The organism is Rheinheimera sp. SA_1, from assembly GCF_001669775.1.
Taxonomy (GTDB): Bacteria; Pseudomonadota; Gammaproteobacteria; order Enterobacterales; family Alteromonadaceae; genus Pararheinheimera.
The window spans coordinates 403,496-461,166 of sequence record NZ_LXWK01000015.1 but is presented as its reverse complement, the minus strand read 5'-3'; the positions used below and the strand labels follow the sequence as shown (position 1 = coordinate 461,166).

Genomic DNA, 57,671 nt, shown 5'->3' with positions numbered 1-57,671 from the left:
TGTGTTTACGTCAGTGACCAAATGGATAACTTCATTTTGTCCACCTCTATAGTTCTCATGCCCTATATTGACGACATATAGCATGACAGAGCGAGGGCAGAAATTAAATGGAACATAATTTCCAATAAAACCTCGACGTGAAACTGTTACAGCGTGATTTAAACGACGTTGCTTTATATGGCTATACCCAATATTTTCATTAGCCAAGCTTCTTGTAATTCGTTCGGAATCAGACATCAACCCACCATTTTGAATAATACTAGTCAGGTTATTGATGTGGGTAATATGAAATACATCAGGGTTCACTCCACCCTCCTAGCTTTTTTCTTTATAGTGTTTAGCCTTAAGGATATTAAGGAATGTGTTGTTTCTGGATTCTGCATCAAATGCCAAGGCACGATAATCTATAAAATTTATTATGGTATTGTGTGCTTTATGATAGCTATAGCGAATAGGCCATCCGTTACGTACTGGTATTCGGTTGTAACTCTTATCGTCTAATGCAAGATCTGCTTCTTCGTCAAAGCTAATAAATGCATATGTCCAAATTCTGATATTTGACAAATTACTTTCTCTGACATATCGAGAATATTTTAGAAGTTCAGACTCAGCTATAGCAACGTCATTCTTTGCATTAGGTCTTTTAAGCTCAATTATTACGACATCTGTAATTTCTTCTTTTTTAAAGGTATTACTAGAGAGCGTTAGAATGTCAGGTTTATCTAAATATTTGTGAAGCTCCGGGAAAATAGCTTTAATTTGTTTGTCGCTAAATACCTTGTCAAAGGTCATAAACCTGTCATCAAACAACCAAAGATTATTCGTTCTGTAGTCAACAGTATCACTTTGAGTGAATCGTTCAGCGAAGAGGTTGTGGATTTCGCTCTCTAATGCGTCCCTATCTTCTAGCGATTTTAATTTTTCGATAGTCTTCTGTCGGTCAAACACATATTCAGCTAATTCAGCTTGAACAACTCTATTTAAAATTATCTGCCTCTCGGAAGATGTAATCTTAAGATGTCCAGATCTTATTATGTCTTTATCATCATTGAATAATTTTTGAGCCTCTTTAAGTAAATCTTCTTCGCCAAGCATTAATTCATTTTTCATAAAATAGCTGGATAAAAAGGGGGCTTTATCTATAGCTTTTTTAAGGTATTGATCGGATTGCTCTTCAATGTCTATTCCGTGCTCTAGACAAATATTTTTAATTTTGTCTCCGAGCGCTGAATTAATATCTTCCCAAGATAATGTTCTTGTCCAGTCACGTTGATGTTTTCTTTTTGCGTTGATAGTCAGTTCATCTCGTTCATTATTTAAGTTGTTATCGAAGTACTGAGCAGAAAGCAAATAAAAGAAATTAACTCCTTTAAATGCTTTAAATCGTTTATTTCCGTCCATTTGGCTATTGAAGCAAACAACTCTTCCACCTGCACAATAAGCTCCGTCACCAGTTTTGAAACCTGGAGTATTTAACAGATAGCTCAACTTAAATGTTTGACCATCAACGGAGAATTCACTTTCTTCAAACCAAGGAATATCATCACTTCTTAAACTTGCAAAGTCCGCGTTGTCAAATTTGATCTGAATATTGATGACTTTCTTTGTTTTATTTTGGTTTAGGAGTTTAAAAAATGGTAGAAAGTGAAGCTTGATAGCTTGTACTAAATCAAGTTTATTAACTTGGCATTGTTCTCGAGGAGTATAGATGCGTAGTTTTGTTTTATCAGAAATCCTATCTATCACTGAAATCGTGACATCGTTGTCAATATTGAAATTGATTTCTTTATCTTGGGATAAAATATGGACATTTTCAAAAAGTTTTAAAAATAAGAATCTACCAACACCTTTCGCACCAAATCTGGCTTTTTTGTGTCTACTTCTATATGTCTGAAATGATTCTAAATCATCACTTTTAAAACCATGCCCATTATCTACTACCTGTATTTCGCTGACATACTGATTTTCAACATCATCAAAATCCGAGTTTAAACTATTGATAGACAGTTCAATCTGAGTTGCGTCTGCTTGGATAGAATTAGTAATAGCTTCGTAGACGACTTGGTTGACGGTTACTCTTTTTAAGTCATTAACTATTGACACTGTCTCTGCTTTCATCACGCATTCCGTTTAACTTTGGTGAATTTCACCATTATTTATGGGGAAATCTCTCTGAATCATGCAAATAAACCTTATTGGTATTCGAAAGATAATGCAATGATATTGCAAAACTCTTTCCGCCTAGCTCGCTCGTTATTCAGATTTGTCTTTAAACTCGCACAAATCCTCAATGATGCAAGAACCACATTTAGGTTTACGTGCCACGCAAGTGTAGCGGCCATGCAGAATGAGCCAGTGGTGAAGGTTAAACATAAACTCAGATTTATTCGGGGTGTTTTTAATGATGCTTTGTTCGGTTTCTTCAACCGTCTTGCCCTTGGCATAGCCTGTACGATTTGCCACGCGCTGGATATGGGTATCGACGGCGATGAAGTATCTACCTTCGTTATCTTTTAGCCAGCCGAAGGCGGTATTGAGCACCACATTCGCGGTTTTGCGGCCAACCCCAGGCAAAGCTTCTAACGCTTCGCGGTTTTCCGGCACTTCGCCCTGATGTTGCTCCACTAAAATCCTACAGGTTTTAATGACGTTTTCAGCTTTGGTATTAAACAAACCAATGGTTTTGATATAGTGCTTTACGCCATCGACACCCAGCGCCAGCATCGCCGCCGGTGTTTTGGCAATGGCGAACAAGGGGCGGGTGGCTTTATTCACGCCAACATCGGTTGCTTGTGCTGAAAGTAGCACCGCAATCAGCAGTTCAAACGGCGAGCTGTATTCAAGTTCAGTGGTCGGCTTCGGGTTAGCATCACGTAGCCTGGATAAAATAGCGATACGTTTTTGCTGATTCATCCGGCGGAAGTCTCGTTGCTGGCCACATGAGTGACTCTGGCGCGGGTGATGCCGGCGGTTTGCACCTGGCGGCTTTTTTGCCGCGCATCAACGGCATTTTTGGCGGCGATTAAAAAGCCCAACACCATAAAAGCTCCCGGCGGCAAAATAGCCAGCAGGAAATGGCTTTCGGTTTTGAACACTTCTACCCGCAGTACCGTGGCCCAAGGGCCAAACAAGGCTTCGGCACCGTCAAATAAGGTGCCCTGACCCAGCAGCTCACGACAGGTGCCAAGTAAAAACAGGACCAAAGTAAAACCAAGTCCCATCATCAAACCGTCGACAATTGACGGCAACAACGGGTTTTTCGAGGCAAAAGCTTCAGCCCGGCCAATTACGATACAGTTGGTGACAATCAGCGGAATAAAAATGCCAAGCGATTGATACAGCTGGTAGGTGTAGGCTTGCATTAGTTGTTCAATGGCGGTGACCACCGCAGCAATCACCATCACAAAAATCGGGATGCGGATTTCATTCGGCACCTGGCTGCGGATCAGCGACACCACCAAATTGGTGCTGACCAGCACCAGCATAGTGGCAAAACCCAGGCCAAGTGCGTTGGTCATGGTCGAACTGGTGGCAAGCAAAGGGCAGAGGCCCAGAAGCTGTACCAGCCCAGGGTTATTTTGCCACAACCCCTGATGGATGATGTTGCGATAATCGCTCATAAAAGCCTCACTGCGGCTGGCAGTTGGCCGGAGCCGCTGCCAGTTCCGGGTGTTGTTTCAGATAAAGTGCCGTGCGTTTGACTGCGGCTACCACCGCTCTTGGCGTGATCGTCGCACCGGTAAACTGGTCAAACTCGCCGCCATCTTTTTTCACGCCGAAGCGTTTATCGTCGGCACTTTGCACTTGGCGCTGGCGGAAACTGTCCATCCAGTTCCCTTTACGCATCTCAATTTTATCACCCAGCCCCGGCGTTTCCTTGTGGCTCAGCGTCCGCACACCCAGCACAGTACCATCCGGCGTGATAGCCGCTAATAACTGAATATTGCCGCTGTAACCGTCCGGCGCAGTGGTTTCAACAACATAAGCGGCCAGTTCATCGTTTTGCCGCCAGCGATAAGTTTTTGCCTCGCGTTGAAAAAACACATCGGATTGTTGCAGCACCAGACAATCTTGCAGCAGTTCTGCAGAAGCTGCACCAGGTGGCAGCACTTCCTGCAGCAACTTTAATTTTTGCAGCTCTGCTTGCTGCGCGATTTTGGGCGCAGTCAACTGGTTAACGCTGGCAACCAACAACACACATACCGCCGCGGCTGCACCGAGTAACAGGGCGTTTTTACTGACAAATTTCAGCATCAGTAGGATCCTTTAGGCTTATGACCGTAAGTTCGCGGGCGGCTGTAATAATCAATCAACGGTACCGCTAAATTGGCCAGCATCACCGCAAATGCCACGGCGTCCGGAAAACCGCCAAAACTGCGGATCAAATAAATCAACAGCCCAATTAAGGCTCCATAATACAAACGGCCACGTAAGGTGGTGGACGCCGACACCGGATCGGTGGCGATAAAAAATGCCGCTAACATGGTGCCACCACTGAGCAAATGAAACAGTGGGCTGGCGTGTAAATCCGGGTCAATTAAATAACCGATTAAACTGCAAAGCCCGAGACTGCCCAGTACCGCCAGCGGAATTCGCCACTGGATGACTTTTTGTTGTAGCAGCCACAAACCACCGATTAAAAATGCCAGATTGACGTAGTTCCAGCCAAGGCCGCCAATGCTATCAAATACTGGTTGTTGCAAGCTTTCAGAGATGGTTTTACCGGTCGACAAATCTGTTTTTAAGGTGTCGAGTGGTGTTGCCATCGTCATGCCATCGATATCGGTTTTCAGCTGGGTCAGGCTATAACCTGCGCAGCTGAAATCGGTAAATACCGCGCACACCGGATCCAGCACTTGTTGTTGCTGCGCCTGTAACGTCAGCGGTGGCAACCAACTGGTCATTTGCTGTGGAAAGGACACCAGCAAAAAGACATAAGCCGCCATTGCCGGATTAAACAGGTTATGACCTAAACCACCATACAGCTGTTTCACGATAATAATGGCAAAAGCAGTGCCCAACACGATGATCCACCAGGGCGCAAAAGCCGGAATAGACACGGCCAACAAGACGGCAGTCAACATGGCGCTGTGGTCTTTTAACCTTGGCAACACTGGTTTTTGCCTTAACCGCAGTACCAGTGCTTCACTGGCCCAGGCGGTGATAATTGCCAGAACCAGCTGCAGCAACACGCCGTAGCCGAAAAAATAAACCTGACAAGCGATACCAGGCAGACAAGCCAAGATCACTTTTTGCATCAGCACAGAGGTGTGTTGCTGACTGTGATGGTGCGGCGAGCTGGCGATTCTGAAACTCATGCCTGGTCCTTAGGATCGGTAGCTGATAACTGTTGTTGTTTGGCTTTTGCTCTGGCGATAGCGGCAGCAATTGCCGCTTTACGCGGATCATCCGCAGGCGTGTCAGGAGTCGCAGCAGTGGACTTTGCGAGTGCAGAAGTATCCGGCGTATCTGTTATTTTTGTGGTCGTTGCTGTGCTATGGGCACTCTGCGGGACATGAGACATAGCGACAGATCCGGCATCTGTCTGTTGTCGCTTGGCCTGGGCTCTGGCAATAGCTGCTGCCAGTGCTTGCCGTTTAGCGGTTTCGCGATTGGCATCTCGATCGGTATCGCTGCTCGCTGCAGCGTCGTGACTGCTTGCTCCTGAGTCATCACTTTGCGGCTTGACAGGTGCAGCAGTTGGCGCTGGTAGTGGTTGTGGTGTTGGTTCAGCCTGCGCCTTTTTTGCTTTGGCGCGGGCGATTGCAGCGGCAACAGCTGCAGCTCTGGTATCGAGTATTGGCTCTGCGGCAACCGCAGTTGCAGCGGGCACCACAACGGATGTCTCCCCGGGTTCAGTCTGCGCTTTTTTCGCTTTGGCACGGGCAATTGCGGCTGCGACGGCAGCAGCACGTGGATCGCTGGTTATTTCAGGCTGACTTTGTGCCGGCTGAGTGGCCGGCAGTGACGCAGCTGCAGGTTCATTAGCTGCGGCCGCGTCTGCAGTGTCCGCTGAATGTTGCATTGACTGCTGCGTTGCTTTTTCTGCCTGATAAGCTCTCGCCGCTGCTTTTTTCTGCTCACGCAGTGCGATAATTTGCTCTTTGCTAAGTTCAGTTGCCGTGTCTGAAGTCGCAGCAACCCGTTGCTGGGCCTGCTCAATTTCACGGTTTTTTTGTTGCTCAGCCATCAGTTGCTGACGTTGTAACGCCAGTGCCTGATTGCGGGTAGCACGTTGTTGTTTTTCCTGCTCCAGCCGTTCATTGCGCGCTTCAAAGCGGGCTTTGGCCTGTTCGGCTTTTAGTTCGTCGCGGCTTTGTTCGCGAATTTCGGCTTTGGCCACCCGATAATAATGCACCAACGGAATTTCGCTCGGGCAGACATAAGCACAGGCGCCACATTCGATACAGTCGGCCAAATTGTATTCTTTGAGTTTATCCAGATCTTTGGCTTTGCTATACCACAGCAGTTGCTGCGGCAATAATACTGCCGGACAGACTTCAGCGCAGGCACCACAACGGATGCAGTCCATTTCGTTGCTGGCTGAAGGTAATTCCGCTTGCGATGGCGCCAGAATACAGTTGCTGGTTTTTACCACCGGTACTGACACCGAGGGCAGGGTGAAACCCATCATCGGGCCGCCCATGATAATACGCTGCGCGGGTTCCGGGCTAAAACCACAGGCATCCAGTAAATAACCAACAGGCGTGCCGATCAGCGCTAACACATTTTGCGGTTGTGTCAGTGAATCGCCCACCACTGTGACGATCCGTGAAATCAGCGGCATATCTTCCAACACGGCCTGGGCGATGGCAAACACGGTACCGACGTTTTGCATCACAATACCGATGTCGAGCGGTCGGCGACCGGCTGGAACTTCTTTGCTGGTCAGTAGTTGAATAAGCTGTTTTTCGCCACCGGACGGATATTTGGCCGGTACCGTTTTCACCAGATATTGTTCGCGCTGGCTGCAGGCGGCCTGCATTGCGGCAATTGCCAGTGGTTTGTCATCTTCAATTCCAATCAACACCGCTTTTGGGCCTGACAATTCGCACAGAATATCAATGCCTTTGACGATGGTGGTGGCGAATTCCTGCATCAGCACGTCGTCGGCGCTGATATAAGGTTCACATTCCACGGCATTTATAATCAGATAATCGACACCGCTGGCGGCACCGGTTTTTAAATGAGTGGGAAAACCGGCACCACCCATGCCGGCTATACCGGCGTCCTGAATGCGCTGTAACAAGCTTAATCGATCACATTCCGGCAGATGCAAAGGGTGACGTTCGCGCCATTGCTCCAGGCCATCGGGAGCGATCACCACACAAAGCTCTGGCAATGCCGACGGGTGCGGGGCAATATGCGGCTCTATCGCCAGCACAGTTCCGGACGTTGGTGCATGCACCGGCACGGCCATAGCGTTATTAGCAAACGTCAGCGGCTGACCTTTTAAAACGTGCTGACCTACGGCAACTAACAACGCGCCAGGCACACCAATATGCTGACGTAACGGGACGTATAAACGGTCTGGTAACGCCAGGCGGCCAATCGGTTTTTGGCTGGTATGTTGTTTGCGGGCGGGCGGGTGAATTCCCCCGTGAAAATCCCACAGCTGACCGGCTTTGATTTGCTGAAACAACGACTGCACTTACCTGCTCTCCAACACGTTGCTCTCTACCACATGCACCGGAATGGCTTCTAAATTCCATTTCCAGCGCTCAACAGTACCGGGTAACGGCACCATATCAATACAATTAACCGGGCAAGGCTCGACACATAAATCACAACCGGTACATTCATCAATAAGCACGGTATGCATCAGCTTGGAAGCGCCGACAATAGCGTCGACCGGACAGGCCTGAATACATTTGGTGCAGCCAATACATTCATCTTCCCGAATGTAGGCTACACGTTTAATCGCAGGCGTCTGAGCGCTATCGAGTGGTGTTGCTGCAACACCCATCAAATCGGCCAGTTTTTTAATGGCAGCTTCACCGCCGGGAGGACATTTATTGATGGCATCGCCATTAGCGATAGCTTCGGCATAAGGGCGACAGCCAGGGTAACCACATTGCCCACATTGGGTTTGTGGCAGAATATCGTCAATCTGATCTACCAGCGGATCAGCTTCCACTTTAAAACGTAACGCGGCATATCCCAGAACAGCGCCGAAAATCAGCGCCAGGCAGCCAATCGCAATCAGGGCAACAAGCATCGACATCTCATACCTTAACCAAACCGGTGAAGCCCATAAAGGCCAGCGACATTAAACCTGCGGTGATTAAACCAATAGCGGCACCACGAAATACTACCGGCACATCGGCGCTTGCTAACCGCTCGCGCATCGCGGCAAACAATACTAATACCAGTGAAAAGCCTACGGCGGCGCCAAAACCATAGATCACTGAACCAAATAAGCCATGATTGGCATTGACGTTCAGTAACGCGACGCCGAGCACGGCGCAATTGGTGGTGATCAGAGGCAAAAAGATACCAAGTAAGCGGTACAACGCTGGGCTGGTTTTGTGGACCACCATCTCGGTGAACTGTACCACCACGGCAATGACGAGAATAAAACTTAAAGTGCGCAGATAACTGAGCTCCAGCGGCGCCAGAATGTAAAATTCCACCAGATAACTGCATAACGAAGCGAGTGTCAGGACAAAGGTGGTCGCCAGACACATGCCGATGGCGGTATCCAGTTTGTTGGAAACTCCCATAAACGGGCACAAACCCAGGAATTTGACCAACACAAAGTTATTGACCAGGATGGTACTGAGCAGTAACACGAAAAATTCAGTCATCATATGTATATCTTCAGGTGGTCAAACAGGGTCTGTTGACCCCTGGATCAGATCAGAAAAGTCGCAGCAACCAACCGTTCTGGAATAGCTGCGTATTATGCGTGCTTTGAGTCCGCCAGACAACCCGACTTGAAGCAGGGTTATTGTGCTAAAGGTTTAGTTGATGCATTTATCAGCCATCAGGTCTTACATCGCTGCAGGTTTACCGATGTAATAGCCCTGTGTGCCGTCAATAAACAGCGATTCGAGCATATGTTTTTCTTCCTGCGACTCGACACTTTCCGCCAGCACACCCACACCGATGCGATGGGCTAAATCAATCATCAACCGCATAAAATACTGATTGTTTTTGTCTTCATCGATATGACGGGTATAGCTGCCGTCCATTTTGACAAAATCTGGTTTAAGGTCGCGGAAAAATTTAAAGGATGTGATGCCAACGCCAAATTTTTCCACCGTTAAGCGGGCGCCACAACGATGCACCATATCGATAAAACGCTTACTGGTTTTTAAGTTCTGTTGCAGGCCAAATTCAGTGACTTCAAATACCAGTTTACTGGCGATCGAGGCATCTTTCAGTAATCGGCGTTCCAGCCAGATCACAAACTGATCGTCATGCACACAACGTGGCGATAGGTTGAGGCCGAAATATTGATCCTGAATATTGCGATTTTTGATGGTGGTTAGCGCTGTTTCAATGATTAAACGGTCCACAGCAATAATTTTATCAAGTTTTTCCGCCATAGCTAAAAAGGAGGCGGTAGGTAAAATCTGGTTTTCCACTGTTTTAAAGCGCACCAGAATTTCAGAATAGGTTTTTGACGAGCGGTTTGCCGGCTGTACCGTTTGCACCAGCAAACTGATGCGATTATTGGCTAATACATCATCGATGACATTACGCCAGTTTTGATTACCATAACCACCCACACCAACTTCACCCGCAGCACTTTCTTTTTGAATATGCCAGGCATTGGGTTGTTTGGTTTGTGCGAGGCTAATTGAGGTATCGGCGATGGCAAGCAATTCACCCAGTGCCTTGCCAGTTTCGTAGCTGACCAAACCGGTGTAGGCCACTGAATCGAGCTCGGTCAGTTTTTGATATTCGTTAAATTTGCTTTGCAGTTGCATCGCAAAATTTTCAGACTCTTTGGGGGTGACCCGTGGCAGCATAATGCCAAAATCGCTGCTGTTGAGGCGGTACACTTTATTATCGCGATAGGTTGCCGCGACTTTTTGTACCAGTTCTGCCACTGCCTGTACGTATTTATCACCTTCGTGATAACCACGGCTTTGATTAATGTTTTGCAATTCAGTACAGCGGGTAATGGCAAACACGCCAAAATCGACCTGACTGCCATCACGCAGATGATCTTCATAATATTGCACAAAACGGTTGCGGTTCGGTAACCCGGTGACGCCGTCTTTAAAAGCATCTTCGGTGACTTGCTTCGCGGTTTGCGCCATTTCATTAAATTGTTTCTGGCTGAAGCTGGCAAATGTGTTTAAAGACTGGGTGACGTCATGAAAGTCAGCCGGCAATTCCTGTACATGCAAATCGGCGGCAGGATCTCGCATAAAACGTTCGATCGCTTGGCTGATGGTGTGATTGGCTTTTTTTAGCATCCCGCCGATCAGCACCGGGCCCATAATGGCCGGTAATAAAAACAATAATAAAGGTGCAATCAGCATCAGCCAAAACGCTTGCATAAAAGTGGCGTTGCTTTGGTCAAAATTGGGGGTGAATTTGATTTGCAGATCATGCTCATCGGACTTTAACAGCGCGGGTTGCTGCTCAATGCCACCTAATTCCTGAATGGTATCTAACAGAGCAGAGCGGGCCGTCGCATTATTGTGCTCATGGACGACAGAGCCGTCTGCTTTACTGATTTCCAGCATCTGAGGATTGACGCTGCTGCGGATTTGTTGGACCAGATTCTTATAGTCGTCCCCAACAAAATTTTTCAGCAGATGACTGATAGTATTTTTCTGGCTGTCGTAACTTTGTTTGACAGATTGTTTTTCCGTCATGATTAACGCACTAAGTACCACTGCAATCAGTAATAAAGCGCACAACAGCTGAGCAATGAACAGGGTCCGTAACATTTTCATAGCGGTGTAATTTTCCAATTCAGCAAGGAATCAACTCAACTATAGACGGCATCCTGATTGATCAGGAACTAGGAGTTATATAAATTCAATTAAAACAAAAAATTGCAGCAAAATAAACATACTTTACGTACAACAGGCTAAATTAGCGCAGATCGGCCGAAAACAGGCAGTTAGGGTGGAATTGAGTCAGGCGTGCAGTTTGGAACGAAGTGGATATTTTGTTGAAAATATGACTTAGGTGGCTCCCCAGGTTGGACTCGAACCAACGACCTACGGATTAACAGTCCGCCGCTCTAACCGGCTGAGCTACTGAGGAATTGTACGCGGTTATTTGATGTTATTTCAGTTGGCTCCCCAGGTTGGACTCGAACCAACGACCTACGGATTAACAGTCCGCCGCTCTAACCGGCTGAGCTACTGAGGAACTGAAATAACGTGTTGTAAACTACAGTGGCTCCCCAGGTTGGACTCGAACCAACGACCTACGGATTAACAGTCCGCCGCTCTAACCGGCTGAGCTACTGAGGAACTGTGTCTGCAACGGGGCGCAATACTAATGCCATGATTCGAGGCTGTCAACAGTTTCACCCGCACAAATCGCCCATTCTGATTCACTTGCTGATTGTTTAGTCAAAGTGCGCAAAAAGTGCCTGAATTCGATGCTTTACTGCCAATTTTATCCCTGTTGAATGCCGGTGGTTTTATCGATCTTGCGCCAGCGTAGAGCCGGTAAGGCTTGCAGCACTTTACTCACAGAATCTGTGGATATCTTTGTGGATGACCGGTGTCGCGCCTGTGTGAAGTCAATAACAATGCGGGCTGGAGCCAGATCAATATCTAAATTGAAAAATATTTATTTGTTTTAATACAATGACTTATAAATTTGCGACCAATGACATTCCCGCCAATTAACGGATCTGCTGCAGATATGTCCGTTCCATGACCATTGTGAACTGTTTTTCCACGGAACGACCAATAAATAGCAGAGTTTGCCCGGGAAAAAATAATTTTCGGTACAAATTAGTAACACAATGATCAAATGTCTGGTGTTCGTGGCTTTGAGCATTCGCGAGATATTTGCAAAGGTGAATGGAGCTGGGGCGCGCTTTTCTCTACAATGGCGCACCCACGCCTTTAAGCCTGCGCTATGAGCCAAAAAGCTGTAACTAAAATGACGATGACCGACGGTGATATTCGCCAGATCCTGATCCGGATGACGGTCCCGATGTTATTTGGCATGATCACCCTGATGTCGTTTAATCTGGTCGACACCTTCTTTATCAGTATGCTCGGCACCAAAGAGCTGGCTGCCGTCAGTTTTACCTTTCCGATAACTTTTACTGTAATCAGTCTGGCGATTGGCCTGAGCATTGGTACTTCTGCCTTAATTGCCAAAGCACATGGCAGTGGTGACAGCAGTGCCGCCAAAGCAGATGGACTGGCAGCTTTGTGGTTGTCAGCCTATCTCGTTATGGCATTGTCGTTAGTGGGTTACTTGTTTATGGATCCGTTGTTCCGGTTGTTGGGAGCGAAAGACGATACCTTGCCTTTTATCCACGACTATATGAATTGGTGGTTTTTCGGCGCAGTATTTCTGATTACCCCAATGATCGGCAATGCGGTGCTGCGGGCTGCCGGAGACACCAAAACACCCAGTTTAATGATGGCGTGCTCCGGCGTGATCAATGCGGTGCTCGATCCGATCTTAATTTTTGGCTGGGGACCGGTACCGGCGATGGGCGTGGAAGGTGCGGCTATCGCCAGTCTGATTTCCTGGCTGGTGAGCTTTGGGCTCATTCTTTATTTAATTGTCTATCGGCGGCAATTGATTGATAAAGGCCACCAACCGTTTACAGAGTTTATCGCCATCAGTCGGCGTATTTTGCACATTGGTTTGCCTGCCGCGGGCGCCAATATGCTGACGCCACTGGCGATGGCCATTCTCACTGCGGTGATGGCTAGTTATGGCGCCCATGCAGTCGCAGCTTATGGTGTTGGTGCCCGTATTGAAAGTATTGCCAGTTTAGTGGTGTTGGCGTTGTCGATGACATTACCGCCTTTTGTCAGCCAGAATCTCGGTGCTGGGCAGATGTCCAGAGTACAGGCTGGTTATCAGATGTGTATCCGTTTTGTGTTAGGTTGGCAGTTTGCGGTTTACCTGCTGTTGGCAGTTGGTGCCTGGTGGATTGCGTTGTGGTTCTCTGAAGACCCGGCAGTGGTTGGTCTGATTCGCAGCTTTATCTGGATTTTACCTCTGGGTTATGGATTACAGGGCATTGTCATTCTGACCAACTCTTCTTTTAATGCGCTGCATTTACCAATGCGGGCGCTGGGCTTAAGCCTCATCCGGTTATTTGTGTTTTATGTGCCGATGGCCTGGCTTGGCGGTAAATTATTTGGTGTACTCGGGGTCTATAGTGGGGCTTTGCTGGCGAACGTGATTATCGCCGCCATTGCCTTTTATTGGTTTCGTCGTACTTTAGCTGAATTGCAAACCGGTACCGTGCCGGTCAATGCCTAAGGATGTTGTGATGTCGCGCGATTTTGAACTGCATTCACCTTACCAGCCGTCCGGCGACCAACCGACCGCTATTGCTAAATTGATTGACGGCCTGGAGTCCGGGCTGGCGCATCAAACCTTATTAGGCGTCACCGGATCAGGTAAAACTTTTACCATGGCCAATATCATTGCCGGCGTGAATCGGCCGACCTTGATTATGGCGCACAATAAAACGCTGGCGGCGCAGCTCTATGGCGAGATGAAAGAGTTTTTCCCGAATAATTCGGTCGAATATTTTGTGTCTTATTACGATTATTACCAGCCTGAAGCTTATGTCCCGGCCAGCGACACTTTTATCGAAAAAGATGCATCGATTAACGAACATATCGAACAAATGCGGTTGTCGGCGACCAAAGCGCTGATGGAGCGACGCGACGTTGTGATTATTGCCTCGGTATCGGCGATTTATGGTCTGGGCGATCCCGAATCTTATATGAAGATGCTGCTCCATCTCAAAGTGGGCGATATTGTTGACCAACGTTTTATTCTGCGCCGGCTGGCAGAGTTGCAATACTCCCGTAACGATATGGCGTTTGAGCGTGCAACGTATCGGGTGCGTGGCGACGTGATTGATATTTTCCCGGCCGAATCTGACGAGCTGGCAGTGCGGCTGGAATTGTTTGATGAAGAAATAGAACGGATCAGTATTTTTGATCCGCTGACCGGTGTTGTTGATCGTACCGTCACCCGCTATACCATTTACCCCAAAACGCACTACGTCACCCCACGCGAGAAAATCCTCGAAGCGGTCGAGAAGATTAAAGTTGAACTGGCCAGTCGTCGCGCCCAGTTACTGGCTGACAATAAACTGATTGAAGAACAGCGTATTGGTCAGCGCACCCAGTTTGATTTGGAAATGATGATTGAGCTGGGTTATTGTTCCGGCATCGAAAACTACTCCAGGTATTTGTCCGGTCGCGCCGATGGCGAGCCACCGCCAACTTTGCTCGATTATTTTCCGGCCGATGGTTTGATGTTTATCGACGAATCACACGTCACTATTTCACAAATTGGCGCCATGTTTAAAGGCGATCGCTCACGCAAAGAAAATCTGGTGAATTATGGTTTCCGGCTGCCATCAGCACTGGATAACCGGCCACTGAAATTTGATGAGTTTGAAGCCATAGCGCCGCAGCGGATTTATGTTTCTGCGACGCCGGCAGCTTATGAGCTGGAAAAATCGGCCGGTGAAGTGGTGGAGCAGGTGGTGCGGCCAACCGGATTAATTGACCCGGTGATTGAAATCCGGCCGGTGGGCTCGCAGGTTGATGATTTGTTATCTGAAGCATATCGCTGTGCCAAACGCGGTGAACGGGTGTTAGTGACGACGTTAACCAAAAAAATGGCCGAAGATCTAACCGATTATTTGTCCGGCCATAATGTAAAAGTGCGTTATCTGCATTCGGATATCGATACGGTGGAGCGGGTGGAAATTATTCGCGATTTACGGCTGGGCGTGTTTGATGTGTTGGTCGGTATTAATTTACTGCGGGAAGGTCTGGATATTCCGGAAGTGTCGCTGGTGGCGATTCTCGACGCCGATAAAGAAGGCTTTTTGCGCTCCGAGCGATCCTTGATCCAAACCATTGGCCGTGCAGCACGTAACATCAATGGTAAGGCGATTTTGTATGCGGACCGGATCACCGGTTCAATGCAAAGGGCGATCGATGAAACCGACCGGCGTCGTGCTAAGCAAGTCACTTATAACGAATTACACGGTATAACCCCAACGCAGATTTCGAAAAAAATCGGCGATGTGATGGATTTAGGCCAGGACGCGAAGAATGATAACGCACTGCCAAAAGTGGCTGAGCATCTGAAACTCATCAAAGGAAAAACACCGTATCAAGTTCAGGCGGAAATTAAAAAATTAGAAACGCAGATGCTGCAACACGCGAAAAATCTGGAGTTTGAGCAGGCTGCTATGCTGCGTGATCAGGTTCATGCGTTACGACAGGCATTGCTGGAGATTTAATAAGATGAATTTTAAATGAATGCTGGTTTTATCGGCATTTTTGCTGAGTATTATTTACAAATGAATTTGTATCTTATTGATTTCTAAATGTAACAAAATGTATTTTGTAAATATGCGCATTTAATCGATAAAATTAGTTGTATTCATTTTTGATTAAGTTTGACCACGTTAAGCTTGCCCTCGAATTCATCACCAGCCAGAGGGCATTTTTATGAAATCTTTTATGTTAACTGCATTATTCTCCGTGATTGCTATCCCTGCTATGGCCAGTTCTTACCAGTCACAAACCGACCTGAATTACGGTTGGGTTGATATCGGCAATGTTGATATCAATGCCTGGCAAGCCAAACATCGATTCTTTTTAGCACCAGTCTCGACTGATGGCGCTGTACCATTGGCAGAAGCTGCTTTTATGCAACGTCAATCAAGCCTGGCGGCAACTTTTACCCAAGCGACTGTTGATGCTGCGGGTCAGGATGTACACAACAACGCCTGGTCGGTCGGCGGCGAATACATGGATCGCAGCCACAATTATTATGCTGCGGTTGATATGCAATTTATCAACAACAACAAGGCGTATGAAGCAACTACCAAACTTGGTTACTTTGTCCAAAACGACTGGTTAGTGACGGCTGATATTTACCACACTAAAGACGATTTGGGTCGTACTGCACTGGAATACGGTGCCAGCACCAAAAAATTACTGGACTTAAACACCGGCGACTTTATTGCCATCACGGGTGGCCTGCGCAACCATGATGATTCCACGCTAACGAGTTATGAGGTGGGTGCAGATTATTACTTCGGCAAAAACTTGTCAGTGGGTATAGGTTATCACTGGATTTCTGCAGGTGTGTTCCAAAGCGACAACGATGGTTTTGAAGTGCGTAGTAACTGGTATGTGCTGCCAAACCTGGCGCTGAACGCTTCAGTCGGTCGGGTGTTCCTTGATGATGTCAGCCTTGACGAAACTGCCTACCAGGTTGGTGCCAGCTACCGTTTTTAAAGGTTGCACCGTTTTGCGCAGTTAACCTGTATTAAATTGCTGATTGCCCCGTTCGCGGGGCTTTTTTTATGGTCGCTGCAGGCGATCCTTGCTGCAGCCTGTTTTATCAATCATGGCGAACGAAGGCAACAACCCCGCATCTTCAAGGATGCGGCTATACATTTTCCGGACTTTACCTTAGGCTGTGCTGCGCGCTTAAGGTAAGTCCGGGATTTTTTTATGAAATATTACTTCAGCCTGTTTCTGCTTTGTTGCTGCTGGATGATCCAGGCTGCAGACGCGGCAGCACCAGCCATTACAGCCGCTAAGTCAGCTACCACGAATTCTGTACTGACGTTAGTCGTAGACAATTACCCGCCTTATATCGACGAATTAGCACCGGAACAAGGCGTGTTAAGCCAATTGGTGATCCAGGCCTTTGCCTCGGCCGGTGTGGCCACCGAACTTTCTTTTCAACCCTGGCCCAAGGTGCCGGTCGAAGCAGCACAAGCCAATCGGGCGTCATTTTTGTGGTTTAAAACCCCAGAGCTAGAGCAAAACTGGATATTTTCAGAACCTATTGTCGAACTGCGACAGATGTTGGTGACCACCAGCCAGTTTGAATCCAACCTGCAACGTTTTGATGAATTGCGGCCGTACCGGATCGGCAGCACCAAAGGCCATTTTTATGGATCTGAGTTCGCAGCGCAGCGTAAGGATTTTCGCTTAACCGAAGCGGTTTCTGACTACGCCAGTCTGCAAAATTTGCTGGCCGGAAGGGTCGATGTGATCTTGATGGATCCAATAGTCGCGCAGCTGATGTGGCAACAGTTGCCGCCGAAAACTGCCAAATTAAAGTTTCTGTCGAAACCGCTGTTGACAGCACAGCCTGCTTATCTGGTATGTTCCCGTAACTTCCTGCCCTGTTTTGCCGTGATCCAGAGTTTTAATCAGGCATTGTTGCAATTGCAGCAAACCGGAGCAGATTTGCAAATTTTTGGTTTTGGAGTCAAAAAAGAAGAATGAAAGCTCTCTTCCTGTTCGCCACCACTCTGGTTTTACCCGTGGCTGCCGCCGATCATTTACCGCCATTGTTACCCTGGGATGGCCCAACCCAAGCGCTGATCCAACCACAACATCCTTGGGTGACGCCGGCGGAGCTCACCGATTTAACAGCGACTCCTGATTATGCACAAACTATTAGTTATCTGAAAAAACTGGTCGAAAGTTCGCCGCTGTTCCGCTTGGAAGTGGTGGGTCAAAGCCCGCAAGGCCGCGATATTTATCTGGTGAAAGCCAGTACGCAGCCGGACTTGGTTGGCAAATCAGGTCGGCCTACTTTGCTGGTGCAAGCCGGAATTCACAGTGGTGAAATTGACGGCAAAGATGCCGGTTTAATGTTACTGCGGGATATTGCCCATGGTGATAAAGCCGGATTGTTGGCGCAGGTGGATTTGTTATTCATTCCGGTACTGTCAGTGGATGCCCACGAGCGTCGTGGTGAACATCACCGGATGAATCAGCGCGGACCATTGCAACAAGGCTGGCGCAGTAATGCTTCTAATCTGAATTTAAACCGCGATTACGCCAAGGCCGACAGCCTGGAAATGCAGGCGCTGTTAAAGGTACTGAATCAGTATCAGCCAGACCTGTACATGGATGTGCATGTTACAGACGGCGAAGACTATCAATATGATATTACTTATGGTTTTAACGAGCCGTTTGCCAGTTTAAGCCCGAATGGTGCCAGCTGGCTGGCGCAAGTGTACCGGCCTTATCTGGATCGGCAACTCAGCCGTCAGGGGCATATTCCGGGGCCTTTGGTGTTTGGCCTGGATCGGATGGATTTTAGCAAAGGTTTAAGCGGCTCCACCTCTACACCGCGTTTTTCCAATGGTTATGGTGACGTGCGGCATTTACCGACTATTCTGGTCGAAAATCACAGTTTAAAACCCTATAAACAACGGGTGTTGGGTACTTATGTGTTGTTGGAGCAAACGTTAAAACTGCTCCAGGATCAGGGCAAAGCGTTGCAACTGGCAAAAAAAGCCGATGAAAATTTCCGGCCGCAGCAGCAAGTATTATTGTTTAAAGCAGCCGAGCAACCTGAGCTGATTCATTTTAAGGGCATAAGCTACGAAATAGCGCAAAGCGACATCAGCAAAGCGCCTTATGTCAAATGGACCGGTCAGGCCAAAGATTATGTTGATTTTCCGGTGTACTGGGAAAAAGTACCGGCAATTGAAACCGAAGTTCCGTCGGCTTATTGGATCCCACCACAGTACCAGGATGTCATTAAACGACTGGAAATCCACGGCGTAAAAATGAGCCGGCTTACCGCAGCGAAGACATTGGAATTACAGCAACTGGTGGCGTCGAAGCCCGAATTTGCCGGCAAGTCGTTTGAAGGTCGGGTGGGGGTCAGTGCCACCTTTACGCCTCAATGGCGACAGCTTGAGCTGGCTCCTGGATCAGTGCGCGTCAGTACCGATCAGCCGTTGGGCGCTTTGGCTGTGGCATTGTTGCAACCGCAGGCACCGGATTCTTTCTTTAGCTGGGGTTTTTTCCACGGCATGTTTGAACGGACTGAGTACTTTGAAACTTACGCTATTATTCCGTGGATTGAACAACAGCTGGTCGCCGATCCTAAACTGAAACAACAGTTTGATGAGGCAGTGAAAGCAGATGCAACACTGCAAAAAGACGGTCAGGCGCGATTGGACTGGTTTTATCAACGTTCACCGTTTTATGATGAACAGTATCTGAAATATCCGGTACTACTGGAACGGTAATTTATTAACATCGGGGTCAGAGTCAATTGTTAACGGAATTCCGTTAACAATTGACTCTGACCCCGATGTTAACAGCTTAAGGCGGTGGTGGGGCGTCGCGGCTGATTAACTCGACTAATTGGCCGACGCTTAAGCCTTGTTGGCCACGCACGACCAATTGATCGCCAGGTTTGATCTCTGATTGCACGATGTAATAGGCATCAACGGTACCTAACACGTCAACTTCCAGCCGCTCGGCTTTGCCGTCTTTATTGACCCGCCAGGTGCGATAAGTACTACCTTCCAGTTCCACCGCGTCATAAGGCACGCGGGTGATATTGTCGGCTTTGACTGCCATGGTAATTTCCTGGCGGTAACCGACTAAAATATCGCGTCGATCTTTGGCTGGATGATCAAAATACAAGGTCAGATTTTCAGCCGTACTGTCCAGCCGTTGGCTGACTTCACGTAATTTGAGTGGTTTACCGTTAAAATCAAAACGATGGCCTTTAAGCGCCAGACTGTTCTGATACGCCAGCACCGGTAATTTACATTCTAGTTGTTTGTTTTGGGTCGACATCAGTTGCAAGATCGGCTGACCTTCGGCCAGTTGCGCGCCAGGCTCTGAACTGACTTCAGTAACCTGTGCATCAAAGGGGGCATGGTGATTCAAACGTTTGGTGCGGATTTCAGCGGTTTTTAATTCCAGCTGCAGCCGCTGCATTTTTAACGAAGCGCTATCAAGTTGCAGCTTAAATCTGTTCAGTTCTGATGAGGAAGCCAGGCCTTTTTTGCTGAGCATCAGCGCTTTGTTGTATTCGTCTTCGGCAAAGGCTCTGGCCACCCTTGCGGATTCGATATCGGTTTTAATCAATTCAAGTTGCTGACTTAAATAGACATTATCCTGCTTAGCCACCAGCTGGCCTTTTTTGACCGAGCTGCCGACCGGTAATAATTGCAATAATTCCGCACTGGCGTGGCTGGCAATCCGGTAAGTTACTGGAGCGGCCACGACGCAAGGCAGCACGTGGATCACATCGCTGCTGTGATGGGTGACGACTTCGATGGTGACTCTTTTGGTTGGCGTTGCATAGGATGATGGCGCAACAGCCAAAAACGTGACTGCCAGCAAGGGAGATAAATGAACAGCTTTCAAACGGCAAGGGAACTTCTTCAAGCTAATCTCAGGATAGTGCAAAAAAGAAGCGCATTTTAGCGCAATTCATCGAGTGCTCCGAGATAAATTTTGAGCAGATTGCGGTCGTGGTCGCTTCTGATTAGCATTCTGGCGAATAAAATTTATACAAAGCAGAAACTTGCGAAATTTCGATGCAATACATTTTTATCATTTAGCAGGTATAGGCTGACGTGTGCTTGATGATGGCAGCCGGTAGTGATTAAACCGGCTGCCTTTGCCAATTAGCGCTGGGTAGCTGCTTTCATCGCAGCGACAAAAGCACCAAGTTCTAGCAGCAACTTAGGTTTATCTTGCTGATATTTTTCAATAATTTGCACTATCGCTGAACCGGAAATAGCCCCGGCGGCACCGGCTTCCAGCGCTGCTTTGACGTGTTCTGGTTTGGAAATACCAAAACCAAGTAATGTCGGCGCAGCATTCACATCCCGCAGCTGCTGTACTAGTTGCGACGCTGGCATAGCGGCAGCGGTTTCAGTGCCGGTGACACCAGCGCGGCTGAGCAAATAAGTATAACCACGACCATAGCTGGCGAGCTCGTTCAGTCCATCTTTGGTGATGTTCGGCGGTGCGATAAAAATCTGCGCAATGTCGTGGTTTTGTGCCACGGTCCGGAACATTTTGCTTTCATGCAGCGGCACATCGGCAATCAAAATGGAATCAACACCTGCCGCTTTGGCGGTGCTGTAGAAAGTATCAATACCGCGCGCCAGCACCAAATTGCTGTACAGCAACAATCCGATTGGGATATCGGCATGGTAAGCACGGATTTTGCTGATTAAATCAAAACAATGTGCCGGAGTTACGCCAGCAGCCAAAGCGCGGATATTGGCATTTTGAATAGTCGGGCCATCAGCAATCGGATCAGAAAACGGAATACCCAGTTCCAGCGCATCAGCACCCTGGTCAATCAGGGTTTTGATGATGTCAAAAGACAACTCCAGATTTGGATCGCCGATAGTGACGAAGGGCACAAAGGCTCCTTGTTGTTGTTCGGCTAAGCGTTTAAACATCACATCATAACGTTGCATTTTATGGTTCCTTGGCGGCGCTTGTGCTGCCGCATTGTTCGTCTGGATCAGCCCGTACAAATCTCTGCATCTGGCACGGGCATTCGCAAAATTTATTGTTGTTGCTGCTGTTGTTGTTTCGCCTGCAGCTGCGCCGCCAGTTTGTCTTCAGCAGCTTTTTGTTCAGCAAGCACCGCCATCACATGGCCTAAATCTTTGTCGCCACGACCAGACAGATTCACCAGTAATACCGTAGGTTCAGTGGCCGCAGCAGCCATTTTGATCGCGTGCGCCAGGGCGTGTGAACTTTCCAGCGCCGGAATAATGCCTTCGTTTTTCGCCAGCAGCTGAAAGGCGGCCAGGGCTTCATCGTCGTTGATCGCGACATATTGCGCCCGGCCAATCGATGCCAGAAAAGTGTGCTGCGGGCCAACAGCCGGGTAGTCGAGGCCTGCAGAAATTGAATATGATTCTTCAATCTGGCCATCGGCGGTTTGCATAATGGCGGTATAAGCGCCGTGCAATATGCCAAAACTGCCGGTCGATAGCGCCGCGCCATGTTGATGGGTGTCGATGCCCATGCCACCTGGTTCAACACCAATCAGTTTGACTTGTTCATCTGGAATAAAATCGGCAAACATGCCAATCGCATTCGAACCACCGCCAACACAAGCCAGCACAGCGTCAGGTAATTTACCTTCGGCCAGCAGAATTTGCTGTTTGGCTTCTTCGCCAATCATTTTCTGGAATTCCCGCACTATGGTTGGGAACGGGTGCGGGCCAGCCGCTGTGCCCAGCAAATAATGGCTGGTGGCATAGCTGCCCGACCAATCACGCATCGCTTCGTTCACCGCATCTTTCAGCGTACCGGAGCCGGCCGTGACCGGGATAACCGTTGCGCCCATCAGCTTCATCCGGAACACGTTCGGTTGCTGACGTTCGATATCTTTGGCACCCATATAAATTTTGCAGTTCAGCCCAAGTAGCGCACAGGCCAATGCCGTGGCGACACCATGCTGACCGGCACCAGTTTCGGCAATGATGTCTTTTTTGCCCATTCGCTTAGCAAGCAAAGCCTGGCCCAGCACCTGGTTGGTTTTATGGGCGCCGCCGTGCAATAAGTCTTCGCGTTTTAAGTAAATTTTTACCAGCGGATTGGGGCTGATATTGCGGCATAAGGTCAACGGTGTTGGCCGGCCGGCATAATGGGTTAATAAGTGCTGAAATTCGGCGTGAAAAGCCGGATCATCCTGGGCATCAATAAAGGCCTGCTCCAACTGGCGCAGTGCCGGAACTAACAGTTCTGGCACGAACATGCCGCCATATTCGCCGAAATAAGGGTTAAGTGTGTGCTTAGTCATAACTGAATTCTCTGATCTGTGAAAAGGCAAGGGCGATTTTGGCTGGGTCTTTTACCCCAGGGGCAGACTCCAGTCCCGAGTTCATATCCAATCCGGCTATAGCCAGCGGCAACGCGGCGGTCAGGTTCTCCGGAGTCAGGCCACCGGCCAGCATTACTGGTTTTTGTAGCAGTTGTTGCTGCAATAAGCTCCAGTCGAATTTCAGGCCGGTGCCACCCGGAATACCGGGGGTAAAACTGTCGAGTAAAATACGATCGGCAAAACGACTAAATTGTGGCAAGCGGTCTTTTACCCGGTAGGCTTTCCAAATCTGCACTGCTTTTGGTAGAAGTTCCCGAAGTTGATGCAGGTAACTTTCATCTTCGTCACCATGCAATTGTACCGCCGCCAACCCTAGTTCTTTAGCCACTAGCGCTACTTGCGCCAGCGCTTCATTGACAAAAACTCCAACGTAGCGCAGCGGGGCGGCGGCCATAATGCTTTTTGCCTGCGCCATACTGATAAAACGTGGTGATTTGGGATAAAAAATCAGCCCGCCAAAATAGGCGCCGGCTTGTTCTACCAGCTGCGCTTGTTCCGGCGTCGTCAAGCCACACACTTTGTGTTCACCCAGCACTAAAGCCCGTACCGCAGATTCTAAATCCGGCTGTGCCATCAGCGAACTACCCACCAAAAAGGCTTTGGCAACTTTACGTAAATGCCGCACCTGATGGTTGTGGTAAATACCGGATTCGGATACAACCGGAGTTCCAGGTGGAACAAGCCGTGCCAGCCGGAAACTGGTTTCGAGATTGGTTTCCAGTGTACGTAAGTCGCGGTTATTAATACCGATAAGTTCAGCTTTTAGTTCAACGGCGCGAAAGGTTTCTTGCTCATTACTGACTTCGGTCAGCACCGTCATATTCAGACTATGCGCAGTATCCGCCAGCAGCCGGTACTCGGCATCATCCAGCACCGACAACATCAGCAGCACCGCATCGGCACCCAGCAGTCGACCGAGGTAAATCTGATAAGGATCAATAATAAAGTCTTTGTGCAGTAGCGGTTGTTGCACTTTTAACCGCATTTGCGCCAGATAGCCGTAGCTGCCCTGGAAAAATTTATTGTCGGTCAGTACCGAAATGCAGTCGGCGTATTTGCCATACACCGCGGCAATTTCGTCCAAATCAAAATGGGCACGAATTAGGCCTTTGGAGGGGGATGCTTTTTTGCATTCCAGAATAAAACGCGCGCCAGGTTTTAGCAGTGCCTGTAAAAAATTACGCGAGGTTGGCCTCACTTCGCTCTGAAAAGTCTCCAGCGGTCGTTGTTCTTTTTGCGCCACCAGTTCCAACCGTTTATGGCTGATGATAGTGTCAAGCACGTTGGCCATGACTGATCTCCTGTAATAGCGTCAGCGCTGTACCTGCTTTGCCTTGTTGTAAATGTTGCAGCACTTGCTGCGTCAATCCGGCTAAATCTTCACCTTGTCCGGCAATTTTACGCATTGCAGCGACATTGGCAGCAATAGCAGCCAGATGGGCTAAAGGCGCTGAGCCTTGTAAAATAGCCCGGCTGGCGGCCGCGTTTTCGGCAGGTTTACCACCGGCTAAATCGCTAAGTTGAATTGGTGCCAGGCCAAAATCGGCGGCCGTGAGGGTGAATTTGTGCAACTGACCGTCTTTCACTTCTGTCACTTGGGTCACGCCATGCAAAGCGATTTCGTCACAACCAGCGCCATGTACTACCCAGGCGCGCTCGACACCCAGTTGCAATAATGCTTGTGCCATCAAATCGCAAAGCGCTGCATCGTACACGCCAAGTAATTGAAACTTAGGCGCGACCGGGTTTAACAGTGGCCCTAATAAATTAAATAAAGTACGGGTTTTCAGCGCGGTACGTACCGGCATCGCATGGCGAATGCCCGGATGGTACTGCGGCGCGAATAAAAAACTCACTCCAGCTTCATCAAGCGCAGTTGCCGCTGTTGCCGGGCTTTGCTGGATATTTACACCCAGCTGCTCCAGTAAATCGGCAGAGCCGCTTTGCGAAGATACGCTGCGATTGCCATGTTTGGCCACTTTCAGGCCAAAATCTGGTGCCACTAACGCGGCGGTGGTCGAGATATTAATGGTATTGCTGCCATCTCCACCGGTACCGCAGCAATCAATACTGGCAAAATTAACTTTTGGAAACCTGGTGGCGGCCTTGCGAAAAGCCAGCGCCGCACCGGCGATTTCGTCAGCTGTCTCACCCTTAAGTTTTAGCGCAATTAATACCGCCGATAACAACACCGGGTCGACATCACCATGCGCGACAGCGCTGAAAAAGGTTTCGCTTTGCTGCTGACTCAGGCTTTCGCCGCTAAGTAGCTGGTGCAAAAAAGGCTGAGCGACAAAAGTTGCGCCTTCGGTTAAAACTGCAGTCATACCGCACCTCCGGCGATGTGTGTTTGAGTCCTAATTTGCGTAAGGTACGCCAGACTTTGCGCCAGTAGTGGTTTACCTAAAGTGGTTAAAATCGATTCCGGGTGGAATTGAAAACCCAAAGCACAATCGGTTTCATGCACAATGGCCATCGGAATATGTTGATAATTGGCAATCACTTGCAAAGCATTAGGCATTTCGGTGGCCATTAAAGAATGATAACGCGCCACCGGAAAGGGTCTTGGCAAACCGGCAAATACCGGATGATCAGTAAGCTCAATCAACGATGTTTTACCATGCACAGTTTCACCGGCCCGGCCCACCACGCCACCATAGTGTTCTACCAAAGCCTGGTGGCCTAAACAAATGCCCAACATTGGGAATTTACCGGCGCAAAGCGCAATTAATGCAGGCATGGAACCGGCTTCTGACGGCGCGCCAGGACCAGGTGACAACAGCAGCACGATGTTGGCGTCTGTTTGTTGATCTTGCAGCATTTTGTCGAAGATAAATGCTGCGGGTACGGTGTTGCGGTACAGCTTGAGTTCGCAGTCGAGCTGCGCCAGTTCGTCGACCAGGTTGTAGGTAAAAGAGTCTTTGTTATCCAACAGGTAAACGATGGTTTTAGCAGTGCTGGTGTTCGTATTTAAAGTACTCATTTGGCACCTCCGGCAGCCAGAATGGCGCTAATCACTGCTTGCGCCTTGCTGCGGGTCTCATCGGCTTCAGCTTGCGCCACGGAGTCAAAGACCACGCCTGCGCCGGCCTGAATATAGGCGGTACCGTTGGCGACATAAGCACTGCGAATGACGATGCAGCTATCAAAATCGCCGTTGCCAGCGAGATAGCCAACAGCGCCGCCATAACTGCCGCGTTTTTTTCCTTCAACTTGCCGGATCAGTTCGGCCGCCCGAACTTTCGGTGCACCAACTAGAGTGCCCATATTCATACAAGCCTGATAGGCATGCAGCGCATCAAGCTGCGGTTTGAGCGTGCCGACTACGCGTGACACCAAATGCATCACATACGAATAGCGGTCGACTTTTAGCAGTTCTTTGACATAACGACTGCCCGGCACACTAATGCGCGCTACATCGTTACGGGCTAAATCCACCAGCATCAGATGTTCAGCTTTTTCTTTTTCGTCCTGACGCAGTTCTAGCTCAATCCGGCTATCAAGATCACGGTCAATCTGACCTTTGGCATTAAAACCACGGCGACGAGTACCAGCAATCGGATAAATCTCTACCTGACGGCTTAGTGCATCAAATTTAAGTGCCGATTCTGGCGAAGCACCAAACAGCGTGAAGGCTGGATCTTGTAAGAAAAACATATAAGGGCTGGGGTTTTGGGTTTTTAACCTGGCATAAGCACTGAGCGGGCAAGGGCAGGGCAAACTAAAACAACGGCTTGGCACCACCTGAAACACATCACCAGCGACGATATTGTGTTTCAGCATTTCCACTTGCGCCACAAAATCGCTGTCTGCGATATCAACGATGGCGCCGCTGGTCGTTCCTGCCGAAACTGAAATACTGGCAGTCGCTGGCACAAACACCGGTTGTTGTTTTAACGCCTGACTGAGTTGCTCTAAACGTTTGCCAACGACAAAACAGTTGGCCATGGCGGTATCGCCACAAAAAATGTTGCCAATCAACCGGCTTTGCTGTGTTTGATGATCCAGCACCAACACGGTTTCGGCGAGATAAAACAAATAATCCGGGCACTGATTTTCAGCAGTTGGCACCTGGGGTAACTCTTCTACTGTCGCCACCATGTCATAGCCAATCACCCCACCTAAAAATATCGCAAAGGGTTCATCACTTTGATTTTTAAGCTGATGTTGTAAAGTGCGCAGGACGTCAAACGGATGGGGTGCAACGAGTTTGCTGTCTTCATCAAGCAGCGGATCCGGACGCATAAAATTGATCAACAGTGGATTATTGCCACTGATACTGGCACGCGTGGCCAGTTGTCCGGCGATAAAAGGTAATAACAAAGCGCCGTTTTCGCTGATGGCAGTAATGCTGACTTGCTCGCCCTGACATTCAATCCGCAGTGCGGCATCAATCAACATCAGGCTTTTTAAATTGTCTTTGCTGTCAATTTCTGCAGATTCCAGTAACAGCGAATAAGGGCTGTCGGCTGCAAGCTGCTGATAACAGGCTAAAGGATCGGCCTGATATGGAACGGTTTGGCTAATGCTGGCAACCTGACCGATTTCGGTGGTGATGTGACTAAAAATCATAAATTATTCCTGTAGTTAGCTTTTACAATCATCGACAGTGGGCCCTGAATTTGCCTTTGAGAATTGCCACCAGCGCCAGGAAATTAACATGATAGAACTCATGGTTTGGTACTCGTCTTGGTTGAAAAATTACAAAAAAAAAGCCCGTTCGTTGAAACGGGCTTCTTGGGATTATTTAAGGGTAAACAACGCCAACACACGCCCGTTAAGGAGTATGCCACCACCAGCTAATTGCCTGAGTAAATTGCGTTGAGAGTTGAGACATCAGAAAGCACCCTAAAAATGATGCTGCTATAAAACCTCAATTTAGGGGCGGGCGTCAAGCCGAAATCTGTGGAAATTGAAAATAAAACGTTTAGATGTCTGAAAGTCTGCAAGTGCCTATCTAACATTCATGCTGAGAGTGACGGTGCCGGCGGCAACAAACATTCAGCTGGATGGGGTGAATTATGGCACAATGCGCTTCTTCAAAAGCGGCAATACGCTGTACCGTCGCTTTCATTGTTAGTTTTTAATACCGCCGGACTTGTTCATGAAAATAGATTTACATAGCCATACCTTTTGCTCGGATGGTCTGTTAAGCCCGGAAGATCTGGTCCGCCGCGCTGTTGAGAAAAAAGTGCAGGTGCTGGCGATCACCGATCATGACACCACCAACGGTCTAGCCGCTGCACATGCTGAAATTGCCGCAGCCCAGCTACCACTGCAATTGATCAACGGCGTCGAAATCTCCACCAGCTGGTATGAATTCGAAATTCATGTGGTGGGGCTTAACATCAATCCAGCCTGTCCGGAATTTCAAAGCCGATTGGAAAGCCAGCAGCAACGCAGGCTGGAAAGAGCTACGGAAATGGCAAGGCGATTGACCAAGTATCAGGTGCCGGATTGTTTGCCAGCCGTGCTGGAGCTGGCCAACGGCGCTGCGTTAACACGTACCCATTTCGCCCGACATTTAGTCAATATTGGCAAAGCCAGTTCACTGAATAATGTCTTTAAAAAATATCTGGCGCGGGGCAAAGCCGGTTATGTGCCGAATAATTGGGTTGAGCTAGCCACCGCAGTGCAGTGGATCCACGACGCCGGCGGCATTGCCGTATTGGCGCATCCACTGAAATACAATCTCAATGGCAAGTGGCTGACAAAATTAGTGCGCGAATTTGCATTGGCTGGTGGTGATTCGGCTGAAGTGGCATCACCGCAGCAAACACCGGTACAAAAGCGTGAGATTTGGCGCTTGTGCCAGTTGTTTGAATTGACTGCTTCGGTTGGCTCTGATTTTCATCAGCCGACTGACTGGAACGAGCTTGGCCGTGGATTGTATATGACCGACGATATCATTCCGCTGTGGCGTGACTGGACTTTTAACGAAGCCTTATGGGCTGCTGAAATGGCTTCAGTTCCGCTTGGTGATGCTCCGGTTATTTTAAATTAGCCGACGTACCGATGATGCACCGCTGCGCTTGAAAAATCGCTAAATCCTTGCTATTGCTAATAAAACACAACTTTCATTAAGCTGGCAAAGGCTGGCAGGGAGCAGGCCATGAGCCAGTTTTTTTACGTCCACCCGGAAACGCCACAAAGCCGTTTGATTAAACAAGCGGTGCATATTATTAAACAAGGTGGCGTGGTGGTGTACCCCACCGACAGTGGTTATGCGCTGGGTTGCCATATCGGTGATAAAACCGCACTGGAGCGTATTTTACAAATTCGCCAAATTAGTGGGGATCACCATTTAACTCTGATGTGCCGCGATTTATCTGAGTTGTCGGTGTATGCCAAAGTGGAAAATACCGCGTTTCGGTTGTTGAAAAACAATACCCCGGGTCCTTACACATTTATTCTGCGTGGCACCAAAGAAGTACCAAAACGGTTGCTTAACGAAAAGAAAAAGACCATCGGCCTGCGTATTCCTGATCACAAGATTGCGCTGGCGTTATTGCAGGAATTGGGCGAGCCACTGATGTCGAGCAGTTTAATTCTGCCGGGGCAGCAGTTCACTGAATCGGACCCGGAAGATTTACGTGATCAACTGGAAAAGCAGGTCGACCTCATTATGCACGGCGGTGTATTGCCGGGTAATCCAACCACCGTCATTGATTTATCTGACGATGTTGCAGTGGTGGTGCGGGAAGGTGCCGGTGATATCAGGCCGTTTCTGTAACCGATGAGCACCGAAACGCATACAGCAGCGGATCCTTTGCCACTGGCGCCATTACCACCGCTAACAGTACAGCCGCCATTGCCGCTGGCCTTTGTCCGCGGCGAAGCGGTGCATTTGCGGCCGGATGATTTATATATCCCGCCCGATGCACTGGAAGTACTGCTTGAAGCTTTCGAAGGTCCGCTGGATTTTCTTTTGTATCTTATCCGCAAACATAAATTCGATATTGTCGATTTACCGGTCAATGAAATCACCCGCCAGTACATGGATTACATCGACCTGATGCAGGGCATGAATTTTGAGCTGGCATCGGAATATCTGGTGATGGCGGCGATGCTGGCGGAAATTAAATCGCGGTTATTACTGCCGCGCCACGAGCATCAACCGGAAGCCGAGTTAGATCCCAGAGCAGAACTTATTCGCCGCTTGCAGGAATATGAACAATTTAAACAAGCCGCTACCGATTTGGATGCGCAGCCGCGCCAGGATCGGGATTTTTTTCTGGTCAAAGCAGACCTTGCGACCAACTTTGCACCTTTGGTGATTTTGCCGGATGTATCGCTGGCGGATTTGGTCGCAGCCTTGGCCGATGTCGCCAAAAGAGTAAAAGATTTTCAGCATCACCACATTTCCAAAGAGAAACTATCGACCCGTGAGCGGATGAGCCGGATTTTAGAGCAGCTCAAAGCCAGTGAAGGTTATCTGGTGTTTGAGCAGTGTTTTAGCCTGGAAGAAGGCCGCGCTGGGGTGGTGGTCAGTTTTCTGGCGATTTTAGAACTGGTGAAAGAAAAGCTGGTTTTACTGGATCAAGTACAAGCCTATGGTCAGATCCATCTGAAGTTGGCATAATGCGCGCCGTTACCCGGCTCTCAATCCCTACAGGATCCCTGCATGGCCGCCAAAATCAATGACAGTCAACTTGCTCAATTACTGGAAGCAACCTTGTTCGCCAGCGAGCGGCCATTGACAGCGGATGAACTGATTGCAACGGTGCTGAGTGATTTTGCCATCAGCAACAAAAGGTTGCTGATGGTGATTAAGCAGCTGATGCTGGATTATCAGGGGCGCGGTATTGAATTAGTTGCTACCGCCAGTGGTTATCGTTTTCAGACCAAAAGCGAGTGGAGCGAATATCTTGCCAGATTGTGGCCGGAACGTTCGCCACGATATTCGCGGGCGGTACTGGAAACTTTGGCGTTGATTGCCTATCGTCAACCGATCACCCGCGGCGAAATTGAAGCGGTTCGTGGCGTGACTGTAAGCAGTCAGATCATGCGGACCTTGCTTGATCGGGGCTGGGTGAAAGTGGTTGGCCACAAAGAAGTGCCGGGTCGGCCTGGTTTGTACGCTACCACCAAAGAATTTTTAGATTATTTTGGGTTAACCGACTTAGCGTCGTTACCTGCCTTAACCGAGTTTTCAGCCCAATCTGTGCTTAGCATGGAAACTGAAGCTCTTTTTGCCACCGCAGTGGCAGATGCAACACCTTTGCAGTAGGCGACAGCCACGCCAGGTGCTACAGCCAAGCTGTTATCAACGGCGAAGCTAGCAGCCACTGCCAACACAGTCGGGATGACTGAGGAGTAGAATGATGAGTGAAAAATTACAGAAAATACTGGCGCGGTCTGGTGTCGGTTCACGTCGTGAGATGGAAACCTGGATCAGTGCAGGCCGTGTCACCATTGATGGCAAGTTAGCCACTTTAGGTGACCGCGTGTTGCCAACGCAGGCGGTACGGGTGGATGGTCATCCGGTAAAACTGGCCTCGGAAGCCGAGCAGATTTGCCGGGTGATTGCTTACCATAAGCCGGAAGGCGAAATTTGTTCCCGCACCGATCCGGAAGGTCGGCCGACCGTGTTCGACCGCTTACCAAAAATCCGTGATTCACGCTGGATTGCCATAGGCCGGCTTGATATCAACACCTCTGGTTTGCTGCTGTTCACCACCGATGGTGAACTTGCCAACCGCTTAATGCACCCGAAGTTCGAAGTAGAACGTGAATATGCGGTGCGGGTGTTTGGTGATGTGACTGACGCCATGATCCAGAAACTGCGGACCGGCGTGGAGCTGGAAGACGGCAAAGCAGCCTTTAAAAAAATCAAAGCCAGTGGCGGCGAAGGCATTAACAAGTGGTTTAACGTCACGCTGACTGAAGGCCGCAACCGCGAAGTGCGCCGGATGTGGGAATCCCAAGGTGCGGTGGTGAACCGCTTGATCCGGGTTCGTTATGGCGATTTGATGTTACCAAAACACTTACCAGCAGGTGGTTACACCGAGTATGCGCTGGAAGAAGTGAACTATCTGCGTAAAGTAGTGCATATGGATTACGAAACGGAAACGCTGGCGAAACCGGAAGACAAAGAAGAGCGTCGCCGCCGCATGGCATCGATCAAACGTGCTGTACGCAAGCATCAGATTTTGCTGAAAAATCCGGAATTAAAAGCCAAAGCTGAGAAAGAAGCAGAGCAAAAAGCCAAAGCGAAAAAGCCGTCCAAACCAGTGTTTAAAGGTAAAAAACGTACCCGTGATTAATGGGTGGTCGTTTCGCCAAAAATAAGTTGGTTATCAAAAAACGGCCTGGCAGCTCACCACTGCCGGGCCGTTTTGTTTGCAAAGATTGTAATAATGGCTTCGCGGCCGTCGCTGTATTTGCTTGGTCGGTAGGTTGTCTTTAAGAGCTGTTCAGCGTTAGGTGCAAAAAATAAGCCTGCACCAATTGCGACACAGGCTTATGAACGGAGAATTTGATTAGCGCTAAATTGGGTTATTTGTAAAATCGGTTAACCACCGATTTGATTAATAATACGTGTCTGAAGCTTGATGGATCTGAGGCTCGTCCTGCAAATCTTCAAAGCTGATGGCAAAATGCTGTTGGTTATCGTGAATGTCCTGTAAGTACACCGCTCGATCCTGAGCATCAATCCAGCTGACGATTCCAACGCCTTTTTTACTTTGGCACAACATGCCGAGTTTCAGATCCTGCACATTCATCGCTTGGTCCTCATTCAGTTGATATTCAGTTAAGACTTATCAGGTTAGACGATGATTTTCGCTTTACAGATCTCCGACCAGTTGCATTTGCCCCTAAGCGCACAATTTCAAAGTGAATTTATTTTTTCTGATCTCGCCAGAAAGTTGGATTTTTGGAGTTGATTTCCAAAAATTGGTTAATCGAAACGATAACAACAGAGATATGAATTGACTGTACCGCAACATCGACCGGTTTTTGAACGGGTTGTTATGTTTTTAAATCAATCCGCTGGTGAATATTGGTCCATTGATCCGGGAATTTACCTTGTAGCACATAAGAAAAAGCAATCAATTCTGCAATCAGCAGGTAGAGCTCTTTGGGGATTTGATCGCCAAGCTCAATCTGCCGCAGCAGTTTACTCAGTTCTTCATCTTCATGGATCAACACGCCATGTTCCCGCGCCAGCGCGATGATTTCATCGGCTAGTTCGCCATGGCCTTTGGCAACAATTTTTGGCGCTGATTGACCGTCGTAGTGCAGAGCAATCGCGGCTTTTTCATTCGTGCCTTTGCTGTTGGCAGGTTGTTCAACAGTGACTTTGTCGTAACGTTTATCCGTCATACCCGTACCGCCAATAAACTGTTACTGCGAGCAAACAGTTGCTCTGGAATTTTGCCGAGCTGGCATTGGGCTTCGGTCACCGCAAGCCCCTGCATTTTTAGCCGGTCTTTTAACAGCGGCAAAAACTGCTCGGCGCTGCTGACAACCTGTGCTTGTTCAGCATAAAACTGCAGGCTGACTTCCAATCCGGTTAATCGAACCTGCACCAACAGATTACCGGCATCGGCTAAATCAAACTTCATCGTCAACTGCCATTGCTGGCGTTTGGCTTCACCGGCTTTGCCATCGGCTTCCCGCTCGGTCAAAGCCAGTTCAGCAAACCGACTTTCCCCTTGTTGTACTAAGGGTAGCTGAATAAACAATTGCTGATGCTGCTGTGGTGATTGTGCTTGTTCGGCGGTGGCAAACTGTGCGCCTTGCATTTTACTGGCATGTCCGGCGAGCTGCTTCAACAATTGACTGGACTGGGTTTGATCCAGCTGCGCCACCAGGTTCTGCAGCCGCTGCGCCGGACTGGATTTCACATCCGCTGTCGGCTGGTTACCAAGCCGACCGAGCAGTAACTGTAAAGCAACAGCCAGTGTGCTGGCGCTGCTGTTGGTCTGACTGATTTGCTGCAGTGGATTAAACTGCAGCGCAGCGGTTAGTTGTTGCTGCAGTTGCGCTTGCTGAATAGGGCGTGAGCTATCCAGGGTCTGTGCTTTGAGTTCTTTTAAAATGGCCAGAACAGCGGGTGGCAATTCCGGCAACTCCAGCAAAGGATCCACTGTGGGATTTTGTAAGGGCAGCCATTGCCGCCAGGCATTGCTGACATCAACCGTAATTTTCGAAGGTTGTTGCTGCGGATTGACTGCTGTCGCCGACTGTGATGGTTGCCATTGAATAGATCTGTTCAGCGCGGTACTTTCAACTTTGACCTGTGTCGCCGAGGCCGAGTCAGCCGTTAGTTGCAGTTGCCATGTCGGACTTTTTCCTGCGACTGGCATCGCTTGGAGTTGCCAGTTTGGCAATGTCCCGGCTTTGCTATTTGCTTGCGGCAATTCTAGTTTACCAAGTTGTAACTGGCCGTTATCTAACGATATGGCACTGGGTTGCAGCGCTTTCGCCAGCACCGGTAACAAGGCGGTGGTTTGTACAGCAGTGAACACTTGTGTTTTGTGGATCTGACTGGCCGCCGCAGTTGGTGACGTTGTGGTACCCGGCAGCAGGGCGACAGTACTTTGTTTGTCTGTCCCTGGTTTCACTGCGCCAGCACTTGGTTGGTCCCGCTCTGGCACAGTATCCTGCAAAGTGATACTGATTTTTATTTGCCCTTGCACTAACTGCACCGTCAGCTGTGCCATTTTTGGTGGCTGGACTGGCCAGTCGGCCGCACCTTCAAGCCAACTGGTTGGTAACTGTAATTGCTGCTGATTTGGCAATGTCATCACTAATTGTTGCTGTTGGCGTTGCAGTTGCACCAGCATTGCGAGTGGTTGTTGCAGTTGGCTGCCAAGTAATTGCATTAATTGCGATGGTTGCAGCGGAATATGCACCGGTGCTTGCTGGCTTTGGATCTGTAGCTGGCCTTGTGCGCCTGGCTGCAGCTGAAGTTGTAATTGCAGTGGCGAGTTGGTTACTGGCGGTTGTTGCGCTGCGGGTGAGTGAGCATTCTGTCCGGAAAGCTGACCTTGCAACTGACCATTTAACGTTACCTGGGTGGCCAGCGCCTGATTCGAGACCACTTGATTTTGCAACGCCGCTGGTGATTGTGGAGTGGCCTGCAACAGCAAGGCAGTTTGTTGTGGGGTTAATTGAATTTGTACCGGGCCTTGTGGGGTTGCTACATGCAAATGACCACTGCCATCCGACCCAATATTCAGCAGCGCCTGATACAAAGTGTCAGGCATAAGTTTCAGACTTTGCAGGTTCGGTTGCGTCCTGCTGGAGCCAATCTGTAATAACGCATCAAGATTGATCTGGTTCATATTTTTGTCTGTTACCTGTGCTACCAAGGTTATAGCGCATTCGTATTCTACTGCCAATATGCTAATATGCGCGCTGTTTTTTAGAAGAGTAGCGCCGACCCCGTGTTAACTGCCAGCAATCTTTGTTGTGTTCGCCAGGACCGCATTTTGTTCGAAGCTGTCAACCTGCAATTGACGGCGGGGCAGCTATTACAGATTGGTGGTAAAAACGGTGCCGGCAAAAGCAGTTTATTACGCATTCTGGCAGGACTGGCGCAGCCGGATGATGGCGAAGTATTTTGGCAAAACCTCCCGCTGGCTGACGGTGATTTCCCGCAAAACCTGTGTTTTATTGGCCACTTAAGTGGTATTCAACCGCAATTAACAGCCCTGGAACACTTAGAGTTCTGGCAAGCAGCCTTTGGCTTTACCGCAACAGATGGTTTTCAGGTGCTGGCAACTCTGGGCTTGGCTGGACTTGAAGATATTCCATGTCAGCTATTATCGGCGGGTCAGCAGCGCCGGGTGTCCTTAGCCAGATTATGGCTGACCACCAGGCCACTGTGGATTTTAGACGAACCATTTACCGCGCTGGATCAATCAGCGATTTTGCTGTTACAGCACAAGTTTACCGAACACCTCGAGAACGGCGGCGCCATTATTTTGACCACACATCAGCCGTTAACCCAGCATTTTCCTGCCGCACAACTTTTGGAGCTTGCCTACCGATGGTGATGTTTAAAGCAGCTTTTGTGCGGGAATGGCGGTTGTTGGCGCGGCAAAAGGCCGATTGGCTGAATCCACTGATGTTCTTTCTGATCGTGTTAACCTTGTTCCCGCTGGGTATCGGTGCCAAGCCTAATTTGCTGGCGGAAATTGCCCCCGGTATTATCTGGATTGCAGCTCTGCTCAGTGTGTTGCTCGGGGCAGAACGGTTATTTAAAGACGATTTTCGCCAGGGTGTGCTGGAACAGTTAGTGGCAGCAGAAGAGCCGATGCTGGCATATGTGCTGGCAAAAATTGTCAGCAGTTGGTGTAGTACCGCGTTGCCGCTGCTGCTGATCTCGCCGCTGATTGCGTTATTATTGGGATTGGATACCGCGGCCTGGCTGGCAGTGTTGTTGACCTTGCTGCTTGGCACGCCGCTGTTGAACTTGCTGGCGGCACTTGGCGCGGCGTTAACACTTTCTGCCGACAAAGGTGGCATTTTACTGGCTTTACTGATTTTACCTTTGTATATTCCGCTGCTTATTTTTGCCAGTGCCGCAGTAGATCAGGCTAGCCTTGGTCTGGACTATTCGGGACAACTGGCCGTATTAAGCGCTATGTTATGTCTGGCGCTGGCACTGGTGCCGCTGGCCGTGCTCAAAGCATTAAAACTAAACGTGGGGTGATATGTTTAAGTGGCTTGATCCATATGCAAAACCAGAAACATTGTACCGAATTTGCGGATTATGGTTTCCCTGGTTAATGACCGCTGCTGTGGCTACTTTATTGCTAGGCACAGTGTGGGGGCTGGCCTTTACCCCGGCCGATTATCAGCAAGGTGACAGCTACCGGATCATCCATATTCATGTGCCTTCGGCGATTTGGTCAATGGGCGCATATAGCAGCATGGCGATTGCCGCTTTGATTGCGCTGGTGTGGCAGGTGAAAGCGGCGCAGTGGGCCGTTGGAGCTATAGCGCCGATTGGCGCTGTATTTACGGTGATTGCGCTTTTCACCGGCGCCGCCTGGGGCAAACCAATGTGGGGCACCTGGTGGGTGTGGGATGCCAGACTTACGTCAGAGCTGATTTTGTTATTTTTGTATTTAGGTGTGATTGCGCTGTCAGGCGCTTTTGCTGACCGGCAGACCGGTGCCAAAGCTTCGGCTTTACTGGCCGTTGTCGGCGTTGTTAACCTGCCAATCATTCACTTCTCAGTCGAATGGTGGAACACCTTACACCAGGGCGCCACTATCACTAAATTTGCCAAACCTTCGATTGATGCCAGCATGTTGTGGCCTTTGCTCATTTCGATTTTGGCCTTTGGATTGTGGCTGGCGGCGCTCACCTGTCTGCGCTTGAAAACTGCCATTTTACAAAATGAGCAACACCGGCCCTGGGTGCGGCAACTTACCGCTTCAGCGGCGAAAGAGGGTTAAGTAGATGCCAGAGTTACACTTTTCTTCCTGGAATGCGTTTTTTGCGATGGGCGGTTATAGCTTATTCGTCTGGTTATCTTTTGGCGTTACTTTTGCGTTGCTGGGTCTGCTATGGTGGTTTAGTCAGGCCGGACACCGGCAATTGCTGCGGGAACTCGCGGCGAAACAAGCGCGGGAATTGCGGGTGCAACAACAGTTACTTAAACAGTCTGAGCAGCAGTCAAAGCAGCAGTCAGCACAGGAGCAGTCGGCATGAATCCAAGACGTAAACAGCGGCTGATGGCGGTCAGTGCCATTTTGTTGTTATTAAGTGGTGCTGTTGGCGCGATGTTGTATGCATTGCAGGAAAATGTCGATTTATTCTATACGCCAAGTCAGTTGCTGGACGGCATAGGCAAGGACAAAGTAAAACCGGTACCGGGCCAAAGATTGCGTATCGGCGGCATGGTCGTGCCAGGATCAGTAAAACGCGATGAAACCACCTTAAAAGTGAGTTTTGATTTGGTCGATACCGGGCCGATCGTCACTGTGCATTATGAAGGCATTTTGCCGGACTTGTTCCGCGAAGGGCAGGGCATTGTAGCGCAGGGCACTTTGCTGGATGCCACCAATATTGCCGCCACTGAAGTGCTGGCCAAGCATGATGAAGACTATATGCCGCCGGAAGTCGCTGCAGCGATGAAGGGGATTAAGCATGTGCCACCTTCGAAAACTTACCCGCAACAAACAAGCCCGCAACAAACATACCCGGCCAAAGCCGAATCAAAACCGGTAGCTGAGGCACAACAATGATCCCAGAAATTGGCCAACTGGCGCTGACGTTTGCGCTGGCGTTATCGTTGCTACTGGCGGTAGTGCCGTTATACGGTAGCTTTGTCGCCAATCAACGGGCGTTATTACTGGCCAAACCGTTGGCCATTGGCATGTTTGTGCTGAGCGCTTTTGCGATGGGCTGCCTGATTTACGCCTTTTTGCACAGTGATTTTACCGTCATCAATGTCGCCAGTAATTCCAGTACCACCTTGCCCTGGTATTTTAAAATGACTGCCAGTTTTGGCTCGCACGAAGGCTCTATGCTGCTGTGGGTCAGTATGCTGACGTTGTGGACGGCCTTGGTGGCGCTTTTTTCCAAATCACTGCCGCTGTTGATGCAAGGCCGTATTCTGGGTGTGCTGGGGCTGATTTGCCTTGGTTTTATCGCCTTTTCACTTTTTATGTCTAATCCATTTGCCCGCAGTTTGCCGTTTTATCCGGTTGAAGGCCGTGATTTAAACCCGCTGCTGCAGGATTTTGGCATGATCGTGCATCCGCCGTTGTTGTACCTGGGTTATGTTGGTTTTGCGGTGACTTTTGCGTTTGCCATCGCTGCACTGATCGGCGGTAAATTTGACAGTACCTGGGCGCGCTGGGCCAGACCCTGGACCTTAGCGGCCTGGATGTTTCTGACCATGGGCATCATGCTTGGCAGTTGGTGGGCTTATAACGAGCTTGGCTGGGGCGGCTGGTGGTTCTGGGATCCGGTTGAAAATGCCTCCTTTATGCCATGGCTGGTGGGGACTGCGTTATTGCACTCGCTGGCGGTGACTGAAAAACGTGGCACTTTTAAATCCTGGACAGTGCTGTTGGCCATCGCCGCATTTTCTTTAAGCCTGATGGGCGCATTTTTAGTGCGCTCCGGTGTGCTGGTGTCGGTGCATTCTTTTGCCACCGATCCAAGTCGTGGTTTGTATTTATTGGTGTTTTTATTACTGGTGGTTGGCGGTTCGTTGTTTTTATACGCGCTGCGGATGAATGCGGTGCGCTCGCAAGCGCGGTATCAACTGTTCAGTCGCGAAGTACTGCTATGGGGCAATAACGTATTTTTGCTGACGGCAACGCTGGTAGTGTTCCTTGGCACCATGTATCCGTTGTTTCACAAAGAGTTGGGCCTGGGTTCCATTTCTATCGGCGAGCCGTTTTTTAATCAGATGTTTTTTTACTTAGCCATCCCATTCAGTTTGCTGCTGGGCATGGGTCCCTGGGTGCGCTGGAAGCAACAGACGTTACCGCCGTTGCTGAAACCTTTGACGCTGGTAGCACTGGCAGCATTAACCCTGGCACTTGGCTATCTGACTTTAACCCAGCAACTGGCAGCCAATCTGGCATTGCTCGGCATGTTGCTTGGTGCCTGGGTTGGGATGTCAGCGATTGGTGAAGTTTGGCAGCGTATGCAACAACTTGGCGGCATCAGCACTGGTTTTGGCCGGTTGCAGGCCAGCCATTGGGGCATGACTATCGCTCATATCGGTTTTGCGGTGTTAGTGATTGGCGTGGCGATGACCAAGACGCTCAGCATTGAAACCGACGTGCGGATGAAAATTGGCGACACTGCAGCACTTGGCGGTTATGAGTTTAAGCTGCTGGATGTGTATGAACTCAAAGGCGCTAATTATGGTGGTCAGGCAGCTGAAATCGCGGTAACCGAACAAGGGCAGCCGATTGCCCAGCTGCACGCCGAAAAACGTTTTTATCCGATCCAAAAAACCGTGATGACCGAAGCTGCCGTGCATGCCAGACTCAGCCGTGATTTATTTGTGGCGCTAGGTGAGGAAATTGCGGGGCCGTCCTGGTCAGTGCGGGTTTATGTAAAGCCGTTTGTGCGTTGGATATGGCTCGGTGGTTTATTGATGGCGTTGGGTGGTTTGATTGCATTGCTGGATAAACGCTATCGGCGCAGCTTTGTCGCTGCTCCGCTGCAAGAGCCAGAGCAGACGCTGGAACCGCAGCAATCGCAGGAGCCAGCCAATGCGTAAGTTGTTATTTTTTATTCCTTTTGCGCTTTTTATAGGCCTCAGCATGTTTCTGTTCAGTGGTTTGTTTTCTGATCCACGCCAACATGGTTCGGCATTGGTGCAGCGACAATTGCCACAGTTTCAGTTGCCGGACTTGATGCAACCGGAAAAACGCTGGACGGCAGATGAGCTTAAAGGTGAACCATATTTCCTGAATGTCTGGGGCACCTGGTGTCCAACCTGTAATGCTGAACTGGCGTTTCTAACGCAGCTGCGCCAGCAAGGGGTACGGATTGTTGGTTTGTATTATGTGCAGCCGCTGGACGCCGCTTTTGGTGAAACCTTTGACCTGAAGGCTTTGCAACAAGACGTGCAGCAAAAGCTGGCCGAGCAAGGCGATCCTTACCAGTTTAATTTGCTGGACGAACATCGGACGTTGATTTTTGATTTAGGCGTCAGCGGTGCCCCTGAAACCTTTTTGGTGGATGCCGATGGCGTGATCCGCGCTCATCATGTCGGAGATATTAACCCGCAAAACTGGTCGGCGCTGGCGGAAGCTTATCAGCAACTGGTGAGGAAATAACATGCGTATAGTTATGCTTTTACTGTGTTTTTTCGCCACATTGCCGACGCTGGCTGCTGAAGAGATTTTACCTTTTGCCGACCCCAAACAACAGGCACTGTTTCGCGAATTGACGCATGAACTGCGTTGCCCCAAATGCCAAAACCAGAATATCGCTGATTCAAATGCGGTGGTGGCGGTTGATATGCGCAAAAAGACCTATGAGCTGGTGCAGCAAGGGCAAGATAAAACCCAGGTGATTGAATATATGAAACTTCGTTATGGTGACTTTGTGCATTACCAGCCACCGCTGCAACTCAGCACCATTTGGCTGTGGTTATTGCCAGCCTTGTTAGTGCTGGGGATGGGCTTGTATGTGCTTCGAAAAAATAACCAGCAACAGATGCTGGTCAATGACGATGTTTCATCAGAGCTTGATGCTGAACTTCAAGCCATGATCGATGAAGTTGCCGTCAAAGCAAGCGCCGGGGATAAACCAGTATGATATTGAACCTGATCTTTGCTGCGCTGATGTTACTGTTATCTGCAGCGGTATTGATTTTCTGGCCGCGCCGGGCAAAAACCACCGCAGATCAAAGCCAAAAAGAATTATTTCGCGAACGGCTACAACTGTTGGTACAAGCGCGGGACTATGGTGAGTTGGCCGACGAAGATTTTGCCACTGCTGCTGCTGAGCTGAAAAGCCAGTTTCTGGTGCTGGAGCAACAACGGCAGGCCACCCCGGAGAAGCGCCACTTTAAGCTCGAATTTACCATGCTGACGGTGGTCGTGCTGGTGGTGGCCATCAGCTACAGCCTGAACGGCCATTACCAGCAGCTAACAGACTGGGAAACCGCCCAACAGAATCTACCGTCATACGGCGAGCGTTCATTGCTGAATAAAGGCGAGCCGCTGTCCGAAGCAGAGATGACTTTGTTTGGGCTGGCACTTCGCACCAAACTCGCTAACGAAGGCGATGACGCGGTCGCCTGGTTTGTATTGGGCCGGATTTGGTTCTCACAAGGTTTAGTCGATGAAGCCATTGAATCTTTCGAACGCGCACTGAGTCTGACTCCTGACCGCAGTAATCTGCTGTTAAGTTACGCCCAGGCACTGTTGGTGACTGAAAGTGCGGAAAATTTGCAAAAAGCCGCCCGTAGTCTGGGGCGGGTGCTGGAAGTTGACCCGGGAAATCAGGATGCACTGGCGATGCTGGCATTGATTGCTCAGGAACGAGGGGATTTTGCCGAAGCAAAAGCCGCCTGGCAGGTGGTGCTGGCACAAATTCCGGCTGACGACCCAAGACGCAGTATGATTGAGCAACAGCTGGCGCAGTTGCCTGCAGCGAATAACGCCGAACAAGCAACGAACAGTACCAATTCTGATCCGCTGGCAAATAGTACCGCGACTGCAACCAATGAAAAATCAGATCTGCCAACGGCTGGTCGGCGTATCAGTTTAGAGCTGACGATACCGCCGGAGCTCGCCACAAAATTTGCCAACGCCACCTTGTTTGTGGTGGCCAAAGCGGTCGCTGGTTCGCCGATGCCGTTAGCAGTCCAGAAATTACCTGTGAAAGCGGGTACGCAACAGATTGAACTGACTTCAGCTATGGTGATGCAAGCCGGTTGGGGTCTGGATAATGTCGATGAGGTTATGGTATCGGCCCGTTTGAGCCAATCAGGAGCAGTCACCAAAACTGCGGGCGATCCAGAAGTGCAATCCGCTGTGCTTGATCTGAGCAAAGGCCCGGTCAAGCTCAGTTTAACAATGGAGTAAATGGATGAATTCAATCATTAAATTATCACTGGCGACAGCGCTGCTTTCGCTGGCCGCCTGTAGCAGCAAGCCGCAACATACCGCGGCCGAAACCAGTGTTGAGCCGGTAAATGCTGCTGAAAATGCTCAGGTTGCGGTTTATCAGGATGAGCGCGACCCGTTTGAGTCGTTTAACCGCTCAATGTGGACTTTCAACTACGATTATCTCGACGAATATGTGTTGCGTCCAGCGACTGTTGGTTACATGACAGTGGTCCCAAAACCAGCCCGTACTGGTTTATCGAACCTGGTGAATAACCTGAATGAACCGGCGAACTTCGTGAACGGCCTGTTGCAAGGCAAACCGAAACATTCTGCCATCAGTGCTGGCCGGTTTCTGGTGAACAGCACCGTTGGTTTAGTTGGTCTTATTGACGTGGCAACCCCTATGGGCCTCGATGTCAAAGAAGAAGATTTTGGTCAGTCGCTGGGTGTCTGGGGTGTGGGGCAGGGGCCATTTTTGATGATCCCAGCGCGCGGTCCTACGACAGTACGAAATTTTACCGGTGAGCTGGTCGACAACCTGTATTTCCCGATGTCAGTGCTAAACACGCCACAGACCATTGCCAAGTTTACCATCGGCGCATTGTCGGGTCGTGAAGCGTTAATGGCGCAGGAAAAACTGCTCAATGACTCGTTAGATCCTTATGCATTTGTCAAAGACGCTTACTTCCAACGCCAGGACTATCAGCTGTATGACGGTAATCCGCCAGAGCAGGAAGTCGACGAAGCCGCACTGGAAGAGTTTCTGGAGTGATCCGGTCGTCTGAAAATGAGTTTATACCCAAAATCATTGACGATGTGGGTAGGCGGCAACTGAAAGAGTCTGGAGCGCCAGTCCGACCCGGAGCATAGTTGTCCTATGTGACGGGCCGGGCTGGCGCTCCAGTGATAGAAGGCGGCCAACAACCCCGCAGCTTCAAGGATGAAGGGGATATTGGTGAAATATCCGGCAAAAAGGGGCATCCATCTGGACTGCCCCTTTTCATTTGGCGGTCGGTGCGGTATAAACGGCTGTCAAAAACAAATACCCTCAACTTACAGATAATTATTAGAAACAGGAAATACCAGCATGCCTACTAAGATCAGCGCCCTCACGCTGGTGGCAATGTTGTGCCTGACAAGCTGCAAAGGAGCGATCCGATGAGTCAGAGTTCAACAACTGCCACTGCTATCCAGCCAGAATTTGATACCTTATGGGGCCATCCAAAACCGTTATGGATGTTGTTTATGGCCGAGTTCTGGGAACGTTTTGCGTTCTACGGTATTCGCTGGGCCTTAACTTTATATATCGTGGCGCAATTTTTTGCCGGTGATGCCAGTGGCGAAGGGTACGCTAGCCGCACTTATGGTGCTTATTTAGCACTGGTGTATGCCACCGCGATTTTTGGTGGTTATGTCGCGGATCGGATCATTGGTTATCAGAAGTCGATTCTGCTCGGCGCTGTGGTGATGTCGCTCGGTCTCTTTATGATAATGCTGCCAAATCAGCAACTGTTTTTACTCGGCCTGTCGACAGTGATTGTCGGTAATGGTCTGTTTAAGCCGAATATATCGTCGTTGGTCGGTAAGCTGTATGCGCAGAATGACGACCGCCGTGACCGTGGTTTTACCATTTTCTACATGGGTATCAACTTAGGTGGTTTCCTGGCGCCGTTAGCCACTGGCTATCTGGCCTCTGAAATTTTCGGTACGCCGCAACATCAGAATTATAAAGTGGTGTTCGGTGCTGCTGGTGTCGGTATGTTAATCAGCACCATCTGGTTCTTTATTGGCCGGGCCCAACTCAAAGGCACCGGCTTACTGCCGGAAGATCCACCAGCTGGCAATAACATGCTGAAAACCATCATCGGTATTGTTGTGGCTATTCCGGCGGTTTATGCGCTGATGGCCTTTGTTGGTGCGCAGGCGCTGGCGTGGTTATTAGGTCTGTTGTTTATTGCGGTGGCGATTTACCTGTTGGTTGAAGCGAAAAAGACCGGCCGGGTGCAGCTTGATCGTGTGATTGCCTTGTTAGTGCTATTTGGTTTTAACGTCACCTTCTGGATGTTCTTTGAACAAGCAGGTAGTTCGTTTAACTTCCTGGCGCAGAATCTGGTGAATCGCGATATGTTTGGCGATGGCAGCTTTATCTTCCCAACCGGTTGGTTCCAGAGTATTAACTCGCTGGCGATTCTGGCATTTGCACCGGTACTGAGTTATGTCTGGTATCTGACAGCCAGCAAGAAAAAAGAGCCAAGTATTCCGTTTAAATTTGGTTTGGGCTTACTCGGCAACGCACTGGGTTTTGTGGTGCTGATGTACGCACTGACTAATTTGGTCACTGGTGATGGTTTAATTCCGCTGTGGCCGCTGGTGGCTTGTTATGTGCTGCAATCGATTGGTGAGCTGTGCTTGTCGCCAATTGGTCTGTCGATGGTCACCAAGCTGGCTCCGGCGCGGGTGGTTGGTCTGGCGATGGGCGCCTGGTTCTTATCGGTCGCAACCGGCAACAACTTGTCTGGTTTGCTGGCAGGTGAAATTTCCGGCGAAACCGGCATGACGATTGATTCGGCACTAGCTGGTTTTAGCTTCAGCTTCTATCTGTTGTTAGGCGCCGGCATTGTGCTGCTGCTGATTTCGCCATTGATCAACAAACTGATGCATGGCGTGAAGTAACACTTTGATATTGGTCATGAAAAAGCCGGCTGAAAATTGCCGGCTTTTTTATTCGTCTTATTCGTTGGAATTTGATGCGGTGAATTGCAGTTGATGCCTCGCCTGACGTAGCTGCGGGCCCACTAACAAAAAAGTTAATGGTCGGGTCAGCAATGGATACACCAGCACTAGCAGCACAGCCCACAATAACGCTTCAGGAATAGTTGCGGCACGAGCAATCGCCAAAAAAGGCGGGATCAATACCAGCAGCTTTAACACATTCAGCAGTAACTTTTTTGGTACCGGCAATAAATCGCTGGCACGGCGGATCACGGCCATCCGCTCGCGAAAATTCAGGCCTTTGAGTTCAGGCAGCGACTGACTATTCCAATACAACATGTTCATTCTCACTTTGCTCTTTGTTATAAGGGCTACGGGCGTAACAAAAAGCCCGATCTCAAGTAATTTGATTTCGGGCTTTGCTGTTACCGGGATCAGAGTCGCGCTCTGAACCCAAATTTGTTATTTCAGCTTTTGCTGCAGTTCAGCCAGTACCGCATCCAGATTCAGCACCGTTTTTTCACCAGTGCGACGGTTTTTGTATTCGACATTCCGCTCGTCCAGATTCCGCTCACCAATAATAATATGATGTGGCACACCGACCAGCTCCATATCTGCGAACATCACGCCCGGCCGCTCTTTGCGATCGTCAAACAGCACTTCAAACCCAGCAGCGGTCAGCTCTTTGTAAAGCTGTTCAGCCGCTTCCTGAATGCGTACCGATTTGTGCATATTCATTGGCACAATCGCGACCTGGAATGGCGCAATTGCATCTGGCCAGCTGATGCCATATTGATCGTGGTTTTGTTCGATAGCGGCCGCAACAATGCGCGATACACCGACACCATAACAACCCATGGTCATGATTTGGTGTTTGCCTTCTTCGTTCAGCACACCGGCTTTCATCGCCGCGGCATACTTTTCGCCGAGCTGGAAAATATGACCCACTTCAATGCCACGTTTTACCACTAATTTGCCTTTGCCACATGGGCTTGGGTCGCCTTCGACTACGTTGCGTAAATCGGCAGTTTGATACTGTGCGATATCACGGTCGAAGTTAACGCCGGTCAGATGGAAACCATCTTTGTTGGCGCCAGTGACAAAATTGGCCAGCACTGCAGCTGAATGGTCAACAATCACCGGGATGGTTAAACCAACCGGACCAATTGAGCCTGCAGTAGCGCCAGTGGCCGCCAGAATTTCTGCTTCCGTAGCGAAGGTCAGCGGTGATGCCACCAGCGGATGTTTGTCAGCTTTGATTTCGTTGAGTTCATGATCGCCGCGCAGCACCAGCGCAACCAAGCCTTGTGGGGCTTTTTCGTTGGCTTTGGCGGCATGCACCAGCAAGGTTTTGATAATATGAGTCGCATCGATATTCAGCAGCGCCGACACTTCAGCAATGGTTTTGGCATTTGGTGTTGCAACTTCTGCAACCGCGGCTGTGGCAGCAGGGCGAGCGACTGCTGGCGGTAGTGCATCGGCTTTTTCAATATTGGCGGCGTAATCACTTTCGTCAGAGAATACAATCGCATCTTCACCGGAAGCGGCCAGTACATGGAATTCATGCGAAACCGCACCACCAATGGCGCCGGTATCGGCCAGCACTGGGCGGAAATCCAGGCCTAAACGGGTGAAAATGTTGCTGTAAGCCTGATACATCGTCTGGTAAGTCTGCTCGAGGCTTTCCTGACTTAAATGAAATGAATAAGCATCTTTCATTAAAAATTCGCGTGCGCGCATCACACCAAACCGCGGACGGCGCTCATCACGGAATTTAGTTTGAATTTGGTATAAGTTAATTGGCAGCTGTTTGTAGCTGCTGATTTCTTTGCGAACTAAATCGGTAATCACTTCTTCGTGCGTTGGGCCAAGCACAAAATCACGTTGGTGACGGTCTTTAAAACGCAGAAGCTCGGCGTCCATTTGTTCCCAACGCCCTGATTCCTGCCACAGTTCAGCCGGTTGCACCATCGGCATCAGCACTTCAAGTGCGCCTGCTTTATTCATTTCGTCGCGAACAATGTTCTCAACTTTGCGCAGCACCCGCAGGCCAGTCGGCAACCAGGTGTACATGCCGGACGCTTCGCGGCGGATCATACCGGCGCGCAGCATCAGTTGATGGCTGATAATTTCGGCATCGGCCGGGGTTTCTTTTAAGGTAGAGACTAAATACTGACTGGTGCGCATAACCTTTCCACTGTGTCTGATGAAGCCCAATCAAGTTGGGCATATAATTTATGGGTGCCAATGACCTTATTCTAACAAGGCCTTTACTCGGGCAGAAGTTTAATCTGATGTTTAATCAGCTGCGGCGTGACATTTTGTCCGGCCAGCATACCGCCGACACTGTAAATCTCGCCATTGATGCTGACTAAGCTGCGTAAATCCATCACTGCTGTCGTTGCCTCAGCTCGAAGCCATTTTTGTTGCTTCAACGCATAAACATAAACTGCTGCACTGGGTTCGGATGCGGTGCCGTTGTAACCAATCCCATTGAAGTTATACGGGTTTTCGCTGCCACCGATCAAAGCAATCATTGGTTCGTCGTTCAGTGTGACTGCAATAGCTGACTGACGATAACGTGCTGGCTGGCCGTGGTGGGCGATGGGTTGCCAGTTAATTTTCAGTGCCGATTTAGCATCTACAGCGCCAAGGTAACATTGGCTTTCCATGGCATAACTGCGTTTGTCAGCGGCATAATTTAATTTAACGCCATCGCAAACCAGCAGCTGATTGCCAACTGCAGCACCGGCCAAACCAAACACCGGGGTGCCTGGAAACGGTGTGGCCTGTTGCCATTTTTGGCTGAAATTATCAAACACCTGCACCAAATTAACGTTGCCATCATTGTGCCAGCCGCTGATGAGGTAAATGTACCGATCCTGATAGCTGACTGCCAGACTGTCGTCCACCGGCACTGGCATATCGGGCAATTTGGTGTAGGTTTGGGTAATAGGGCTAAACCGGTAACTATCGGTCAGCGTGGTTTCAGTGCCATCTGCTGCGACGCTGTAACCGCTAAAGATAAAGAAGTTGTTGGACATGGCGAGGCCAGTCGCGGCTAAACGCCCGGATTTTCGCGCCTGATTAGGCACCGCAGCAACCGGTTGCCACATGGCATTGCCTTCGGTCAGCTGCCAGGCTTTGTTATGGCTGGAAGCTGCGGTTTTTTCAGCGCCCAATCCAGCAAAACTCACCAGATAACTTTTAGCGCGAACCGTTGTTTGTAACACCAACTGATTGCTGACCGGTTCTGGTAGCGGCGGCAAGGTGGCGGCTGTCGCAGCGACGCTCAGCAATAAGGTGGTCACGGCCGGGAGGACTGCGTTTATCCAGGTCCGGCGTGGCAAATTTGCATTAAGTTGTTTGCGCGTCGTCTTGTTGCTGAATTCGGATTTCCGTAACATGATTATGGTCCCCATCCACTGTCCATTTAATATTAAAGTTATACAAATTCATGCCATAACTTTGCGTGTCTTGACGCTGCTTTTTATACGGCGGTCGCGGATCTTGTTTCAGTACTTTTTCGATAAAAACTTGTAAGTCGGGTAGGGCGTGTTGTTTACGACAAAATTCGATGGCCTGTTCGCTCATGCTGACTGTCATATCGGTCTGCGGAGCTGCGTCGGCAAAACCACTGGCGGCGTTTGGCAACGCGTCGGCGTAGGGCAGATAAGGCTTAATATCGAGCACCGGTGTACCATCAAGTAAATCAATGCCACTGAGTTTCAGCACCAGCTGCTCACCGCGCCGTTCGACACCATCGAGCTTTACCACCGATAAACCTATCGGATTGGGTCTGAAGGTCGCTCGGGTAGCAAACACCCCTTTTTTCTCGTTGCCACCAAGGCGGGGCGGGCGCACTAACGGTGACCAGCCTTTGTCAGCGGTTTCATGAAACACAAACACCAACCATAAATGGCTGAAACTGTCGATGCCTCGCACGATGGCATCATCGGCAAACGGCGGACTCAGCACCAGTTGGCCACGTGCTTCGGCAATCAGCCCAGGCTGGCGGGGGATGGCAAATTTTTGTTTATACGGCGATTCAATCACGCCAACTGCGGTAAATTCGAACTGATTCATCCGGTACTCATAGTCTGGAGCAGCTAATACCCTGGATCTTTAATGATTTTGGGCAACTTAGCTAAAGTCGCATTATGGCGGTGCATCTGGCAAACAACAAGCTTTTGCCACGCTTGCTATCAGATGTGTGGCCGTCTAAAGTGTGTGCAATCGAGCAATTCCACTTATGTACTACTTACTCAGGTTTATTATGGAACAAAAAACTTTATTAATTGAATGCCCGGACTCGAAGGGACTCATCGCGCAAATTACCAATATTTGTTACAAGCATCAGCTAAATATTATCCGTAATACCGAATATGTTGACCCGCTGAGCGGCCAGTTTTATATGCGGACCCAGTTGGAAGGCATTTTTAATGATCATACCTTATTACTGGATTTAGACCGGGCATTGCCCGATGGCAGCGTGCGGCAATTAGTCGGTAAAGCCAACAAGAAAGTAGTCATTTTAGTGACAAAAGAAGCACATTGTATCGGCGACATTTTGATTAAAGTGTATGACGGCTCGTTGCAGCTGGATATCGCCGCTATAATTGGCAATCACCCGGATTTAGGCGAATTGGCCGCCAAGTTTGGCATCCCATTTCATTTTGTCAGCCATCAGGATTTAAATCGCCATCAACATGAAGCTTTGCTGGTAGATGCAATATCACCTTATCAACCAGATTATCTGGTATTAGCCAAGTTTATGCGCATTTTGACGCCGGAATTTGTCGCCCGCTATCCAAATAAAATTATCAATATTCACCATAGTTTTCTGCCAGCATTTATTGGTGCCAATCCTTATCACCAGGCATTTAAACGTGGCGTGAAAATCATTGGCGCAACGGCACATTTTGTCACCGATGATTTAGATGAAGGTCCAATTATTAAACAGATGGTCACCAATGTTGATCATAATTACAGTGCCGATGATATGGCTAAATCCGGGCGTGATGTTGAGAAAAATGTGCTCAGCAAAGCGTTGGAATTAGTGATCCATGATCGGGTGTTTGTCCATGGCAATAAAACGGTCATTTTATAATTGATCTGTTGATCCAAAATGTCGGTCGTTGAATTTCATTCACAGGTGCAAGGAGTCACGATGTTACACAAAAGAGCGGTTGAATTCCGATTTCTGGCTGAGCCAACCCATGTCAATTTTGGTGGCAAAGTGCACGGCGGCATGGTAATGAAATGGATAGATCAAGCCGCATACGCCTGTGCGGCGCGTTGGAGTGGTTTGTATTGTGTAACAGTGTCGGTCGGCACTATCCGTTTTCGCCGGCCCATTCTGGTTGGGCATCTGGTGGAACTTGAAGCTAAGGTCGTCCACACTGGCAAATCCAGTATGCATATTTTTATTCAGGTTCGTTCCGGTGATACTCAGGCGCAGGAATTGCCTGAAACCAACCACTGTATTATTACTTTTGTGGCGTTGGATGAAGCGGGCAAAACTGCAGTGGTACCGGCCTGGCAGGCCGAAACCGACGAAGACCGTTTTTTAGAACAATATGCCATTCAGATGAAAACTTTCTCACAACAAGTTGAACAGCAAATGCTGGATTTTTATCAACAGGAACACAAGGAGTCATAACATGCGCCGAACCATCAGTTTCTTGTTGTCGTGGGCATTGGCAGCGCTATTGTTTGCACCAGCCGTTGTAGCGGATCCTGTCATAGCAACTCCGGCGAGCGAGCAGCAACAGCTGGCGCCGGAGCTGGAGTTATTCAGACCCTTTCTCGGTATTGTCTGGCAAGCGGATATGGGAACGCAAAATGGTAAGAAGCAGGTCGACCGCGCATTCTGGCAACGAGCCTTAAATGGCCAGGCGATCAAAACCATCCACTCGATTAATGATGGAGCCTATGGCGGCGAAACCATGATTTTCTGGGATAAAAAGAAAAAAAGTTTGGCGTATTATTACTTCACTACGGCCGGATTTTACACCCACGGCACCATGAGTTTTGACGCTAAAACACAAGTGCTGACCGCCGAAGAGCAGGTTGAGAATAACGCCAATGGCATCACAGTGGTGCGTTCCAAAAGTGTTCTTAAAACAGATAGTCTTGCGGTGAATTCGGAATATTTGCAGCATGGCAAGTGGACTGCCGGCCATACTGCGGTGTACCACCCAACCAAAGATGGTCAGGTTCGTTTTCAGTAGCAGTTATTTTTCGCTGCTGACTTCGTCGGTTAAATCAAGGGTATAGATATTGTCGATAGTTGCAGTGCTGGAATGACTGACCCGTAAGTCTTTCACCCGGCCATTGCGTAAACTGTAAACCCAGCCATGGACGGTTAAGGGTTGTTCGCGCTCCCAGGCTTCTTGCACGAAGCTGGTGTGACAAACATTACGCACTTGCTCAATGACGTTTAATTCGCACAAGCGGTTTAAACGATCCTGTTCGTTTGTAATAGACTCGATTTCATCACGGTGCATGGCGTATACATCTTTGATATTACGCAGCCAGTTGTCGACAAAACCTACCCGTTGTTTGTTCATTGCCGCATTAATACCACCACAGCCATAATGGCCACAAACGATGATATGTTTGATTTTCAACACATCAATAGCGTACTGCAGCACCGACAGGCAGTTGATGTCCGAATGCAGCACCAGATTTGCCACATTGCGGTGCACAAACAGCTCACCCGGTAACAGCCCGACGATGTCGTTGGCGGGAACCCGACTATCGGAACAACCAATCCACAGATATTCGGGTGCTTGTTGTTCTGACAGTTTTTTGAAAAAACCAGGTGCTTCCAGTTCGATCCGATCAGCCCAGGCTTTGTTGTTTTCAAACAGATGTTTTAATGAACGCATACCAGCTCCAGAGTTACAGACCAGGCTAAGATACCTGAATTTCGTCCGGAACTCAGCACCGACCAGCTAAAAGTCAGAAAGGAGCGAGTAAACCGCAGTTTTTCTTGGATATTACACAATAAAACAATTTAATATGAAAATGGTTGGTTTATTTCAGAATGTTTTAGCGTTATGATATTGCCACTGTTAGCTGAATAATAATCTGGAGTGAACCATGTCTTTATTACTTGATAAACGTGAATTGAAAAAAGCAGCAAAGGAATTGTCTGTTTTAAAGTTACAGGAAGTAATGGATGTACTGACTTCGGTAATGGAAGAGCGTCAGAATGAATCAGTCGCTTTAGATAAAGTTCGTGAGTTTGCTAAGGCACAGGGTTTCACTCTGGAGCAACTCGGCTACAAACAGAATTCAGATGGTTTGACGGTTGCTGTTGCTGCCGATGACATTGAATCACATGATTCAAAACGTCCGGTTAAGCCAAAATTCAAAACCATTAATAAAGACAGCCAGTTCTTTTATGTCGAAGGCGGCAGTCTGCAATTATTAAAAACGCATACAATGAAAAAGGGTCTGACCGAACGCGGTATTGATGTTGTACCTTTTTCAAAAGTTGAGAAGAAATATCTGAAACAAGTGGATGCATTATTAGAAGATGCCGGCAAGCAAGCATTAGTTAATTTCAATCAGAAAGTTGATATCTGGAATGACTGGGCACAGCAACATGGCGAAGAGATCCTGGTTAAACGTTAATTTTTAACTTTAACTATAGGATCAAAAAAACCGGCGAAATGCCGGTTTTTTTATTGGAGATATTATCCCTGTTAATCACTGTGTCAAAACCATCCGCAGCGTTGCATGGCGTCGGTTCGGCGCAACTGACTATTTTGGTTGGGCGTCCAGCGATTGTCCATTCACCCCAATACTGGCATCAGCCATCAGATATAGATAAAGCGGCATCAATTCGGCCGGCGTTTTTAAACTCAACTGATTTTCGCCAGGGTAAGCCGCACTGCGCATCTTGGTTCTGGTGGCACCAGGGTTGATACAATTGGTTCTGATAGTGCTGTGCTCATATTCATCTGCAATTAGCTGCATCATGCCTTCTGTACCAAACTTTGATACGGAATAAGGGCCCCAATAAGCCCGGCCACGTCGACCGACACCCGACGACGTAAATACCAGTGAAGCCTGGGGTGCTAACGCCATTACCGGTAACAATGCCTGCGTCATCAGCATTGCCGACGTCAGATTAACCTGCATTATTTTCTGCCAGGTTTCTAAATCAATATGTTCAAATGGCGTTAATACGCCGAGCATCCCCGCATTATGTAACACGCCATCCAGCTTACCGAACTCAGCTTTAATGGTGTTTGCCATATCATGGTAGTGTTTTTTGGTGGCGCCGTTTAAATCGAGTGGCACTATCGCCGGTTCCGGGCCGCCATTGGCCATAATGGCGTCATACACGGCTTCCAGTTTGGCAGTGGTTTTACCCAGTAAAATAACGGTGGCGCCATAACGGGCGAATGTCAGCGCAGCTTCTTTACCGATACCATCACCGGCACCGGTGACCAGTATCGTTTTATTGGCCAGAACCTGAGCATCGGGCTGAAAATCTTGCATATAAATCAACCTCTAACCTGCAGAAAAACCGGCGCAGCATACTCGTTCCCGGACGATTTTGCACCTTTCTTAAGAGATATTTAGTTTAGACCTAGCGAATTTTTTCTGATTGGGTTAACTTTAACTGGTCGTAGCTGTTGGAAGTTTACGAAACAGGAATTCAAAAACTAAAGCTCAGTGAGGGCTTTAGCAAAATAATAAAAATTCAGGACACGGGGAGAACATATGAATAAGTTATTAGTTAGTCTGGCCGTCGCCAGCGCGCTGGGACTGGCGGGTTGTGGCGATTCGTTACAAGATTTAAAAAATGATAATGTCAGCAATGACACCGTCTTAGTACCGATGAGCCGGGTGGTTTTTGACCCGACAGCCGGTAAAGTGTCAGTACCTAACGATTTGCTGTTTCAGGGAACGACTGACGGCACCCTGGTGATGCCGGGCGAAGCGGTAGCAGCGCCGAATTATGCAGATCCACAGACGGCTCTGGGTGCCTTAGATGGCTGGTCGACTCAGAACCCATTTAGTATTGAATTAGCTTTTGCCGGTGGCGTCAGCCTGGACGCAACCAGCGTTGCGCGTCCGGATGCAGTACGCATTGTTGAAGTGCTGATGGGCGATCCAGCCTCTACTGACGCCAGTTGCCGTGCTGTACCGCGTGGCGTGGCATGTAAGTCAGTGGGACAATTGACTTATGGTCAGGACTTTATAACTAAAGCAGTTGGCAATAATGTTGCCGTGATCCCGTTAAAACCACTGAAATCTGCCACTACTTATATAGTAGTGCTGACCAATAATCTGAAAGACTCCGAAGGCCGCGCTATTGCTCCTTCAACCACTTATGAGCTGGTGAAGCAGGATTTAGCGACTTTACCACTGGGCAGCGATGCACAACGTGCGCTGCAAGGTGTTATCAATAGCTTTGAAAATGCTGTTTCTACCCAAAGTATTGCTAAAGACACCATTATCTATACTGCGGCTGTCACGACCCAATCAACTGCCAACGTGTTGGCGACAGTGAAACAGCTGATGTTACCAAACGCTTCCAATAACAACACTCCACCTTCAGTGTTGGTTAGCGACAGCGGTTTATTAGTTTCTGATGTGTTGTTCCCTGGCAAAGTGCTGGCGCCAACGGATCCAGAGTTTGCTTTTAAAACGGCAAAACTTTATACCGGTACCATCACCCTGCCATATTACCTGGGTACTTCTACTGCCGAAGCTCCTTCAGCGGCTTTATCAACCCGTTGGGTTGGTCGTTGTGACAGCGGCGCGATGGTGGCTGGTTTAAGTACCGCTCAGGTTACAGCGTTAGAAGCAGGGATCACCAGCCCGGCTCAAATGCAGAACAATGCCATTTGTAAAGGGTTAAGCGGTGGCGCATTACGCGATTATGGTATCGACAAACAACGCCATTTGACCAAATTTAACGTCATTCCAAAAGCCAATTCAATGAAGTCATTGGCGGTGCAAATGACAGTGCCAAATGAAGCGCTGGGCATTGTGAAACCAGCTGGCGGATGGCCGGTCGTGATCCTGCAGCACGGTATTACCTCCTGTAAAGAAAACATGCTTGCTGTAACCGGCACGCTGTCATCACAAGGTTTTGCCACCATTGCCATTGACCATCCGTTACACGGCAGCCGTGGTTTTGACGTGAACGGTGATGGTAAAGATGAAATTAACGCTTCGGGCACCAACTGCTCGAAAAACGGCACACCTATTACCGGTAATGCCACTGTTTATATGAATCTTGGTGATTTGCTGGTGACGCGTGACAACCTGCGTCAAAGTATTGCGGATATGTTAGGCCTACGTTTGGGGATGAACTTCAACAACGTACCTGGCTTACTGAATACGCAAAATGTACAGTTCCTGGGCCATTCGCTGGGTGCCATTACCGGTACCAGTATGGTTGGTCTGGCTAATTCCACCACTGGCAATGCGACAGCTGATGCTTTGTATAAAATCAAATCAACGTCACTGGCGATGCCAGGTGGCGCTGTGGCCAACTTCTTGCTGGAGTCGCCACAGTTTGGTGGTCTGATTAAAGCCAGTGTGATGTTAGGCTCGTCAACTTTAGCTGCTGGTTTCAAAACCTTCGTAGATGGCAAAGGTGTTTGTGTAACGCCAGCGACCTATGTTGGCTGTGCTGCAACTTTTGCTGATGCTTATTTGGCCGATTTAACCCAAAAAGGTCAAACGGCGACTCTGGCAGCGATCAGTGGCACTATCACTCAGTTTGCTTTTGCCGCGCAAACGGTCACTGATGCCGGTGATCCAAACAACTATGCAGCTGCATTAGTCGCATCAAATACACCTGTGCATGTGATGGAAGTTGTTGGCAACGGCACTACCTTCAAGTCTGATCAAGTGATCCCGAACCAGGCTATGAATATGCCACTGGCTGGTACTGAACCATTAGCACGTTTGTTAGGTGTTGCTACTATTCCTGCCAAAGCAGGTAGTTATGCAATCACCCGGGCTGCGATCACCCGCTTTACTGAAGGTGACCACACTTCAATTCTGTACCCGGTATCGAGCATAGCCGCTACGACCGAAATGCAGCGTCAGACCGCAACATTCTTCCTGTCAAGCGGTGCCGGTTTAACCGTATTTAACCCTGCGGTAATCAAACCTTAATCAGCTTTGCTACTGATTTAAAAATAAAAACCCGGTTCGCCGGGTTTTTTTATAGCTGGACAAATGCCGAAAACCATATAGATATCGTGAACTGCGGTTTTGTGCTGACCCGCTATATGTTGTATTTAGATGAACAAGGTTACAATGCGCCAACCGCTGTAACACTAAGGAACTCAAGTGAACTACTTAATTGAATATGCAATGTTTTTAGCCAAAGCGCTGACCATCGTCATCGCAATTGGCGCTGTCATCGCGATGATTGTGCTGGCAGCAGTGAAACCAAAAAGTCATAAGGGCGAATTGTCTTTTGATGACCTGTCAAAAGAACACCATGATCTCGTTGAAGATTTACACCAGGAAATGCTGGATAAAAAAGCCTTTAAACTGTGGAAAAAGCAGCAAAAAGCGCCTGAGCAAAACCTGCCTAAATTATTTGTGGTTGATTTTAACGGCAGCATGGACGCTCACGAAGTAGCGGCGTTGCGCGAAGAAATGACCGCCGTGATTGCTATAGCGGCAAAGGATGACGAGGTATTGGTGCGCCTGGAAAGCGGTGGTGGGGTGGTGCACGGCTATGGCCTCGCGGCCTCGCAACTGGCACGACTCAAACAGCATCACATTCCGCTAACGGTCGCCGTTGATAAAGTCGCCGCCAGCGGTGGATATATGATGGCCTGTATCGCCGATAAAATTATCGCAGCACCATTTGCCATTTTGGGTTCGATTGGGGTGGTTGCCCAGTTACCAAACTTTCATAAATTATTGAAAAAGAACCATGTTGATGTCGAGCAGTTTACCGCAGGTGAATTTAAACGCACGGTAACGGTGTTTGGCGAAAACACCGACAAAGGCCGGCAAAAGTTTCAGCATGAGCTGGAAGAAACCCATCTGTTATTTAAAGACTTTGTGCAAAAACACCGGACAGTGTTGGATATCAATCAGGTCGCGACCGGAGAACATTGGTTTGGTTATCAGGCGCTTGATTTAAAACTTGTGGATGAGCTTGCAACCAGCGATGAATATTTACTGACGCAACTGCCGAAACGTCAGGTCTATCAGGTGAAGTATCAGTTGAAAAAAGGGCTGGCGGAAAAAGTCGGTTTATCGGCTGCAACGCTGGTACAAAGCTTGTGGCAGCAAGCACAACGTATGATTGTATGGCGCTGAGATGGACGCAAATTTTTGGCATCAGGTGTGGCAGCAGGATCAGCTGGGATTTCAGCTGGCGGAAGCCCATCCTTTATTAAAGGCGCAGCTTGCTGCTTTACCCGCTGATGGTGCCGTGCTGGTGCCATTGTGTGGCAAAAGTCCCGATTTACATTTATTAGCACAGCAGTATCGGGTGGTCGGCGCCGAGCTGTCGCAGATCGCCTGCCGGGATTTTTTTACCGAAGC

General features: G+C 49.0%; 54 protein-coding genes and 3 tRNA genes (2 of these 57 running past the window's edge). 28 read left to right on the top strand and 29 right to left on the bottom strand.

The genetic code is table 11. The annotated features are described in order from the left end of the window. From darT to A5320_RS09265, 13 genes are all read right to left on the bottom strand, one after another. A protein-coding gene (darT, locus tag A5320_RS09325; RefSeq protein WP_068063738.1) for a type II toxin-antitoxin system toxin DNA ADP-ribosyl transferase DarT crosses the window boundary here: on the bottom strand, positions 1 to 306 show its 5' portion. It extends 300 nt beyond the left edge of the window; 306 of the gene's 606 nt are visible here — the first part of the coding sequence; it begins with the start codon at positions 304 to 306; its stop codon lies off the left edge, out of view. Positions 307 to 315: 9 nt separating this feature from the next. Then, complete coding sequence (locus A5320_RS09320) at positions 316 to 2,118, bottom strand: ATP-binding protein (RefSeq protein ID WP_068063736.1); 1,803 nt, start codon at positions 2,116 to 2,118, stop codon at positions 316 to 318. Between the two features lie 135 nt (positions 2,119 to 2,253). Continuing rightward, positions 2,254 to 2,913, bottom strand: coding sequence for an endonuclease III (nth, locus tag A5320_RS09315; RefSeq protein WP_068063734.1), 660 nt, complete (start codon positions 2,911 to 2,913; stop codon positions 2,254 to 2,256). Beyond that, positions 2,910 to 3,620 carry an electron transport complex subunit E gene (locus tag A5320_RS09310; protein ID WP_068063732.1) on the bottom strand — a complete coding sequence of 237 codons (711 nt, stop codon included), beginning with the start codon at positions 3,618 to 3,620 and terminating at the stop codon, positions 2,910 to 2,912. The genes nth and A5320_RS09310 overlap by 4 nt, the downstream gene beginning before the upstream one ends. A 7-nt stretch (positions 3,621 to 3,627) precedes the next feature. Then, positions 3,628 to 4,254: an electron transport complex subunit RsxG gene (rsxG, locus tag A5320_RS09305; RefSeq protein ID WP_068063730.1), complete on the bottom strand. Its 627-nt coding sequence runs from the start codon at positions 4,252 to 4,254 to the stop codon at positions 3,628 to 3,630. Continuing rightward, a complete protein-coding gene (gene rsxD, locus A5320_RS09300) occupies positions 4,254 to 5,318 on the bottom strand; it encodes an electron transport complex subunit RsxD (RefSeq protein ID WP_068063729.1) in 1,065 nt (354 codons plus the stop codon). The genes rsxG and rsxD overlap by 1 nt, the downstream gene beginning before the upstream one ends. Continuing rightward, positions 5,315 to 7,651, bottom strand: coding sequence for an electron transport complex subunit RsxC (rsxC, locus tag A5320_RS09295; RefSeq protein ID WP_068063727.1), 2,337 nt, complete (start codon positions 7,649 to 7,651; stop codon positions 5,315 to 5,317). The genes rsxD and rsxC overlap by 4 nt, the downstream gene beginning before the upstream one ends. After that, on the bottom strand, positions 7,652 to 8,224 hold the full coding sequence (gene rsxB, locus A5320_RS09290; protein WP_068063725.1) for an electron transport complex subunit RsxB: 573 nt from the start codon (positions 8,222 to 8,224) through the stop codon (positions 7,652 to 7,654). Position 8,225: 1 nt separating this feature from the next. After that, the gene (gene rsxA / locus A5320_RS09285) at positions 8,226 to 8,807 is read right to left on the bottom strand and encodes an electron transport complex subunit RsxA (protein ID WP_068064832.1); all 582 of its coding nucleotides are present in this window, start codon (positions 8,805 to 8,807) and stop codon (positions 8,226 to 8,228) included. A gap of 186 nt (positions 8,808 to 8,993) precedes the next feature. Further along, positions 8,994 to 10,916 (bottom strand): EAL domain-containing protein, encoded by a 1,923-nt coding sequence (locus tag A5320_RS09280; protein ID WP_068064829.1) that lies wholly within the window; start codon positions 10,914 to 10,916, stop codon positions 8,994 to 8,996. A gap of 239 nt (positions 10,917 to 11,155) precedes the next feature. Next, positions 11,156 to 11,232: transfer RNA gene (locus A5320_RS09275), tRNA-Asn, on the bottom strand. 31 nt (positions 11,233 to 11,263) lie between these two features. Then, positions 11,264 to 11,340: transfer RNA gene (locus A5320_RS09270), tRNA-Asn, on the bottom strand. Between the two features lie 27 nt (positions 11,341 to 11,367). Then, positions 11,368 to 11,444, bottom strand: a tRNA-Asn gene (locus A5320_RS09265). Positions 11,445 to 12,087: 643 nt separating this feature from the next. Here A5320_RS09265 and A5320_RS09260 point away from each other — a divergent pair. The 5 genes from A5320_RS09260 (at position 12,088) to A5320_RS09235 (ending at position 19,228) form a co-directional block, all read left to right on the top strand. After that, positions 12,088 to 13,437 (top strand): MATE family efflux transporter, encoded by a 1,350-nt coding sequence (locus tag A5320_RS09260; RefSeq protein ID WP_231916698.1) that lies wholly within the window; start codon positions 12,088 to 12,090, stop codon positions 13,435 to 13,437. Between the two features lie 10 nt (positions 13,438 to 13,447). After that, positions 13,448 to 15,451, top strand: a complete 2,004-nt coding sequence (uvrB, locus tag A5320_RS09255) for an excinuclease ABC subunit UvrB (RefSeq protein ID WP_068063722.1) — start codon at positions 13,448 to 13,450, stop codon at positions 15,449 to 15,451. Between the two features lie 211 nt (positions 15,452 to 15,662). Then, positions 15,663 to 16,457: a putative porin gene (locus A5320_RS09250; RefSeq protein WP_068063720.1), complete on the top strand. Its 795-nt coding sequence runs from the start codon at positions 15,663 to 15,665 to the stop codon at positions 16,455 to 16,457. Between the two features lie 219 nt (positions 16,458 to 16,676). Beyond that, entirely contained in the window at positions 16,677 to 17,462 is a 786-nt protein-coding gene (locus A5320_RS09240; protein WP_068063717.1) for a substrate-binding periplasmic protein, read from the top strand. After that, on the top strand, positions 17,459 to 19,228 hold the full coding sequence (locus A5320_RS09235; RefSeq protein WP_068063715.1) for a M14 family metallopeptidase: 1,770 nt from the start codon (positions 17,459 to 17,461) through the stop codon (positions 19,226 to 19,228). The genes A5320_RS09240 and A5320_RS09235 overlap by 4 nt, the downstream gene beginning before the upstream one ends. Positions 19,229 to 19,304: 76 nt before the next feature. On the opposite strand, the gene A5320_RS09230 is transcribed toward A5320_RS09235, so the two are convergent. The 7 genes from A5320_RS09230 to A5320_RS09200 all read right to left on the bottom strand — a co-directional run bounded on the left by A5320_RS09230 (position 19,305) and on the right by A5320_RS09200 (position 27,426). Then, positions 19,305 to 20,363, bottom strand: coding sequence for an efflux RND transporter periplasmic adaptor subunit (locus tag A5320_RS09230; protein ID WP_197490050.1), 1,059 nt, complete (start codon positions 20,361 to 20,363; stop codon positions 19,305 to 19,307). Between the two features lie 263 nt (positions 20,364 to 20,626). Further along, positions 20,627 to 21,433, bottom strand: coding sequence for a tryptophan synthase subunit alpha (gene trpA, locus A5320_RS09225; RefSeq protein ID WP_068063710.1), 807 nt, complete (start codon positions 21,431 to 21,433; stop codon positions 20,627 to 20,629). 92 nt (positions 21,434 to 21,525) lie between these two features. Further along, positions 21,526 to 22,773 carry a tryptophan synthase subunit beta gene (gene trpB, locus A5320_RS09220; protein WP_068063708.1) on the bottom strand — a complete coding sequence of 416 codons (1,248 nt, stop codon included), beginning with the start codon at positions 22,771 to 22,773 and terminating at the stop codon, positions 21,526 to 21,528. Next, positions 22,766 to 24,145 (bottom strand): bifunctional indole-3-glycerol-phosphate synthase TrpC/phosphoribosylanthranilate isomerase TrpF, encoded by a 1,380-nt coding sequence (gene trpCF, locus A5320_RS09215; RefSeq protein ID WP_068063707.1) that lies wholly within the window; start codon positions 24,143 to 24,145, stop codon positions 22,766 to 22,768. The genes trpB and trpCF overlap by 8 nt, the downstream gene beginning before the upstream one ends. Next, entirely contained in the window at positions 24,129 to 25,181 is a 1,053-nt protein-coding gene (gene trpD / locus A5320_RS09210; RefSeq protein ID WP_068063705.1) for an anthranilate phosphoribosyltransferase, read from the bottom strand. Before trpD ends, trpCF begins: the two co-directional genes overlap by 17 nt. Continuing rightward, positions 25,178 to 25,837 (bottom strand): aminodeoxychorismate/anthranilate synthase component II, encoded by a 660-nt coding sequence (locus tag A5320_RS09205; RefSeq protein ID WP_068063703.1) that lies wholly within the window; start codon positions 25,835 to 25,837, stop codon positions 25,178 to 25,180. Before A5320_RS09205 ends, trpD begins: the two co-directional genes overlap by 4 nt. Beyond that, positions 25,834 to 27,426 (bottom strand): anthranilate synthase component 1, encoded by a 1,593-nt coding sequence (locus A5320_RS09200; RefSeq protein WP_068063701.1) that lies wholly within the window; start codon positions 27,424 to 27,426, stop codon positions 25,834 to 25,836. Before A5320_RS09200 ends, A5320_RS09205 begins: the two co-directional genes overlap by 4 nt. Positions 27,427 to 27,958: 532 nt before the next feature. Between A5320_RS09200 and rnm the strand changes: the two genes are divergently transcribed. From rnm to rluB, 5 genes are all read left to right on the top strand, one after another. Next, positions 27,959 to 28,858 carry an RNase RNM gene (gene rnm, locus A5320_RS09195; protein WP_068063700.1) on the top strand — a complete coding sequence of 300 codons (900 nt, stop codon included), beginning with the start codon at positions 27,959 to 27,961 and terminating at the stop codon, positions 28,856 to 28,858. Between the two features lie 108 nt (positions 28,859 to 28,966). Next, positions 28,967 to 29,587 carry an L-threonylcarbamoyladenylate synthase gene (locus A5320_RS09190; protein ID WP_068063698.1) on the top strand — a complete coding sequence of 207 codons (621 nt, stop codon included), beginning with the start codon at positions 28,967 to 28,969 and terminating at the stop codon, positions 29,585 to 29,587. A 3-nt stretch (positions 29,588 to 29,590) separates the two neighbouring features. Further along, the gene (locus A5320_RS09185; RefSeq protein ID WP_068063696.1) at positions 29,591 to 30,436 is read left to right on the top strand and encodes a segregation and condensation protein A; all 846 of its coding nucleotides are present in this window, start codon (positions 29,591 to 29,593) and stop codon (positions 30,434 to 30,436) included. 42 nt (positions 30,437 to 30,478) lie between these two features. Continuing rightward, positions 30,479 to 31,084: an SMC-Scp complex subunit ScpB gene (gene scpB / locus A5320_RS09180; RefSeq protein WP_068063694.1), complete on the top strand. Its 606-nt coding sequence runs from the start codon at positions 30,479 to 30,481 to the stop codon at positions 31,082 to 31,084. 94 nt (positions 31,085 to 31,178) lie between these two features. Beyond that, on the top strand, positions 31,179 to 32,120 hold the full coding sequence (rluB, locus tag A5320_RS09175; RefSeq protein WP_068063692.1) for a 23S rRNA pseudouridine(2605) synthase RluB: 942 nt from the start codon (positions 31,179 to 31,181) through the stop codon (positions 32,118 to 32,120). Positions 32,121 to 32,384: 264 nt separating this feature from the next. On the opposite strand, the gene A5320_RS09170 is transcribed toward rluB, so the two are convergent. The 3 genes from A5320_RS09170 to fliK form a co-directional block, all read right to left on the bottom strand. Further along, positions 32,385 to 32,579 carry a hypothetical protein gene (locus A5320_RS09170; RefSeq protein WP_068063690.1) on the bottom strand — a complete coding sequence of 65 codons (195 nt, stop codon included), beginning with the start codon at positions 32,577 to 32,579 and terminating at the stop codon, positions 32,385 to 32,387. A 247-nt stretch (positions 32,580 to 32,826) separates the two neighbouring features. Further along, entirely contained in the window at positions 32,827 to 33,180 is a 354-nt protein-coding gene (locus tag A5320_RS09165) for an EscU/YscU/HrcU family type III secretion system export apparatus switch protein (RefSeq protein ID WP_068063688.1), read from the bottom strand. Then, positions 33,177 to 35,147 (bottom strand): flagellar hook-length control protein FliK, encoded by a 1,971-nt coding sequence (gene fliK, locus A5320_RS09160; RefSeq protein ID WP_068063686.1) that lies wholly within the window; start codon positions 35,145 to 35,147, stop codon positions 33,177 to 33,179. Before fliK ends, A5320_RS09165 begins: the two co-directional genes overlap by 4 nt. Before the next feature lie 102 nt (positions 35,148 to 35,249). On the opposite strand from fliK, the gene ccmA reads away from it, so the two are divergent. From ccmA to A5320_RS09105, 11 genes are all read left to right on the top strand, one after another. Next, positions 35,250 to 35,861: a cytochrome c biogenesis heme-transporting ATPase CcmA gene (gene ccmA / locus A5320_RS09155; RefSeq protein ID WP_068063685.1), complete on the top strand. Its 612-nt coding sequence runs from the start codon at positions 35,250 to 35,252 to the stop codon at positions 35,859 to 35,861. Further along, on the top strand, positions 35,855 to 36,520 hold the full coding sequence (ccmB, locus tag A5320_RS09150) for a heme exporter protein CcmB (protein WP_068063683.1): 666 nt from the start codon (positions 35,855 to 35,857) through the stop codon (positions 36,518 to 36,520). The genes ccmA and ccmB overlap by 7 nt, the downstream gene beginning before the upstream one ends. Position 36,521: 1 nt before the next feature. After that, positions 36,522 to 37,271 (top strand): heme ABC transporter permease, encoded by a 750-nt coding sequence (locus A5320_RS09145; RefSeq protein WP_068063681.1) that lies wholly within the window; start codon positions 36,522 to 36,524, stop codon positions 37,269 to 37,271. Between the two features lie 4 nt (positions 37,272 to 37,275). Then, on the top strand, positions 37,276 to 37,527 hold the full coding sequence (gene ccmD / locus A5320_RS09140) for a heme exporter protein CcmD (protein WP_068063679.1): 252 nt from the start codon (positions 37,276 to 37,278) through the stop codon (positions 37,525 to 37,527). Next, positions 37,524 to 38,063 (top strand): cytochrome c maturation protein CcmE, encoded by a 540-nt coding sequence (gene ccmE, locus A5320_RS09135; RefSeq protein WP_082971647.1) that lies wholly within the window; start codon positions 37,524 to 37,526, stop codon positions 38,061 to 38,063. The genes ccmD and ccmE overlap by 4 nt, the downstream gene beginning before the upstream one ends. After that, positions 38,060 to 40,063 (top strand): heme lyase CcmF/NrfE family subunit, encoded by a 2,004-nt coding sequence (locus tag A5320_RS09130; RefSeq protein ID WP_068063677.1) that lies wholly within the window; start codon positions 38,060 to 38,062, stop codon positions 40,061 to 40,063. The genes ccmE and A5320_RS09130 overlap by 4 nt, the downstream gene beginning before the upstream one ends. Continuing rightward, positions 40,056 to 40,625: a redoxin family protein gene (locus tag A5320_RS09125; RefSeq protein WP_068063675.1), complete on the top strand. Its 570-nt coding sequence runs from the start codon at positions 40,056 to 40,058 to the stop codon at positions 40,623 to 40,625. Before A5320_RS09130 ends, A5320_RS09125 begins: the two co-directional genes overlap by 8 nt. A gap of 1 nt (position 40,626) precedes the next feature. Beyond that, the gene (locus A5320_RS09120) at positions 40,627 to 41,109 is read left to right on the top strand and encodes a cytochrome c-type biogenesis protein (RefSeq protein WP_068063673.1); all 483 of its coding nucleotides are present in this window, start codon (positions 40,627 to 40,629) and stop codon (positions 41,107 to 41,109) included. Beyond that, positions 41,106 to 42,383, top strand: a complete 1,278-nt coding sequence (gene ccmI, locus A5320_RS09115) for a c-type cytochrome biogenesis protein CcmI (protein WP_068063671.1) — start codon at positions 41,106 to 41,108, stop codon at positions 42,381 to 42,383. Before A5320_RS09120 ends, ccmI begins: the two co-directional genes overlap by 4 nt. A 4-nt stretch (positions 42,384 to 42,387) precedes the next feature. Beyond that, complete coding sequence (locus A5320_RS09110; RefSeq protein WP_068063669.1) at positions 42,388 to 43,179, top strand: MlaA family lipoprotein; 792 nt, start codon at positions 42,388 to 42,390, stop codon at positions 43,177 to 43,179. Positions 43,180 to 43,565: 386 nt separating this feature from the next. Beyond that, on the top strand, positions 43,566 to 45,080 hold the full coding sequence (locus tag A5320_RS09105) for a peptide MFS transporter (protein WP_068063667.1): 1,515 nt from the start codon (positions 43,566 to 43,568) through the stop codon (positions 45,078 to 45,080). 57 nt (positions 45,081 to 45,137) lie between these two features. Here A5320_RS09105 and A5320_RS09100 read toward each other — a convergent pair whose 3' ends face one another. The 4 genes from A5320_RS09100 to tsaA form a co-directional block, all read right to left on the bottom strand. After that, positions 45,138 to 45,464, bottom strand: a complete 327-nt coding sequence (locus tag A5320_RS09100; protein WP_231916696.1) for a DUF6170 family protein — start codon at positions 45,462 to 45,464, stop codon at positions 45,138 to 45,140. 117 nt (positions 45,465 to 45,581) lie between these two features. Continuing rightward, a complete protein-coding gene (locus A5320_RS09095) occupies positions 45,582 to 47,306 on the bottom strand; it encodes a proline--tRNA ligase (protein ID WP_068063665.1) in 1,725 nt (574 codons plus the stop codon). A gap of 83 nt (positions 47,307 to 47,389) precedes the next feature. Next, complete coding sequence (locus tag A5320_RS09090; RefSeq protein WP_231916695.1) at positions 47,390 to 48,430, bottom strand: Kelch repeat-containing protein; 1,041 nt, start codon at positions 48,428 to 48,430, stop codon at positions 47,390 to 47,392. 46 nt (positions 48,431 to 48,476) lie between these two features. Further along, a complete protein-coding gene (tsaA, locus tag A5320_RS09085) occupies positions 48,477 to 49,205 on the bottom strand; it encodes a tRNA (N6-threonylcarbamoyladenosine(37)-N6)-methyltransferase TrmO (protein ID WP_068063663.1) in 729 nt (242 codons plus the stop codon). Between the two features lie 190 nt (positions 49,206 to 49,395). Here tsaA and purU point away from each other — a divergent pair, with 190 nt between their 5' ends. The 3 genes from purU to A5320_RS09070 are packed head-to-tail and all read left to right on the top strand — an operon-like array spanning position 49,396 to position 51,352. Next, positions 49,396 to 50,229, top strand: coding sequence for a formyltetrahydrofolate deformylase (purU, locus tag A5320_RS09080; protein ID WP_068063662.1), 834 nt, complete (start codon positions 49,396 to 49,398; stop codon positions 50,227 to 50,229). Positions 50,230 to 50,289: 60 nt separating this feature from the next. Further along, entirely contained in the window at positions 50,290 to 50,781 is a 492-nt protein-coding gene (locus A5320_RS09075; protein ID WP_068063660.1) for an acyl-CoA thioesterase, read from the top strand. Between the two features lies 1 nt (position 50,782). Continuing rightward, complete coding sequence (locus A5320_RS09070; protein WP_231916694.1) at positions 50,783 to 51,352, top strand: hypothetical protein; 570 nt, start codon at positions 50,783 to 50,785, stop codon at positions 51,350 to 51,352. Between the two features lie 3 nt (positions 51,353 to 51,355). On the opposite strand, the gene can is transcribed toward A5320_RS09070, so the two are convergent. Continuing rightward, positions 51,356 to 52,012, bottom strand: a complete 657-nt coding sequence (gene can / locus A5320_RS09065; protein WP_068063658.1) for a carbonate dehydratase — start codon at positions 52,010 to 52,012, stop codon at positions 51,356 to 51,358. Positions 52,013 to 52,226: 214 nt separating this feature from the next. On the opposite strand from can, the gene A5320_RS09060 reads away from it, so the two are divergent. Beyond that, a complete protein-coding gene (locus tag A5320_RS09060) occupies positions 52,227 to 52,763 on the top strand; it encodes an H-NS family histone-like protein (protein WP_068063656.1) in 537 nt (178 codons plus the stop codon). Positions 52,764 to 52,892: 129 nt separating this feature from the next. Here the strand turns inward: A5320_RS09060 and A5320_RS09055 are convergent, their stop codons facing one another. Beyond that, positions 52,893 to 53,636, bottom strand: coding sequence for a YciK family oxidoreductase (locus tag A5320_RS09055; protein ID WP_068063654.1), 744 nt, complete (start codon positions 53,634 to 53,636; stop codon positions 52,893 to 52,895). A gap of 225 nt (positions 53,637 to 53,861) precedes the next feature. Here A5320_RS09055 and A5320_RS09050 point away from each other — a divergent pair, with 225 nt between their 5' ends. The 3 genes from A5320_RS09050 to A5320_RS09040 all read left to right on the top strand — a co-directional run. Next, positions 53,862 to 56,276, top strand: coding sequence for a VolA/Pla-1 family phospholipase (locus A5320_RS09050; RefSeq protein WP_068063652.1), 2,415 nt, complete (start codon positions 53,862 to 53,864; stop codon positions 56,274 to 56,276). Between the two features lie 177 nt (positions 56,277 to 56,453). Next, positions 56,454 to 57,443 (top strand): protease SohB, encoded by a 990-nt coding sequence (sohB, locus tag A5320_RS09045; protein WP_068063651.1) that lies wholly within the window; start codon positions 56,454 to 56,456, stop codon positions 57,441 to 57,443. Between the two features lies 1 nt (position 57,444). Further along, positions 57,445 to 57,671 carry the start of a hypothetical protein gene (locus A5320_RS09040; RefSeq protein WP_068063649.1) on the top strand. Its footprint extends 412 nt past the window's final position, so only the first 227 of its 639 coding nucleotides appear in the window; the start codon lies at positions 57,445 to 57,447; its stop codon lies beyond the right edge, outside the window.

What these genes read in the sequence shown, in the direction of transcription:
- can (WP_068063658.1), bottom strand. Translation starts at nt 52,012, where the DNA reads ATGCGTTCATTAAAACATCTGTTTGAAAACAACAAAGCCTGGGCTGAT.
- nth (WP_068063734.1), bottom strand. Translation starts at nt 2,913, where the DNA reads ATGAATCAGCAAAAACGTATCGCTATTTTATCCAGGCTACGTGATGCT.
- A5320_RS09070 (WP_231916694.1), top strand. Translation starts at nt 50,783, where the DNA reads ATGCGCCGAACCATCAGTTTCTTGTTGTCGTGGGCATTGGCAGCGCTA.
- rsxA (WP_068064832.1), bottom strand. Translation starts at nt 8,807, where the DNA reads ATGACTGAATTTTTCGTGTTACTGCTCAGTACCATCCTGGTCAATAAC.
- trpB (WP_068063708.1), bottom strand. Translation starts at nt 22,773, where the DNA reads ATGACTAAGCACACACTTAACCCTTATTTCGGCGAATATGGCGGCATG.
- A5320_RS09250 (WP_068063720.1), top strand. Translation starts at nt 15,663, where the DNA reads ATGAAATCTTTTATGTTAACTGCATTATTCTCCGTGATTGCTATCCCT.
- rsxB (WP_068063725.1), bottom strand. Translation starts at nt 8,224, where the DNA reads ATGTCGATGCTTGTTGCCCTGATTGCGATTGGCTGCCTGGCGCTGATT.
- A5320_RS09105 (WP_068063667.1), top strand. Translation starts at nt 43,566, where the DNA reads ATGAGTCAGAGTTCAACAACTGCCACTGCTATCCAGCCAGAATTTGAT.
- A5320_RS09280 (WP_068064829.1), bottom strand. Translation starts at nt 10,916, where the DNA reads ATGAAAATGTTACGGACCCTGTTCATTGCTCAGCTGTTGTGCGCTTTA.
- A5320_RS09205 (WP_068063703.1), bottom strand. Translation starts at nt 25,837, where the DNA reads ATGAGTACTTTAAATACGAACACCAGCACTGCTAAAACCATCGTTTAC.
- A5320_RS09095 (WP_068063665.1), bottom strand. Translation starts at nt 47,306, where the DNA reads ATGCGCACCAGTCAGTATTTAGTCTCTACCTTAAAAGAAACCCCGGCC.
- A5320_RS09100 (WP_231916696.1), bottom strand. Translation starts at nt 45,464, where the DNA reads ATGAACATGTTGTATTGGAATAGTCAGTCGCTGCCTGAACTCAAAGGC.
- A5320_RS09050 (WP_068063652.1), top strand. Translation starts at nt 53,862, where the DNA reads ATGAATAAGTTATTAGTTAGTCTGGCCGTCGCCAGCGCGCTGGGACTG.
- A5320_RS09075 (WP_068063660.1), top strand. Translation starts at nt 50,290, where the DNA reads ATGTTACACAAAAGAGCGGTTGAATTCCGATTTCTGGCTGAGCCAACC.
- A5320_RS09060 (WP_068063656.1), top strand. Translation starts at nt 52,227, where the DNA reads ATGTCTTTATTACTTGATAAACGTGAATTGAAAAAAGCAGCAAAGGAA.
- uvrB (WP_068063722.1), top strand. Translation starts at nt 13,448, where the DNA reads ATGTCGCGCGATTTTGAACTGCATTCACCTTACCAGCCGTCCGGCGAC.
- rnm (WP_068063700.1), top strand. Translation starts at nt 27,959, where the DNA reads ATGAAAATAGATTTACATAGCCATACCTTTTGCTCGGATGGTCTGTTA.
- rsxG (WP_068063730.1), bottom strand. Translation starts at nt 4,254, where the DNA reads ATGCTGAAATTTGTCAGTAAAAACGCCCTGTTACTCGGTGCAGCCGCG.
- A5320_RS09190 (WP_068063698.1), top strand. Translation starts at nt 28,967, where the DNA reads ATGAGCCAGTTTTTTTACGTCCACCCGGAAACGCCACAAAGCCGTTTG.
- scpB (WP_068063694.1), top strand. Translation starts at nt 30,479, where the DNA reads ATGGCCGCCAAAATCAATGACAGTCAACTTGCTCAATTACTGGAAGCA.
- A5320_RS09165 (WP_068063688.1), bottom strand. Translation starts at nt 33,180, where the DNA reads ATGACGGATAAACGTTACGACAAAGTCACTGTTGAACAACCTGCCAAC.
- A5320_RS09240 (WP_068063717.1), top strand. Translation starts at nt 16,677, where the DNA reads ATGAAATATTACTTCAGCCTGTTTCTGCTTTGTTGCTGCTGGATGATC.
- A5320_RS09145 (WP_068063681.1), top strand. Translation starts at nt 36,522, where the DNA reads ATGTTTAAGTGGCTTGATCCATATGCAAAACCAGAAACATTGTACCGA.
- A5320_RS09055 (WP_068063654.1), bottom strand. Translation starts at nt 53,636, where the DNA reads ATGCAAGATTTTCAGCCCGATGCTCAGGTTCTGGCCAATAAAACGATA.
- ccmE (WP_082971647.1), top strand. Translation starts at nt 37,524, where the DNA reads ATGAATCCAAGACGTAAACAGCGGCTGATGGCGGTCAGTGCCATTTTG.
- rsxD (WP_068063729.1), bottom strand. Translation starts at nt 5,318, where the DNA reads ATGAGTTTCAGAATCGCCAGCTCGCCGCACCATCACAGTCAGCAACAC.
- A5320_RS09260 (WP_231916698.1), top strand. Translation starts at nt 12,088, where the DNA reads ATGACGATGACCGACGGTGATATTCGCCAGATCCTGATCCGGATGACG.
- A5320_RS09310 (WP_068063732.1), bottom strand. Translation starts at nt 3,620, where the DNA reads ATGAGCGATTATCGCAACATCATCCATCAGGGGTTGTGGCAAAATAAC.
- A5320_RS09125 (WP_068063675.1), top strand. Translation starts at nt 40,056, where the DNA reads ATGCGTAAGTTGTTATTTTTTATTCCTTTTGCGCTTTTTATAGGCCTC.
- A5320_RS09200 (WP_068063701.1), bottom strand. Translation starts at nt 27,426, where the DNA reads ATGATTTTTAGTCACATCACCACCGAAATCGGTCAGGTTGCCAGCATT.
- fliK (WP_068063686.1), bottom strand. Translation starts at nt 35,147, where the DNA reads ATGAACCAGATCAATCTTGATGCGTTATTACAGATTGGCTCCAGCAGG.
- ccmD (WP_068063679.1), top strand. Translation starts at nt 37,276, where the DNA reads ATGCCAGAGTTACACTTTTCTTCCTGGAATGCGTTTTTTGCGATGGGC.
- purU (WP_068063662.1), top strand. Translation starts at nt 49,396, where the DNA reads ATGGAACAAAAAACTTTATTAATTGAATGCCCGGACTCGAAGGGACTC.
- A5320_RS09130 (WP_068063677.1), top strand. Translation starts at nt 38,060, where the DNA reads ATGATCCCAGAAATTGGCCAACTGGCGCTGACGTTTGCGCTGGCGTTA.
- trpD (WP_068063705.1), bottom strand. Translation starts at nt 25,181, where the DNA reads ATGACTGCAGTTTTAACCGAAGGCGCAACTTTTGTCGCTCAGCCTTTT.
- tsaA (WP_068063663.1), bottom strand. Translation starts at nt 49,205, where the DNA reads ATGAATCAGTTCGAATTTACCGCAGTTGGCGTGATTGAATCGCCGTAT.
- rluB (WP_068063692.1), top strand. Translation starts at nt 31,179, where the DNA reads ATGAGTGAAAAATTACAGAAAATACTGGCGCGGTCTGGTGTCGGTTCA.
- A5320_RS09170 (WP_068063690.1), bottom strand. Translation starts at nt 32,579, where the DNA reads ATGAATGTGCAGGATCTGAAACTCGGCATGTTGTGCCAAAGTAAAAAA.
- ccmB (WP_068063683.1), top strand. Translation starts at nt 35,855, where the DNA reads ATGGTGATGTTTAAAGCAGCTTTTGTGCGGGAATGGCGGTTGTTGGCG.
- A5320_RS09320 (WP_068063736.1), bottom strand. Translation starts at nt 2,118, where the DNA reads ATGAAAGCAGAGACAGTGTCAATAGTTAATGACTTAAAAAGAGTAACC.
- trpCF (WP_068063707.1), bottom strand. Translation starts at nt 24,145, where the DNA reads ATGGCCAACGTGCTTGACACTATCATCAGCCATAAACGGTTGGAACTG.
- ccmI (WP_068063671.1), top strand. Translation starts at nt 41,106, where the DNA reads ATGATATTGAACCTGATCTTTGCTGCGCTGATGTTACTGTTATCTGCA.
- trpA (WP_068063710.1), bottom strand. Translation starts at nt 21,433, where the DNA reads ATGCAACGTTATGATGTGATGTTTAAACGCTTAGCCGAACAACAACAA.
- A5320_RS09110 (WP_068063669.1), top strand. Translation starts at nt 42,388, where the DNA reads ATGAATTCAATCATTAAATTATCACTGGCGACAGCGCTGCTTTCGCTG.
- A5320_RS09235 (WP_068063715.1), top strand. Translation starts at nt 17,459, where the DNA reads ATGAAAGCTCTCTTCCTGTTCGCCACCACTCTGGTTTTACCCGTGGCT.
- A5320_RS09120 (WP_068063673.1), top strand. Translation starts at nt 40,627, where the DNA reads ATGCGTATAGTTATGCTTTTACTGTGTTTTTTCGCCACATTGCCGACG.
- A5320_RS09185 (WP_068063696.1), top strand. Translation starts at nt 29,591, where the DNA reads ATGAGCACCGAAACGCATACAGCAGCGGATCCTTTGCCACTGGCGCCA.